Raw genomic sequence first — 56,397 nt, forward strand, 5'->3', positions numbered from 1 at the left:
GCCCCGGAACCAGCGGATCGGCGACGCCCCGGATCGGGGAAAGCCCCGGCAGCAATGACCAGGCGATCACCACCACGACGCCCCCTGTTCGGGAAGGCAAGGCGGGCGCCGCGCATCCTGTCTGCGCCGGCAGGCTTGACAGGCGGGGGCCGGATACGGTGACATCGGCGCTCATGACGATGAGTCGACCGGCACCGGCATGACTGCCCGCAGGCTTCCTGCCGACCCGCGACCATCCTCGGCCGGCCCGATCCGGGCCTGCGGCCGGAACCCGACGAAAAGGGAGGGGATGATGAAGATCGTGACCAGCCTGAGCTTTCAAGGCCAGTGCCGCGAGGCGTTCGAATTCTACGCCGAGGTGCTGGGCGGCAAGATCACCGCCGCCATGCCCTATGGCGATGCGCCGCCCGGCATGCCGATCACCGACGAGAAATACAAGACCTGGCTGATGCATTGCTGGCTCGAGGTCGGCGACCAGGCGTTGATGGGCGCCGATATGGACGTGGCCTGGGCACCCAATGTCGACAAGCCGAAGAACGGCTTCGACGTCACCCTGCATACCGAGGATGCCGAGCAGGGCCGGCGCTGGTTCGAACGGCTGGCCGAAGGCGGCAAGCCGGTCATGCCCTTCAGCGAGACCTTCTGGTCGCCCGGCTTCGGCTCGCTGGTGGACAGGTTCGGGGTGCCCTGGATGATCAACACCATCCCCGCCGCCGGCTGGCAGCCCGCGCAGGGCTAGGGCGCCGATTGCCGGGCGGGTGGTTTCAGGCCATCGCCCGCAGCGCCTGTTCGGCGATCACCCGGTCCGGCACGATGATCAGCTTGCCGATGAAATCGCGGCCGCGCTCGACGAACAGGCGTTCGGCCTCGCGCAGGCGGGACAGCGGCATGATCCCGGCCAGCACCGGCCTCAGCCGGTCGTCGCGGATCCAGCCGATCAGTTGCCGGGCCTCGACGCGGGTGCCGTGCGAGACGCCGAAGATCTGCACCTGGTTCAGATAGATCAGCGTCCAGGGCAGGGCGGTCACATTGCCGGCGCTGGCGCCGGCGATGGACAGGCGGGGCAGGGTGCTGCGGCCGCGCATGTCGCGGCACATGGCCTGGATCAGCGGCACGGTCATCCCGCCGCCGACCAGATCCATCACCGCGTCGATGCGGGCGCCGCCGGTCGCGCGCTCGATGGCTTGCGGCCAGTCGGCGACGCCGCCGCGGTCGATCACCGTCTCGGCGCCGAGCGCGCGCAGCGCCTCGGCCTTGCCGGCGCTGGCGATGGCATGGGGAACCGCGCCGATCACCCGGCAGAGCTGCAAAAGCGCGGTGCCGACCCCGCCCGAGGCGCCGGTGACCAGCACATGCTCGCCCGCCTTTACCCCGGCCGCGGTCAGCATCCGGTAACCCGTCTGCCAGGAACACATGCCCAGCGTCGCCAGCTCGGCATCGCTCAGCGCCGGGTTGGCGATGGCGTGGAACTGGTCGGCGGGAAAGCAGCCATATTCCGCGAAGCCGCCATCGGCGCCATGGCCGAAATAATCGGGCGCCAGGTTCAGGTCGTCGCGGGCGTCGGGATAGATGTTGAAATCCAGCAGCCCCCGTTCGCCGATGCGCTGCGGCGCGACGCCCGCGCCCACCGCGACGACATGGCCGACCACGTCCGCACCCTGGATGCGCGGAAAGGCCAGCGTGTTCCCGGCCATGGCGAAAGAAGTGACGGCGCCGTCATCGGCGGTGGAGTAAAGCCCCTCGCGCACCTTGCGGTCGGTGTTGTTCTTGGCGCAGGCGGTGATGCGCACCAGCACCTCGCCCGGGCCGGGGCGGGGCACCGGCCAGTCCCGGCGCCATTCCAGCCGCTCGGGACCGCCATGGCCGGTCAGGACCATGGCGCACATGGTTTCGGGAACCGCCGCCACGGGTCAGCCCAGGGTTTCGCGCAGCGCGTCGGCGGTGGCGTCGACGATCGCGTCGGCCTCGGCCTCGGTCAGGCAGAGCGGCGGGGCCAGGCCGATGATGTCGCCTTGCGGCATGGCCCGCGCGATCACGCCGCGCTTGAGCATGGCCGCGACCGCCTTGCCGCCGATGCCCTCGGCCGCATCGAAGAAGCCGCGGCTGTCGCGGTCGCGCACCAGCTCGACGGCGCAGAGCATGCCCTCGCCGCGGATCTCGCCCACGTTCGGATGATCGCCCAGGGCGGCGCGCATGCGGTCGTTCAGATAGCGGCCGACCCGGCCGGCATTCTCGACCAGCCCCAGCTTGTCGATCAGTTGCAGATTGGCGATGCCCGCCGCCGCGCCGATGGGATGGGCGGAATAGGTCCAGCCATGGCCCAGCACGCCATATTCGTCGCTGCCCTGCATCAGCACGTCCCAGACCTTCTGCCCGACGATGCTGCCCGACAAGGGCGCATAGGCCGAGGTCAGGCCCTTGGCGATGGTGATGATGTCCGGGGTCATGCCGTAATGGTCCGAGCCGAACATCGACCCCAGCCGGCCGAAGCCCGTCACCACCTCATCCGCGATCAGCAGGATGTCGTGACGCGCCAGCACCTTCTGGATGGCGTCCCAGTAGCCTTTCGGCGGTGGCACGATGCCGCCGGTGCCCAGCACCGGCTCGCCGATGAAGGCAGCGATGGTGTCGGCGCCCTCGGCCGTGATCAGCCTTTCCAGCTCCTCGGCGCAATGGGCGCTGAACTGTTCCTCGGACATGCCGGCGTCCTGGCGGCGATAGTAATAGGGCGCCTCGGTATGGATCACCTGCGCCAGCGGCAGGTCGAATTTCTTGTGGAAAAGCTCCAGCCCGGTCAGCGAGCCGGTCATCAGCCCCGAGCCGTGATAGCCCCGCCACCTCGAAATGACCTTCTTTTTCTGCGGCAAGCCACGGATATTGTTGTAATACCAGACCAGCTTGATGTTCGTCTCATTGGCATCCGAACCGCCGAGGCCGAAATAGACCCGCGCCATATGCCCGGGCGCCCGGTCCATGACCATCTTGGCCAGCGTGATCGAGGCTTCCGAGCCATGGCCGGCATAGGCATGGTAATAGGCCAGTTCGCGCGCCTGTTTGGCGATGGCCTCGGCGATCTCGGGCCGGCCATAGCCCACGTTCACGCAATAAAGCCCGGCGAAGCCGTCCAGCAGCCGGTTGCCGTCGCGGTCGGTGATGTAGACGCCTTCCGCGCCCGAGACGATGCGCTGCGCACCTTCGCCACGCGCGAACTGGCCCAGATTGGTCGAGGGGTGGAACAGGCTTTCGCGGTCCCATTTGGACAGCTGGTCATTGGTCAGCATCATGCTCTCCTTGTCTCTGCCCAGTCGCGGCAGACGTATTTGATTTCGGTGAAGGCCTCGAGCCCGTGGCGGCTGCCCTCGCGGCCAAGGCCCGATTGCTTCATGCCGCCGAAGGGGATCGGCGCGCCGGTGACCTTGGTGCGGTTCACCGCGACCATGCCGAATTCCAGGGCGCGGGACAGGCGATAGATGCGGCGCGGGTCGCGGCTGTGGACATAGGCGACAAGGCCGTATTCGGTGGCATTGGCGATGTGCACCGCCGCGTCCTCGGTGTCGAAGGCGGCGATGGCGGCGACGGGGCCGAAGGTCTCCTCGCGGAAGATCAGCGCCTCGGCGGGCACGTCGGCCAGCACGGTCGGGCGATAGAACAGCGGCCCCTGCGGGTCGCGGTCGCCGCCGGTCAAAAGGCGCGCGCCCCTGGCCAGCGCGTCGGCCACATGCTCCTCTTGCTTCTGGACCGCGCCTTCGTTCATCAGCGGGCCCAGGTCGCGATCCTCGATGCCCGGCCCCAGCGTCAGCGCGGCGGCGGCGGCGGTGAAGCGGCGGCAGAATTCGTTATAGACCGGCTGCTCGATCAGGAAACGGTTGGCGCCCAGGCAATCCTGGCCCGAGGTGGCGAACTTGGCCTTGATCGCCTCGTCCACCGCCAGATCGAGATCGCAATCGGCGAAGACGATGAAGGGCGCGTGCCCGCCCAGTTCCAGCACCAGCCGCTTTACCGTATCGGCGCTTTGGCGATAGAGCAGCTTGCCGACCCGGGTCGAGCCGGTGAAGGAAAGCGCCCGCACGCGCGGGTCGGCGCACCATTCGCCGACGATCTCGGGCGCTTCGCCGGTCACCACGTTGAAGACGCCGGCAGGGAACCCCGCCCGATCCGCCAGTTCCGCCAGCGCGGTGGCGGAAAGCGGCGTCTCGGCCGAGGGATGCACGACCACGGTGCAGCCCGCCGCCAGCGCCGCCGCCGCCTTGCGGGTGATCATGGCGCAGGGAAAATTCCAGGGCGTGACCAGCGCCGCAACGCCCAGCGGCTCGCGCCACAGCTCCATTTCGGCGGTGGACAGGTGCGAGGTCACACTTTCGATATTCGGGCGCTTGGCTTCCTCGGCATAGAATTCGACGAAGCTGGCGGCATAGTCGATCTCGCCGCGGGCTTCCGACAGCGGCTTGCCCTGTTCGGCGGTCATGATCCGCGCCAGATCCTCGCGCGATTCCACGATCAGCCGGTGCCAGCGCATCAGCACCGCGGCGCGTTCCTGCGGCAGCAGCGCCGACCAGCCGGCAAAGGCCGCCTGCGCCGCATCCACCGCCGCGCGGGCCTGCGCGGCGTCCAGCCGCGCCACCTGCGCCACGGGCTCGCCGGTCGCGGGGTCGGTGACGGGAAAGCGCGGCCCGCCCAGCCAGGCGCCGTTCACGAAGGCATCCTCGCGCATCAGGGTCTTGTCGGTAATCATGGCTGAACCTCCACGCCGATGACGGCGACGCAATCGCCGGGTTTCACGATGCCGGGGAAATGCCGCGCCATCATCAGGCCGCCGCGGCGGGCATGGACCGCGACCGGGGCCAGGCCGGTGCGGGTCACCGGGAAGATGCGGGCGACGGGCTGGCCCTGTTCGACCGCATCGCCCAGATCGGCCAGGAACTCGATCAGCCCGCCATCCTCGGCAAAGGTGAAGCAATCCGCGTCGGGCATGTCGAGCCAGCGCGTCGGCTGCGCCGCCACCTCGCCCCGCAGCACCCCGGCCGCGACCAGCAGGTTGCGCAGGCCCCGCTTGGCGATCCCCGCGGTGCGGGCGCTGGCGGTGCCGCCGCCGCCCAGTTCGGTGGTGACGAAGGTCTTGCCCATTTCCTCGGCCGCGGTGTCATACATGCCGACCGCGTCGATCTCGAGCATCCTGACCGACCAGGGCGCCCCGAAGGCGCGCACAAGATCGAAGGCCGCCGCCTCCTGCCGCTTGTCGGGCAGGATATGGGCGGCGCAATAGGGCAGGAAATCCAGGGTCTTGCCGCCGGAATGGAAATCCAGCACCACATCCGCCATCGGCAGCAGCACGCGCTGGAAATAATCCGCGAGTTTCTGCGTCACCGTGCCGTCGGGCCGGCCCGGAAAGCTGCGGTTCAGGTTGCCCCTGTCGATGGGCGAGGTGCGGGTGCCGGCGGCGAAGGCCGGATAGTTCATCGCCGGCACGATGATCAGCCGGCCGGTCACCTCTTCGGCCCGCACCGTTGCGGCCAGGTCGAAAAGCGCGATCGGCCCTTCATATTCGTCGCCGTGGTTGGCGCCGGTCAGCAGCGCCGTCGGACCCTCGCCGTGGTTGACCACGGTGATCGGGGTCATGACCGAGCCCCAGGCCGCATCGTCGCGCGAATGCGGCAGGCGCAGGAAGCCGTGGCTCACCCCCGGCGCCGCGAAATCCACTGTCGCCGCGATGGGCGAGGGCGCAAGCTGCATCTGCAACATGGCGCTAATCCTTCACGAACAGCTGACGCGGGACATTGGCAAGGCATTCCACGCCGGTCTCGGTGATCAGGATCGACTCGGTGATCTCCAGCCCCATGTCCTCCAGCCAGAGGCCGGTCATGAAATGGAAGGTCATGCCGGGCTGCAGCACGGTGCGGTCGCCGGGGCGCAGCGACATGGTGCGCTCGCCCCAATCCGGCGGGTAGCTGACGCCGATGCCGTAGCCGGTGCGGTTGTCCTTGACGATGCCGTATTTGGCCAGCACCTCGAAGAAGCCCTTGGCGATGTCCTCGCAGGTATTGCCGGGCTTCGCGGCGGCAAGCCCGGCCTCCATCCCCTCCAGCGTCGCCTTTTCCGCATCCAGGAAAGCCTGCGTCGGCTGGCCCAGGAACACCGTGCGCGACAGCGGCACGTGATAGCGGTGATAGCAGCCGGCGATCTCGAAGAAGGTGCCTTCGCCCGATTTCATCGGCTTGTCGTCCCAGGTCAGGTGCGGGGCCGAGGCATCGCGGCCCGAGGGCAGCAGCGGCACGATGGCCGGATAGTCGCCGCCGATGCCGTCCACGCCGCGGGTGCCGGCGTCATAGATTTCGGCCACCAGGTCGCATTTGCGCATCCCGACCTGCACCTTGTCGAGAATGCGGGCGTGCATCGCCTCGACGATGCGGGCGGCGTTGCGCATATAGGCGATCTCCTGCGGCGATTTCACCGCGCGCTGCCAGTTCACCAGCGCCGTGCAATCGCTGAAGCGCGCATCCGGCAGGTTCCGCGTCAGGCTGGCGAAGGCGGCGGCGGTGAACCAGTAATTGTCCATCTCGACGCCGATGCGCTTCGCGCCCCAGCCCTTGTCCTTCAGGATGCCCGACAGGTAATCCATCGGATGCATCTCGGGGTTCTGCACGTAATGGTCCGGATAGCCGACGATGTTTTCGGGGCGCAGATAGGCGGTCAGCCTGGCGCCGTTCGCGTCCTGTCCGCGGCCGAACCAGAGCGGCTCGCCCTCGGGCGGCACCACCACGCATTGATGCACATAGAAGGACCAGCCGTCATAGCCGGTCAGCCAGTTCATGTTGGACGGGTCGGTGACGATCAGCAGATCGACGCCCTTCTGTTCCATCGCCCGGCGGGTCTTGACGAGGCGCTCGGCATATTCCTCGCGGGTGAATTTCAATGCGACATCTGTCATGGCGGTTTCTCTTACAGGGTGAAGGAGCGGCCGGCCCCGGCCTGGCCCGCGCGGGCCAGTGCCAGGGTGGCGATGGCGGTGTCCTGGATGCCGGTGCCGGTCAGGTCGGCCAGGGTGATCTGTTCGGAATCGGTGCGGCCGGGGCGCTGCCCGGCAAGGATCTGGCCAAGCTCGGGGAAATCCCGCGCGACCAGCGGGGAATGGCGCAGCTCGCCCAGTTCGCGGGTCTGCGACAGGCGGTCGGCGACGTAATGGGCGCGCGCGATCAGCTCCGGCGCGATCTCGTTCTTGTGCTGGGCATCCGAGCCCATGGCGGTGACATGGGTGCCGGGGGCGATGTCGGCGGCGGTCAGGATGGGCCGTTCGGAAGGCGTGGTGGTGACCACCAGATCGGCCGCCCGCGTGGCGCCGGCCACGGTGCCGGCGGCGATCACCGGGATGCGCAGGGCGGCGGTCATCTCGGCCGCGAAAGCCTGCGCCTTGGCCGGATCGCGGGCCCAGACCCGCGCCCCGGTCAGCGGCCGCACCAGCGCCAGCGCCTGCAGCTGCATCCGCGCCTGCATCCCGGCGCCCAGGATCGCCGCCGTGGTCGCATCCGGCCGGGCCAGCGCATCGGCGGCCACTGCGCCTGCGGCGGCGGTGCGCACATCGGTCAGGTAGCCGTTGTCCAGCAGCAGCGCCTCGACCAGCCCGGTCGTCGCGGACAGCACCACCATCATGCCGTTGGTCGAGGGCAGGCCAAGCGCCGGGTTGCCGAAGAAGCCGGGCGAGATCTTGATGGCGAAATGCGAAAGCCCCGGGACATAGGCGGTCTTCACATCGACCTCGCCCCGGTGCTCGGGGATGTCCAGGCGCAGGATCGGCGGCATGGCCACGGGTTTCGTCGCCAGCGCCACGAAACCCTCGCGGATGCAGGCCACGGCCTGGGCGTCCAGCGGCACCAGGGCGCGCAATTCGGTCTCGGTCAGGATGGTCACGGGCGGTCTCATGCGGCCTCCGCCATGATGCGGCTGTGCAGCGCGGGGTCGATATTCGCGCCGGAAAGAATGCAGACGGTCGGGCCCCGCGGGACGAACCTGCCGGCCAGCAGCGCGGCGCTGCCGACGCTGGCCGCGCCCTCGACGACATGGCCGGCGCGGCCGAGATGGCGGATGCCGGCGGCGATCTCGGCCTCGGTCAGCAGGATCACATCGTCCAGCAGGTCGCGGCACAGGGCGAAGGTCACGCGGTTCTGCAAGCCGATGCCGCCGCCGAGGCTGTCGGCCAGGCTGGGGCTTTCGGTGACCGCCACCGGATGGCCGGCGGCCAGGCTCGCGGCCATGGCGGCGCCGTTTTCCATGGTCAGGCCGATGACGCGGGTTGCCGGCGACAGCGCCTTGATCGCCACCGCGACCCCGGCGGCAAGGCCGCCGCCAGAAAGCGGCACCAGCACCGCCTCGGGCGTGCCGATTTCCAGGCCGATGGTGCCCTGGCCCGTCACCACCGCCTCATGGTCGAAGGGCGGGATCTCGGTCATGCCCTCCTGCGCCACGGCGCGGGCGACCTCGGCCATGGCCTCGTCCTGGCTGGCGCCGGTGATGCGGACCTGGGCGGCAAGGTCGCGGATCGCCTGCACCTTGTTCTCGGGCACCAGCCGCGACAGGCAGACGGTGGCGGGCACGCCCAGCGCCCGGGCGGCATGGGCCAGCGCCCGGCCGTGATTGCCGGTCGAGGCGGTGACGACGCCGCGCGCCAGCGCCTCGGGCGGCAGCGACAGGATGGCATTGGTCGCGCCGCGCAGCTTGAAGGCGCCGGTGATCTGGCGGTGTTCGCATTTCAGCCAGATGGGCTGGCCCAGCCGCGCCGACAGCACCTCGTCGCGCAGCAGCGGCGTTTCCGCCACATGGCCGCGGATGCGCCGGGCGGCGGCGCGGATATCGTTCAGGGTCACGCTCATGCCAGCCCCATCAACTGGCCGGGCGCCACCGGCCCGGTCACGCCGCAGGCCCGCGCCGCCGCCCAGAGCGTGGCGGAATTGGCCGAGACCACCGGCACGCCCACCGCATCCTCGATCCGGTCGATAATCGCGCAGGCGCGCAGGGCGGTGCAGGCGACGAACAGCGCCTGGCTGCCCGATGCCAGCGCGGTGCGCGCGGCCTCGACGATGCTGGCGTGCGACAGCCGCGCCATCTCGCGGTCGTCGGTCAGGTTCAGGCAGGAGACGCCTTGCAGCGCGAAGCCGCCGGTTTCGAAACAATCCGCCATCGGTTGCGTCGTGCGCGGCGTATAGGGGGTCAAGAGGGTGATCCGATCCGCCCCCAGCGCCCTGAGCGCCGCGAAACCGGCCGAGATCGGCGTGATCGGCTGCGCCGAAGCCTTGCCCAGCCGGATCGCGTCCCGCACCGCCCGGTCGCCGATCACCACCGAGGCCGAGGTGCAGCTATAGACCACCGCGTCCAGTTCCTCCTCGGGCAGGATCAGCGCCGCCGCCGCCGTCACGTCGCGGGCCATGGCGGCCAGCGTCTCGGGCGTCACCGGGTTGGCGAAGGGGATGCGGGTCGCATAGACGCCGACGCCATGCGCCGGCAGGGCGGCGAAATCGACCTCGGTCGTGTGATCGGTGGCCAGCGTCACCAGGCCGACGCGGCGCGGCAGCGGCCGGTCGTCCAGAGCAAGGGGAACGGACAGGACAGTCACCGCGAAATCCTCCCATAACGGCGTTCCAGCCAGCGCAGCGCCACCACCGAGATCAGGCTGACGACCAGGAACATCACCCCGACCAGCGTCATCGGCTCGACATAGCGATAAGAGCTGTTGGCCACCGACTTGGCCTGGTTCATCAGTTCCAGCACGGTGATCGCGGACAGCAGCGGCGTTTCCTTGAACATGGCCAGCAGATAGTTCGCCATGGCCGGGATCATCGGCGGCACCGCCTGCGGCAGCACCACATGCAGCCAGGTCTGGCGCGTGGTCAGGTTGGTGGCCTTCGCAGCCTCCCATTGCCCGCGCGGCACCGCCTCGATGCCGCCGCGATAGACCTCGGCGGCATAGGTGGCGTAATGCAGCCCCATGCCGATCACGCCTGCGGTCAGCGCCGGCAGGCGCAGCCCCAGATCGGGCAGCACGTAGAAGATGAAATACAGCTGCACCAGCAGCGGCGTGCCGCGGATGAACTCGACCACGAAGCCGGTGCCGCGCGCCACCAGCCGGTTCGGCGAGCGGCGCAGGATGGCGAAGACCAGCCCCAGCACTGCCGCGACGATGGCGCCAAGCGCGGTGGCGACCAGGGTGATGCGAAAGCCGGCCAGCAGGGTCGGCATGATCGACCAGGCGAAATTCCAATCCCATTCCATCTCAGCGCACCCCGTCCAGGCCGCGCGTCACCCGCCGCTCCAGCCGGCGCATGCCGAAGGAAACCGCCGAGGACATGGCGAAATACAGCAGCAGGATGGTGACGAAGGGCATCAGCGTGCTGCCGGTCTGCGAACGCACCACCTGCGCCTGGAAGGTCATGTCCGACAGCGAGATCAGCGACACGACCGAGGTGGCCTTCAAAAGCTCGATGGCATTGTTGCAGAAGGTGGGCAGCATCAGCGGCAGGGCCTGCGGCAGGATGACATGGCGCATGCGCTGGAAGCGGGTCAGGTTGACGGCGACGCAAGCCTCAAGCTGGTCGCGCGGCACGGCCAGGATGGCGCCGCGCACCACCTCGGCCCCATAGGCGCCGACATTCAGCCCCAGCGCCATCACCCCGGCCTGCATCGGCGTCAGCTCCGCCCCGGTCATCGGCAGCACGAAATAGATCCAGAACAGCTGCACGAAGATCGAGGTGCCACGGAAGAACTCGATATAGGCGGTCGCCAGCCAGCGCACCGGGGCGCGGCGCGAGATGCGGCCCAGCCCGGCGATGAAGGCCACCACCAGCGCCAGGGCCGAGCCCATCAGGGTCAGCTTGACGGTGACCCATGCCCCCTGAAGGATGAGTGTCAGATATCCTGCCCAGTCGCCCATGCGCCGAAGCCTGCCTCTTTCGCTGATGGAAGGGCGGGGCCGGGCCCCGCCCGGGTGGTCACTGCGCGGCGCAGAGCTTGTCGCGCGTGGTGGACATCGCCGCGGCGGCCGAGAAACCATAGGGCTCGACGATCTTGGCGAATTCGCCGGATTCCTTCAGCTTGGCCAGTTCCACGTCGAAGGCGTCGCGCAGGGCGGTGTCGTTCTTGTTGAAGGCGGCGCCGTCGCAATAGACCGGGGCGCCCTCGACCGGGGCGAAGACCTCCAGATTGGCGTCGCCCGACTTCGCCAGCAGGTCGTTCAGCGACAGCACCGGCAGCGAATAGGCGTCGATGCGGCCGTCCTGCACCATCTTCAGCCCGGATTGCGGGTCGGGCACCACGATCAGCCGGTCGCGCGGCACGCCGGCATCCAGCGCCAGCTTTTCCTCGGTGCCGCCGCCGGGCGCGCCCAGCTTGGCCGCGGCGTCATTCGCGATGTCGGAATAGGATTTGAAGCCCTTGGGATTGCCCTTGGGCACCAGAAGCGCCTCGGCATCGCACAGGATCGGTTCGGAATAGGCGACGGCGTTGCAGCGTTCGGGCTTCATGAACAGGCCGGCGGTGATCGCATCGACGCGGCCGGCCTGCAGGCTGGGGATCATCGCGCCATATTCGGCGATCGAGGCCTCCAGATCCTTGATCCCCAGCTTCTCGAACACCGCGCGCGCCACGTCCGGCGCCGCGCCCGAGACCTTGCCGTCCGAGGCGACGGCGGTATAGGGCGGCTCGTTGCCGATGGCGATGCGGACATAGCCCTGTTCCTTCAGGTCGTCGAGCTTGTCGGCCAGGGCGGGCAGCGGCGCGGCCAGCAGCGCCGCGACAATCAGGCATTTCTTCATCATTCTCTCCTGTCGGGTTGGCATCACACGCGCTGTCCGGCGGCGATGATCTTGCGCAGGAAGGACTTCGTGCGGTCCTCTTGCGGCGCGGTGAAGATCTGGGCGGGCGGGCCCTGCTCGACGATGCGGCCCTTGTCGAAGAACAGCACGCGATCGGCGAAATCATGGGCGAAGCCCATCTCATGCGTGACCAGCAGCATGGTCATGTCGGTTTCGGCGGCCAGGCGCTTCATCACCTCCAGCACCTCCTCGACCAGTTCCGGGTCCAGCGCCGAGGTCACCTCGTCGAACAGCATGATCTGCGGCTGCAGCGCCAGCGCGCGGGCGATGGCGACGCGCTGCTTCTGGCCGCCGGACAACTGGCTGGGCATGTAATCGGCCTTGTCGGCCAGTCCCACCATGTCCAAAAGCCCGCGCGCCCGCTTCTCGGCCACGGCCCGGGTCTCGCCCTTGGTCAGCATCGGCGCGAGCGTGATGTTCTGCAAGACCGACTTGTGCGGGAACAGGTTGAAGTGCTGGAACACCATGCCGATATGGCGGCGCATCTTGTGCAGATGCGCCTCGTCCGCCGCCACCTCGGCGTCGTGTCTTTGCATGTGGTAAAGCGGCTCGCCGCAAACCTCGATGCGCCCGCCCGAGATGCCCTCCAGCGTCATCAGGATGCGCAGGATGGTGGTCTTGCCCGAGCCCGAGGGACCGATCAGCGCCAGCTTCTCGCCCTTCATCACGTCGAAGTTCAGCCCGTCGATGACGGTCAGCGTCCCGAAGGATTTGCGCAGGTCCTGGATGCGGATGATCGGCTGGTCCAAAGGCGTCCCCCTTGCTGATGGGTGAACTTTTGCAGCCCGAATAAATCAGGTCAATATTAAAATAATATCATGACAATTTTTGCTTTGTCCTGCCCGTCAGATCAGCGGCAGCAGCGGTTCCGCCGTGCTGCCCAGGGTCTCGGCCACCAGGGTCAGGCCGCGGCGCAATTCGTCGGCGCTGGTCGAGCCGAGCGCGATTCGCACCGCGTCGCGCCGGCTGCGCTCGCTCAGCCGGAAGGCGCGACCCGAGGCGATGGCGACGCCGCGCTGCCGGGCCTGGGCGACGAATTCCTCCTCGTCGCGGCCGGGCGGCAGCTCCAGCCAGATATGCAGGCTTTGCGGATGGGCGCGGAAGGGCGTGGCGCCCAAGACCTCGCGCGCGATGCGGTGGCGGCCGGCCAGGGCCTCGCGCTGCCAGCCGATCAGCCGGTCGACGGTGCCGTCGGTGATCCAATGGCTCAGCAGCTCGACCATGACCGGGGTGGCCATCCAGTTGGTGACCAGGTGCCGGTTGGCGGTGGCCGGGGCGATGCGCGGCGGCGAGAGCAGCCAGGCCACCCGCAGCCCCGGCAGCGTGGTCTTGGTGAAGCCATGGATATGCAGCACCCGCTCGGGCGCCAGCACCGCCATGGGCGGCGGGCGGTCCGGGATCATCGCGTTCAGCATGTCGTTTTCGATGATCAGCAGGTCGTGGCGGCGGGCGACGGCGGCCAGCTCGGCCCGGCGCTCGGTGCCGGTCATGATCGCCATGGGATTGATCGCCGCCGGCTGCATGTAGAGCGCGCACAGGCTGCCCTTGCGGGCCAGATGGTCCAGCGCCTCGGGGATGATGCCGTCCTCGTCGATCGGCAGGCCCTCCAGGTGCAGGCCCAGGTATTTGCACAGCGGCATCAGCAGGTGATGGGTCAGCGCGGCGGCGGCCAGGGTGCCGCCCGCCGGCACCGCGCTCATCACCGCGGTGGTGATGGCGGATGTGGCGCCGTCGGTGATGGTGATGTTGTCGGGCGCCGCCTCGATGCCCTTGCGGCGCAGCCAGTCGGCCGCGACCTGCCGGTGCTGCGGCAGCACCGAGTTCGGCCGGAAGGACAGCGCCGCCGGGGCGGTCAGGTTCTCGGCCACCCAATGCAGTCCTTCGCGGAAGGTCTCGACATGCATCCGCTCGGTGACGGGCTTCAGGATCGACAGATCCACCAGCTCGCCCAGCCGTTCGGCCAGATAGGGCGGCGTGTTCTCGGCCCCCGGCGGCAGCACGAAGGAGCCGCGCCCGATCTCTCCGACCACCAGGCCGCGGCGGATCAGCTCCTCGTAGGCGCGCGAGACGGTCTGCACCGACAGCCCCAGATCGTCGGCCAGCCGGCGTTGCGGCGGCAGCCGGGTGCCGGCGGGAAGCTGGCCCTCGCGGATCGCCCGGGCATATTGCTCGGCAAGCGAGAGATAGGCTGGCCGGTGCAGGGTGCCGGGATCGGGGGACCAGATTGTCATGAAATTAACTTAGGACAATTATGGCGGATGGCAAGAATGTTTTGGTTTGCGGCGATAGGTTATCGCCGGGCCGCCGCATGGCCGCCGTTCAGCCGGCGCAGCGACAGCTCCAGCCGCGCCTCGGCGGTGCGGATCTCGTGGCTGGCCTGGCGCAGATAGCGGATATGTTCGCCGGCCGCGCGCCGGGCAGCTTCCGCATCGCGATCGAGAACGGCTTTGGCGATGGCGCGGTGCTGCTGGCGCAGCAGCTCGCGGATGGCCGGCACCGCGAACAGCCGGCTGCGGTTCTGCATCACGTCCGACCGCAGCACACCCGCCAGCGCCTGCATGATCTGCAAGAGCGTCAGGTTGTGACTGGCCTCGTAGATCAGCAGGTGCAGCTCGGCATCCGCCTCGGCCTCCTCGCCGGGATCGGCCTGGGCATGGGCGCGGTCCATGCGCCCGAGGCAGTCGCGGATGCGCGCCAGCTCGACCTCGGTGGCGCGCTCTGCCGCCAGCCCCGCGGCCGCGCTTTCGACGATGCCGCGAAATTCCAGGTAGTCGTCCGCCGCCTCGGCATGGCGGGCCAGCATGGCCAGCAACGGGTCGGTGATCGCCGCCCGGCCCAGGGGTGCCACGCGGCTGCCGCGCCCGCCGGCGCCCGTCAGCAGCCCGCGCTCTTCCAGGATCTTCAGCCCGTCGCGCAGCGTCGAGCGCGACACGTTCAGCCGTTCGGCCAGCTCGCGCTCGGGCAGAAGCCGCTCCTCGGGGCGCAGCGAGCCTTCCAGGATCAGTGCCTCGATATGCTGGGCCACCGCCTCGGCGGCGCGTTCGGATTTGACGGAAGCCTGGGTCATGGGCGCTCATGCGGTTGTCGGACTGGCGGCCATGTAAGCATAGGGCACGGTTCCGGTCCAGAAAAATACCGATTGACGATCACGGTTTGAAAATTATACCAAAAAGACAGTATTGCCGACCGCGGGAGGAGAGCTTGTCCGGTATCGCCATGCCCCAGCCCGATGCGGGTATCCTGGCGCGCGCGCCGCAGATCGTCGCGGCCCTGCGCGCGGTGCTGCCTCAGGATGCCGTGATCTGGGATCCCGAGGAGACGCGCGCCTATGAATGCGACGCGCTGACCGCCTATCGCTGCCCGCCGCTGGCGGTGGTGCTGCCGCGCACGACCGCAGAAGTTGCCGCCGCCATGCGGGTCTGTCACGAAATGCGGGTGCCGGTGGTGCCGCGCGGCGCGGGAACCTCGCTGGCCGGGGGCGCGCTGCCCACGGCGGATTCGGTCATCATCGCCACCCTGCGCCTGCGCGAGGTGCTGGAGATCGACACCGCGAACCGCTTCATCCGGGTGCAGACCGGCGTGACCAACCTGTCGGTCAGCGCCGAGCTGGAGCCGCACGGCTTCTTCTATGCGCCCGACCCGTCCTCGCAGCTGGCCTGCACCATCGCCGGCAATATCGCGATGAACTCGGGCGGGGCGCATTGCCTGAAATACGGCGTCACCACCAACAACCTGATGGGCGCCACCGTGGTCCTGCCCACCGGCGAGGTGGTCGAACTGGGCGGGACCGAGATGGGGCCGATGGGCCTCGATCTGATGGGCCTGCTTTGCGGCTCGGAAGGCCAGCTCGGCATCGTGACCGAGGCGACCCTGCGCATCCTGCCGCGGCCCGAGGGGGCGCGGCCGGTGCTGATCGGCTTCGACGGCGCCGAGGTGGCGGGGGAATGCGTGGCGCGGATCATCCGCTCGGGCGTGCTGCCGGTCGCCATCGAATACATGGACGATGTCTGCCTGCGCGCGGTCGAGACCTTCGCCCAGGCCGGCTATCCCGATTGTGCCGCGGTGCTGATCGTCGAGGTCGAGGGCTCGCCGGCCGAGATCGACCACCAGATCGCCCGCATCCGCGAGATCGCCGATGCGCTGAACCCGGTCGAGTTCCGCGAAAGCCGCAACGAGGGCGAGGCGATGGCGATCTGGAAGGGCCGCAAATCGGCCTTTGGCGCCATGGGCCGGCTGGGCGACTATATCTGCCTGGACGGCACGGTGCCGGTGGGGCAACTGCCCTATACGCTGAAGATGATCGGGGAACTGTCGCGCCGGCACGGGCTGGAGGTGGCGAATGTCTTTCATGCCGGCGACGGCAACATGCATCCGCTGATCCTGTTCAACGCCAACAAGCCCGGCGATCTGGAGCGCGCCGAGGCTTTCGGCAACGACATCCTGCGGCTTTGCGTCGATGTCGGCGGCTGCCTGACCGGCGAGCATGGCGTGGGCATCGAAAAGCGCGACCTGATGGGCAAGCAATATGACGACCCCGACCTGGCGATCCAGATGGCGGTCAAGGACGTTTTCGACCCGCGCTGGCTGCTGAATCCGGCCAAGGTGTTTCCGCTGGACGCGAGCCGGCCCTGGCGCGAGGAGGCAGCCGCCCGATGATCCCCGACACCCCCAGCCGCGCGGGCCTCAGCCCCGCCGGCGAGGCCGAGCTTGCCGTCCTGATCGCCGAGCGGTTCGCCGCCTGCCAGCCCCTGCGCATCGCCGGCGGCGGCACGCGGGTCGAGACCGGCTCTGTGCCGGGCGACATCCTGTCGACCGCCGCGATCTCGGGCGTCGTGACCTATGAGCCGGGCGAGATGACGCTGATCGCCCGCGCCGGCACGCCCTTGGACGAGATCCAGGCCATGCTGGCCGCCGAGGGGCAGGCGCTGGCCTTCGAGCCCGCCGACATGCGCGGCGTGCTGGGCCGCGATGGCACGCCGACCATCGGCGGCGCGGTCGCGGCCAATGCCAGCGGTCCGCGCCGGTTGCTGGCCGGGGCCTGCCGCGACCATCTGCTGGGCGTGCGCTTCGTCGACGGGCAGGGCAGGGTGTTGAAGAATGGCGGAAGGGTGATGAAGAACGTCACCGGCCTCGACCTCGGCAAGCTGCTTTGCGGCGCGCATGGCACGCTGGGCGTGCTGACCGAGGTGGCGCTGAAGACCCTGCCGCATCTGCCCGACCGCTGCACGCTGGGCTTTCACGGCGTCACGGTCGAGGAAGCGGTGGCGATCTTCTCGGCCGCGCTGGCGACGCCGTTCGAGGTGTCGGGCGCCGCCTTCCGTGACGGCTCGGCCTGGCTGCGCGTCGAGGGGCTTGGGCCGCAGATGGATTATCGCCGCGACCGGCTGCTGGCGCTGCTGACGCCGCGCAAGGCCGAACTGCTGGATGCCGAGGCCACCGTGGCCCTGTGGCACGACCTGCGCGACCTGGCGCATTTCGCCGGCTTCGACGCGCCGCTTTGGCGGGTGCTGGTCAAGCCCGGCGAGGCACCGGCCACGGCGCGGGCGCTGCAGGCGCTTGGCGGCGCGGTCTCGCTTGACTGGGGCGGCGGGCTGGTCTGGTATTGCGGGCCGGGGACGGCGCAGGCCGTACGGCGGGTGGCGCCCCATGCCACGCTGGTGCGGCGCGGCGGGCTTGACGGCCCGACCTTTCCGCCCGAGGCCGCGGCGGTCGCCCGGCTTTCGGCCGGGTTGCGCCACAGGTTCGACCCCGCCGGCATCCTCAATCCCGGCCTGATGGATCAGTGACATGCAGACCAATTTCACCCCCCGGCAACTGGCCGATCCCGGCACCGCCCGGGCCAACGAGATCCTGCGCTCTTGCGTCCATTGCGGATTCTGCACCGCGACCTGTCCGACCTACAAGGTGCTGGGCGACGAGCTGGACAGCCCGCGCGGCCGCATCTACCTGATCAAGGACATGCTGGAGAACGGCAAGATCCCCGACGCCAAGACCGTCGGCCATATCGACCGTTGCCTCGGCTGCCTGTCCTGCATGACCACCTGTCCCTCGGGCGTGCATTACATGCATCTGGTGGACCACGCCCGCGACTATATCGAAAAGACCTATCGCCGCCCCCCGGCCGAGCGGGCGCTGCGCTGGCTTCTGGCGCGGATCCTGCCCTATCCCGGCCGCTTCCGGCTGGCGCTGCGCGGCGCGAAGCTGGCGCGGCCCTTCCGCCGGCTGCTGCCGGATGCGCGGCTGCGGGCGATGCTGGACATGGCGCCGCGCGACATCCCGCCGCCCAGCCTGAACGACCGCCCGCAGGTCTTTGCCGCCGAGGCGCCGCGCCGCAAGCGGGTGGCGCTGCTGATCGGCTGCGCGCAAAGGGCGCTGAACACCGACATCAACGACGCGACCATCCGCCTGTTGCGCCGGCACGGCTGCGAGGTGGTGATCCCGCGCGGCTTGGGCTGCTGCGGCGCGCTGACCCATCACATGGGCAAGACCGGCGAAAGCCATGCCATGGCCGCCGCCAATATCCGCGCGCTGATGGCCGAGATGGCGGGCGAGGGGCTGGACGCCGTGGTCATCAACACCTCGGGCTGCGGCACCACGGTCAAGGATTACGGCCATATGTTCGCGGATGACCCGCTGGCCGGGGATGCCGCGCGGGTGGCGGGCCTGGCGCAGGACATAACGGAGATCATGGCCGATCTGGGTCTGCGCGAGCCCGGCCATGCCGAGCCGCTGCGCGTCGGCTATCACGCCGCCTGCTCGCTGCAGCATGGCCAGCAGATCCGTGCGGCGCCCAAGGAACTGCTGGCCGCCGCCGGCTTTACCGTGCTGGAACCCAGGGACGCGCATATCTGCTGCGGCTCGGCCGGAACTTACAACCTGATGCAGCCGGCGATCTCGGCCGAGCTGAAGCGTCGCAAGGTCGAGACGCTGGAGGCCCTGACCCCGCAGGTCATCAGCGCCGGCAATATCGGCTGCATGATGCAGATCGGCTCGGGGACCGGGGTGCCGGTGGTCCATACCGCCGAGCTGCTCGACTGGGCGACCGGCGGGCCGAAGCCGGCGGCCCTGACCCGCGGCGCCTGAACGGCTTCGCGAGAAAAGATCGCGGAGTCCCGTCGCAAACCTGCGCCCTGGCTCGTCATGGTTCTGCAAGACGCCCGACGGAGAAACGGAGCATGACCCCACGGCTCGACTATTTCAAAGCCGCCCCGAGGCGCGTTCGGCCGGCACCCCGGCCGTCGATGCGCGCCGCGGGGCGATTGCGATGCCCTTGCCGCGCGGTTCAGCGCCGTGGAACGTGTCGAGCTGACGCTGGTCGTCAACGCCGGGAACCGCTTCGCGGTCGGTTTCCGATGCGGTTCTGGACCGACGGGAGGAGGAGCTGGCGCAGGTTCCGCACGTCCCGGCCATGCTGCGCGCAGTCGAGGCGCTGACGCATCTGGATTTCTCCGGTGCCGCGGCGCAAGCACGCGGTCCTGAAGCCTAGCGCCAGAACCGCTTGGCATCGGCGAAGGCGTCATGCGCTTCGGCGGCGGCCTCGATCAGCGCCCGCTTGTCGGCATCGCCGGCCAGCGCGGTCGCGGCCGGGTCGTCCTGCAGGCCAAGCCGGGCGATCACCTCGGGCGCGGTCACCAGGTCGTTCAGCGCCCCCATCCGGTCCTGCAGCGCTTCGAGCGTGTCGAGAAACCGCGCCGCCCTTCGCTTGCGGCGCTTCTCGGCGAACAGCGGCGCGAAGAATTCGGCGGCGTAGCGCAGCTTCTTGGCGTCCTTGCGGACCTCGTGCCGGGCCTCGTCCGGCAGTTCGGCCAGATCGGCGCCGCCTTTCCTGACCTTGCGGCGCAGGCGGTCCAGGGCCGCGGCGGCGAATTCCCGCGTCGCCATGTCGCGGCTTTCGCTGGCCGAGGGCTGGGCTTGCCAGGGACCGATGGCCAGATATTCCGCCAGGTCGATCATCAGCAGCCGGGCCCGGCGCGAGGCCAGCGCCGCCCGGGCCCGGGCATAGGCCGCCTCGCGCGCCGGCTCGATCCTTGCCAGCAAGGCGTCGGTCTCGCAGCGCGCGCGCAGCACGTCCAGGTCGCGCGCCTGACCCAGCATGGCGGCCAGCCAGCGGCTTTCCTCGGCCAGCCGGCCGGCGGTCCCGTCCTGAAGCACGGGCCGGAAGATCGACAGCGCCGAGCGCAGCCGGCGCAGCGCCACGCGGGCCTGATGCACCGCTTCGGGGTTGGCGCGGTCGATCAGCGGCTCGTTCAGCCGGAACTGGCGCAGGCAGGCGGCGGCGATCTGGCGGAAGCTGTCTCCGGCGGTCATGTCCCGGGTCAGGACCACCGGGGCCGCCCGATGCATGCGCTGCAGCGGTCCGCGCAGCAGGAAGCCGCACCCGGCCTCGTCCAGCAGGCCAAGTCGCAGCGGCGCGATGCCGTCAAGCTGCCGCGCCAGCGAGAACAGCGCCGCCGCCGGGCCGTCCAGCAGATCCAGGCCAAGGCTGCACAGGGTGGCGCGGCGGCCGTCGGCCGTCATCTCGCCCTGGTCCAGCGCCAGCCGGATACTGGCGCCGTCCCGGGCCAGGGTCCAGAGCCGGCGCCGGGTGCTGAGCGCAAAGATGGGGGCCAGGTCCTGTGCGCGGGTGCCAAGCAGCGCCGGGACCGGCATGGAATCGTCCAGCACCGGCTGGTCGCCCGCGATGTCGCGGCGCCATTCCGGCAGCACGAAAAGCCCCGGCGGCGCGCCGGGCGCCTCGAGGATCTGCAGCCGGTCGCCGGCCTGTTCGCGGATGCACAGGGTGAAGCCGGCCGCGGCCAGGTCGCCGCCGGCTGTATCGAAATAGGTGGTGCGGACCGGGATCGGCTGCGGTGCGCCCGACAGCAGCTCGGACCCGGCCAGGGCCGCCGCCGCATCCGGGGCAAGGTCCAGCCGCAGCGCATCCGCCGCGACCGGGCCTCTGGGGGTGAAAGGATCGCTTGCCCGGGACGGCCCGGGGACCGCTGGCTTTCCGTTCTGGTCGTCTTCTGTCCTGTCGCTCATGGTCGGTCGCTTCATTATCTCCCGATGCCTATGCGGGGATTCGATGAAGATAATATGTCGTCCGCTTGACGGGCTGCGTTAAATCCGCGCAGGTCCAGGGAGGCGATCGGCCATTCGGGGGCATCCTCTGCTGATGCCAGACCCGCTGGCTCGGCAAGACCAGCAGCGCGCCGATATCCCGCGCCGAAGTCCGGACGCGGCAGGAAGGCCGGCGCCGGTTTCCCGGCATCGACCACCAGATCGGCGGCCAGCGCCGGTCCTGCACCGGAACCCGCGCCATGGCGCGGGGGCGCGGCATCATCTCCATCATCGTCGGCCCGGCCTGCGGCACGGGCCGGCGCTTTGGGGGCGGCGCGGCGGGGCACGCAACTGCCGTGCGGGTATAGGCCGCGGACACAGCGCCGGCTTGTCGGTGAGCATCACGCAGGCAATGCCCGATGCCGTCTGGCGACATGCAGGAGGGGATTTCCCGGTTCGGCATCGCGTCGGTCCTGATGCGGTCGGGCGGAACAGATCACTCTGCCGGGGCGCCGCCGGCTTCGGGGGCGGGTGTCGTGGTATCGGGGGCGGTGGCGGGGGCAGTCTCGGTTCCGGTGGCCGGAGCCGGGGCAGGGGCGGGCACCTCGTCGACCGGGCCCGGCACCTCGCCGGGGATCTCGGGGTTGCTGGTTTCGTCGTCGAACCACCACAGAAAGCCCAGGATGGCGATCAGCACCGCCACGATGATGCCGATGATCGGCACCAGATGGTGGCGCGTCTGCTTGTCGATATTGGTGCGGGGTGCGGACATGGCAAACCTCCTATTCCGTCTGACGGCCCTCGGCTGCGGCAGGAACGCAACCCGCCGGGCAGCCGGGTTGTTCCCGGCATCGCCCCGCATTCCCGGCCTGAAGCCGCTCGGCCGGCGCCACCGCCCGCGACGATGGCGCCGAGGCGCGGGCGATCCCGCGCCAGCATCGGCGGCCCGCTATTCGATGACCGCGCAGGCCAGCCGGTCGCCAGCGTCGCCGCTGGGCTGGCTCTGGTGATCGTCGGGGCCGGCATGGATCATCAGCGCCCGGCCCTTGATGGCATTGTCGCCTGCGGCCAGCGTGACCAGCGGGTTGAAGACCTGGGCGCGCGCCGTGCCTTCGGCATCGACCCAGAGGTTGGGCATGTCGCCGGCATGGGGCCCACCCTCGGACAACACGCCATGCGGCCCCGCGGAAGGATTGAAATGCCCGCCGGCTGAATCGTGGCCGGTGCTGTGATCGCAGCTGCCGGTCTCGTGGATGTGGAACGCCACCCAGCTGCTGGGCGGCAGACCGGTCACCTCGGCCTCGATCAACACGCCGTTCGGGGTGGCGACAAGCGTCGCCTGCCCGGCCTCCTTGCCCTTGGCATCGACGAAACCGGCCGTCGCATCCTGCGCTTGGGCCGAGATCGGCAGCAGGGCAAGGCCGAGGGCCAGGAAATATCTGTGCATCGCTTTTCCTCCAGTCCAGGCATGTCGGGAAGGGCAACCCGCGCCCCGGGACTTTGTTCCCGGCCAGGCGCTCACAGGTCGCGGCGGAACTCGGCGATCAGCCACATCATCACCGCGCGGAAGGCTTCCTCGCGGCTGGCCCCGGCGGCAAGCGCGGTGGCAAAGATGGTCCGCTGCTGCTCGGCCGCGTTGCCGCGCAGGATCATGTCGCGCAGGCCGGCCACGGCGGGCTGGCAGTCCAGCGCATCGGCATCCTCGGCGATCGCCGCCAGCCAATCCTCGGCGATCTCGTCGAAGGGGATGATGCGGCGGGTGCCGAAGTCGATCAGCCCCTCGGTCAGGCCATAGCGGGTGGCCCGCCAACGGTTCTCGCCCAGCAGGAAATTGTCATATTGCCGCCAGCGCAGGTTCTTGCGCGACAATCGCCACAGCATCCGCAGCGTGGCCTGCACCAGCGCCACCAGGGTGATGGTGTCGTCCAGCCGGGGGCAGGCGTCGCAGATCCGCGTCTCCAGCGTCGGGAACCGCGCCGAGGGCCGCAGATCCCACCAGATCTTGCTGCCGTCCTCGATGATGCCGGCGCCGGTCAGCGCCGCGACCGAACGCTCGAACTCGTCCCAGCTGCCCATGCGCGGCGGCAGGCCGGTGCGCGGATAGCCGGCAAAGACCGTGGTGCGATACGAGGCGAGCAGCGTGTCCTCGCCCAGCCAGAACGGGCTCGAGGCCGAAAGCGCCAGCAGATGCGGCAGGAACCAGGACAGCTGGTTCATCAGGTCGATGCGCAGCGCCTGGTCGGGGATGCCGACATGGACATGCATGCCGCAGATCAGCATGCGCCGCGACACGCCGCCCATTTCCTGCGAGATCTGCCGGTAGCGGTCCTTGTCGGTGCGGCCCTGCATGCGCCAGTCCGCGACCGGATGGCAGGCGACCGAGATCGGTGCCAGGCCGAATTCGGCGGCGTGGCGGGCGATGCTGTCGCGCAGCCGTGCCAGATGCGCCCGCGCCTCGGTCACGTCGGCGGCGATGGGGGTGCCGATCTCGATCTGGCAGCGCAGGAATTCCGGGCCGACCTGGTCGGCCAGCTCGGCCTTGCAGGCCTGCATCAGCGCCTCGGGCGCTTCGTGCAGATCGCCGCTTTTGGCGTCGACCAGCAGATATTCCTCTTCGATGCCCAGGGTGAACGGGATCTCCTCTGCCATGGCCGGCCCTTTCCTGTCAGAACGCTGTCCGGCCGAACCCGGAAGGGCTGCGCGATGTTCCCGGAGTTTCAGGGCAGGCCGGCGCCCCGCCGCCGGGCGCGGCGAAGGCCCCGGCTCCGGCGGCGGCCGTTCACGCGATCTGGAAGCCGTGGCGCAGCGGGTCGTCGTCATCGACCAGGATGGTGTTGTGGCCGGTGATCCGCGCCCAGCCGCCGATGCTGGGCAGGATGCCGGCATGGGGGCCAACCGTCACCGCCTGCTCGGCCCGGCCCTCGAAGACGGTGCCGATCAGGCTCTTGTTGCGGAAGCTTTCGCCCACCGCCAGCCGGCCCTTGCCGTGAAGCTGCGCCATGCGCGCCGAGGTGCCGGTGCCGCCGGGCGAGCGGTCGATGGCCTTGTCGCCATAGAACACCGCATCGCGCCCATCGCAATCCGGCCCGTCCGGCCCGTCGCACCAGATGGCGTGATGGACGCCGCGGATACGCGCGTCCTCGGGGTGGACGACCTTGTCGCCGATCTCGGCCAGCGCCTCGCGCAGGGCGCGGCTGTGGGTCACGATCTCGGATGCGGTCATGCCGGTCAGGCCGGGCCAGTTTTCCTGCGGCTCGATCACCGCGTAGAAGTTTCCGCCATAGGCGATGTCCACCAGCAGCGGGCCGAGGCCGGGGACGTCGACCCGGACGTCGGCGCTGTGCAGGAAGCTCGGCACGTTGAACAGCCGCACCGAGGCGACGCGCCCTCCCTCCATCGTGTAGTCCACGTCGACGCGGCCGGCCGGGGTCTCGATGGCCAGCCGGCCGGGGGTCTTCGGCGTGACCAGCCCTTCCTCGATGGCGACGGTGGCCAGGCCGATGGTGCCGGCGCCGCACATCGGCAGGCAGCCCGACACCTCGATGAACAGCGCCGCGAGGTCGCAATTCTCGCGGAAGGCAGGATAGAGGATGGCGCCCGACATGATGTCATGGCCGCGCGGCTCGAACATCAGCGCGGTGCGCACCCAGTCGTGGTCGCGCAGGAACAGGTCGCGGCGCTCAAAGATCGGCAGATGCGGCAGCAGCGGCGCGCCACCGGCCACGACCCGGACCGGGTTGCCGCAGGTATGCGCGTCGATGCAGAAGAAGCGATGGCGCATCGGTCAGCCCGCCTTCCGCCGGCGGTCGAGCGCGCCGCGCGACAGGCGGTCGAGCAGCAGCGCCACGGCGACGATGGCAAGGCCGGCGCGCAGGCCGAGGCCCATCTCCATCCGCGTCAGGCCGCGCGTCACCTCGGCGCCAAGACCGCCGGCGCCGACCAGGCCCGCCAGCACCACCATGGCCAGCGACAGCAGGATGCACTGGTTCAGCCCGACCAGCAGCGTGGGCTTCGCGGCCGGGAACTCGATCTTCCACAGGATGGTGCGGGGCTTTGCGCCGATGGCCTGGCCCAGCTCCTTCAGGTCCGCGGGCACGCCGCGGAAGGCCAGCGTGGTCAGGCGCAGCATCGGCGGGATGCCATAGACGATGGTGGCGATGATCGCCGGGACGCGGCCCAGGCTGAAGATCATCACCGCCGGGATCAGGTAGACCCAGGGCGGCACGGTCTGCATCACGTCGAGGATCGGGCGCAGCGCCGCCTCGACCCGCGGCCGCCGGGCGGCAAGGATGCCCAGCGGGAAGGCGATGGCGACCGCGATCAGCACCGCGACCAGCACCAGCGCGATGGTCTGCATCGAGGCCTGCCACAGCCCCATCAGCCAGCAGAAGCCCAGGCAGCAGCCGGCCAGGATCGCCACCCGCAGCCCGGCCGCGAAGAAGGCCAGTGCCACCACCAGGGCGATCAGCCCGGCGGGCGGCAGGGTCAGGAAGGCGGCCTCGAGGGCGCCCAGCACCGCCTCGATCAGCTGCGTGACCAGGGCGAAGAACGGGTGGAAATTGGCGTTCAGCCAATCGACGACGGGGGCTAGGACGGCTCCGGGATTGAAGGTCATTTCACCCTCGCTGCGGCTTGCGTCACGCGGTCCAGCACCATGGTCAGCACGACGATGGCGATCGAGGCGTTGATCGAGGTGGCGATGTCCAGCGTGCGGATGGCGCCGTAGATGGTCTCGCCCAGGCCCCCCGAGCCGACGATGCCCGCGATCACCACCATGCCGAAGGCCATCATCAGGCTTTGGTTGATGCCGGCCATGATCGAGGGCACGGCAAAGGGCAGGCGGATCTTCCAGAACATCTGCATGGGCGTCACGCCGGTGGCGTGGCCCAGCTCGATGAACTCGTTGGGCGTCTGGCGAATGCCGAGCGCGGTCAGACGGATCGCCGGCGGCATGGCAACGATCACCGTGGCGACCAGCGCCGTGGCGGGGCCGTAGCCCAGCAGCGCGATGGCCGGCAGCAGGTAGATATAGGGCGGCATGGTCTGGATCAGGTCCAGCACCGGGGTCAGCGCCCGGTCGAGGCGCGGCATCAGCCCGGCCAGCACCCCGAGCGGCAGGCTGATCGCCAGGGCGATGACGGTGGCGGCGATGACCAGCGCCAGCGTGCTCATGGTTTCCGGCCAGAGCGCCATGGCGGCGCAGGCGACCAGCGCGACGGCGGTGGCGATGCCGGCGCCAAGGCCCAGCATCCGCCAGGCCAGCAGTCCGGCCAGCGCGGCGATGACGTGGAAGGGCGGCAGCATCAGAAGCCAGAGCACCCCGTCATAGAGCCCTTCCAGCAGCAGCCGGAAGAAGTCGAAGACGAAGGCCGCGTGGTCTGAAAGCCAGAACAGCGCGTTGTCGACGGCCGTGTCGAAGGCGGTCACGAAGTTTTCCATGGCCATCCCTCAGGCTGCGCGGGCGTCGGGCTCGCCGCGCACGCCTTGCAGCAGGTTGCGGATGGTGACGATGCCGACCGGCCGGCCGCCGTCCTCGACGACGATGGCATCGCTGCCGGTCTCGGTGATCAGGCCGATCAGCGTGTCGATATCGGCCTCGGGCGAGCAGCGCGGCAGGCTGTCGGCGGCGCCCGGCCATTGCTTGGGCGGGATCATCACCGAATGCGCCTTGACCAGATGCAGCCGCGAGATGCCGGCGACGAAATCGGCGACATATTGGTCGGCGGGGTTCATCACGATCTCCTCGGCGGTGCCGGTCTGGATGATGACGCCGTCCTTCATGATGGCGATGCGGTCGCCGATGCGGATCGCCTCGTCGAGGTCGTGGGTGATGAAGACGGCGGACTTGCCCAGATCCTTGGTCAATTGCCGGAACTCGTCCTGCAATTGCCGGCGGATCAGCGGGTCGAGCGCCGAGAACGGCTCGTCCATCAGGATGATTTCCGGGTCCGAGGTCAGGGCGCGGGCCAGACCGACGCGCTGCTGCATGCCGCCCGACAGTTCCGAGGGATAGCGCGCCTTCCAGTCCGAGAGCCCAACCTTGGCCAGCGCGGCCTCGGCGGCGCGGTTGCGCTCGTCGCGCGACACGCCCTGCACCTCAAGGCCGAAGGCGGCATTCTCCAGCACCGTGCGCTGCGGCAGCAGCGCCACCGACTGGAACACCATGCCGATGTGGCGGGCGCGGGTCTCGCGCAGGGTGGCGGCGTCCATGGTCGAGATGTCGCGGCCCTTGACCACGACCTTGCCCAGGCTCGGCTCGATCAGCCGGTTCAGCAGCCGGATCAAGGTCGACTTGCCCGAACCCGACAGGCCCATGATGCAGAAGATCTCGCCGCGGCGCACCTGCAGCGTGGCATCCGAGACGCCGACCACGCAATTGTAGTACTGCAGGATGTCCTTCTTGGTCAGGCCGCGTTCGGTGATCGCGCGGATCGCCTCGGCATTGCGGTCGCCGAAGACCTTCCAGACCGACTGGCAATCGATCAGAACGTCGCTGGTGTCTGCTTGCATCATTTCCATTTCCCTGTCGCGCCTTTGCTCGTGCCATTGCCGGGCGGCCCGCGATCGGGCCGCCCGTGCCGGAGGCATCAGTAGGACTTGATGTTTTCCCAGCGCCCGATCAGGTCGGCATGGGCCTCGATCCAGTCCGCGATGGCCTGGTCCATGCTCTTGCCCTCGTTCACCGCCGCGTTGATCGCGGTGATGTCGGCAAGCGGCACGTAGACGCTGGCGATGGCCTCGCGCGCTTCGGGGTTTTCTTCCGAAAAGCCCTTCTGGCCGATCCAGTAATAGCCCTGCGGCGGGGCAAAGACGCCCTTGGGATCGGCCAGGAACTTGGTGTCGAACTTCTGCACCATCCAGGACGGCTCCCAGATCGTCACCGCGATCCATTCCTGCCGGTCGGTCGCCGATTTCAGGGCGGCAGTCATGGCGGCGGAGCTGCCCTCGACCAGCTGGAGGTTCAGCCCATAGGCGGATACCGCATCGCTGGCCTCGCGCATGAGGCCCGATCCCGGCTCGATGCCGACGATCTTGCCGCCGAACTTGTCGGCATTCTCGTTCAGTTGCTCGATCGATTCCACGGGCACATATTTCGGCACCGCGATGCCCTGATAAAGCCCGTGCGAGACCGGCGAGATCTTCTCCAGCCGGTTCTTGTTGCGCTGCCAGTAATCCTGGGCGACGTAATCGATCTGCGAGGCGATGATCTGCACGTCGCCCTTGGCCAGCGCCGCATAGGCGATGCCCCATTCCGAGAACTCGGTCAGCTCGACGGTGAAGCCCTTGTCCTCCAGCACCTTCTTGGTGATGCCCGTGATCGGGGTCAGGTCTTCCCAGGACAGGGTGCCCATCTTGATCACCTTGTCCTGCGCCAGCACCGGCGAGGCGAGCCCCAGCGCCACGGCGCCGGCAAGGATGGCTTTGAACAGTTTGCGCATTCAGATTCCTCCGCTGATTGGTCTTCCTGGGTGGTCCGGGCCATGGACATCACCCGGCCTTCGCCGCGGCACGCGCCACGGCGGGATCGTTCCGGCGCAGCCCGGCAGGGGCCGCGTTATTCCAGAGGGTTACGGATTGGTCGTCTCAGGATTCCCCCTATCCTGAATGCCGCAATTTATCCCTTGGCGCCGGATTCCGGGCAAACGAGAATTTGCTTCGGTTGGGCATTAGAAAATCTACGGCGCGCGGCCGCAGGGATCAGCCTGCCTGTTCCCGCAATGCCGCCAGCACATGCTCGACAAACGCCGCCACGCCGGGGCGCTTGAGCGATTTCTGCTTGCAGTTCAGGAAGTTGCCTCGTCCGGCGGTGATCGGTGCCGGATGGGCGAAGGCCAGCCGGCCCTGGCCGATCAGGGCCTGCACCATGTGGTGCCAGCCCAGCATCACCCCCTCGCCGCGCAAGGCGGCGTTCATCAGCAGGCTGACCTTGTTGGTGGACAGCGTCGAGGGCGCCTTGTTCCATTCGGCGCCCTGGGCGCGAAACCATTCCGCCCAGCCCAGCGGCTGCCAGCCGATGGCATCCGCGCTCCAATGCCGGTCGTGCAGGTGCAGCAGGTTGACGCGGTTCAGGGCATCGGCCTCGTCGAAGGGGCCGTGCTCGGCCAGGAAGGCCGGGGTGCAGACCGGCTGGGCGATCTCCTGGAACAGGAAATGCAGCTCCTCGCCGACCTCGCAGCGCTCGTTGCCGCAGAGGAACGAGATGTCCACCTCGGAATAGTTGCGCAGGGTGTCGTCGGCATCCGAGGCCAGCACCACGAAGCCGATCTCGGGATGCTGGGCGCGGAAGCTGTCCATCAGCGGCTGCAGCCAGAACAGCGCCATGGCGTCGGTGGCCGAGACGGTCACGGTCTGCGGCCCCTCGTCGCCGGTCAGCACCGACACCGCGGCGCTGATGGTGTCAAGCCCGGCGGTGACGGCCGAATGCAGGCTTGCGCCTTCGGCCGTCAGTTCCAGCGCATTGTGCTTGCGCACGAACAGCGCGGTGTCCAGCGCGCGTTCCAGCAGGCGGATCTGCTGGCTGACCGCGCCCTGGGTCACGTTCAGTTCCTTCGCCGCCAGGGTGAAGCTGAGATGCTTCGCCGCCACCTCGAATGTCGCGAACGAACCGAGCGAGGGCAGGTAGCGGCGCTTGATCGGCGGCATGGCGGTGACGTTCCCTGTTGATCGGGACATCATTCTAACCGGGACTGCCACTCTTTCCAGCGCATATAGGCATTGGCGCCGATGGTGTCGAAGGGATGCGGCGGCAGGCGGCCCGGCTCGGCCTCGGCGGTGAAGAACTCGGTGATCATGCTCGACCGCCCGCACAGCATCTCGGCCGCGCCGATGCCGGTCAGGGTGCTGCGGGTGGTGCCCAGGCCGTTGTCCACGCAGGCGGCGAACAGCCCGGGTTCCAGTTCGCGCATGACCGAGACGCCGTTTTTCGACAGGCACAGGTGCCCCGACCAGCAATATGCGAAGCGCAGTCCCTTCAGCATCGGGAAACGCGCGTCGAATTTCTGCCGCATGTGGTCCACCAGGCGGGCCAGGTCGGCGGCGCTGGTCTGCATGTCCGGCCGGTAATAGCCGCCCTGGCGGATGACGATGCGGTTGCCGCCCTGCGCCGGGCCGATCCGGCGCACCGTGGTGCCCATCGGGTCCGAGGGCGTGGCGCCCCAGCATTCCTGGCCGCCAAGCGTGCGGATCGCCTCGGGCGACAGTTCCTCGGTCATGCAGGCGTTCAGCATGATGTGCATCAGCCGGCCGCGCTTGAAGCCGAAGCTTTCCAGATGGCCGTTATTGGCCATGATGACCCGCTGCGCCAGAAGCGCGCCCTGCGCCGTCGCCAGCCGCCAGCCCTGCGGCGCGGTCTCGATGGTCAGCACCGGCGAGTTCTCATAGATGCGCACGCCGCCGCGCTCCAGCCCGGCGGCCAGGCCCTGCACATAGCCGGCCGGCTGGATCATCGCCGTGCCGGGGGTATAGAGCCCGCCCCGGTAATAGCCGGTGCCGGTGATCTCGTGCATGGCCCGGGCGTCCAGCAGCTCATGCGCTTCGCCCAGGTCGTGCAGATGCCTGGCATAGCTTTCGTTCGCGGCCAGCCCGGCCTCCGAGGCGGCGGCGTTGATCTTGCCCGAGCGCTGGAACCAGCCTTCGGGGATGCCGTATTCCGCCACCGCCTGCGCCGCGAAGTCGATGGCATGGCGGTTCAGCCGCGTCAGCTGCCGGTCGTGGCTGTCGCCCGAGCCGGCATAGTCCGACGAGGTCAGCTCATGCGGCAGGTCGATCATGAAGCCGGAATTGCGCCCGGTGCCGCCTTCGGAAATCCGCGCGGCATCCAGGATCGCCACATCCAGGCCCGGGTCGATCTGGTGCAGGCGCCGGGCGGCCGAGAGCCCGGCGAAGCCGCCGCCGACGATGGCGACGTCGCAGCCCGTGCTGCCGTCCAGCCGCGCGCGGGGCGCGACCGGCGGCAGGATGACGCTCCACCCGGCCGGGCCGTTGAAGACCGGGGTGCGGACGGCCTGATGCCGGCCCATGTCAGTCGAGGCCCGCTGCGGCGTTGTCGGTCAGGTCCAGCCAGATGGTTTTCAGCTGGGTATATTGGTCATGGGCGTGGATCGAGTTGTCGCGGCCGCCGAAGCCCGACTGCTTGTAGCCGCCGAACGGGGTGGTCACGTCGCCCTCGCCGAAGCTGTTCACCGTCACCGTGCCGGCCCGCAAGGCCCGCGCGCCGCGCAGCGCCCGCTTGCCGTTGGCCGAGAAGATCGAGGCGGCCAGCCCGTATTCGGTATCGTTGGCCACCGCGATCGCTTCCTCGAAGCTGTCCACCGCGATCACGGTCAGGATCGGGCCGAAAATTTCTTCCACCGCCAGCCGGGAATCGCGGCCGGTCTCGACGATGGTCGGTTCGATGAAGCCTTCCGAAACCACCTTGCCGCCCATCAGCACCATCTCGGACCGCGCAGCCTCAAGATAGCTGCTGACCTTCTGGAAATGCGATTGCGAGATCAGCGCGCCGACGCGGATGCTTGGGTCCAGCGGATCGCCGACCTGCCACCCGGCCGCCTCGGCCCGGACCTTCTCCAGCAGCCGGTCCTTGATGCCGCGCTGCACGATCAGGCGCGAGCCGGCCGAGCAGTTCTGGCCCATGTTCCAGAAGGCGCCATTCACGACATGCGCCGCCACCGCGTCGAGATCCTCGGCATCGTCCAGCACGATGCAGGGATTCTTGCCGCCCAGCTCCAGCACCACCTCCTTGAGGTTGCTGTCGGCGGAATAGGTCAGGAAGCGCCGCCCGGTCGCGGTCGAGCCGGTGAAGCTGACCATGTCCACGTCCGTGTGCCGGCCCAGCGGCTCTCCTACCTGCGAACCCGAGCCGGTGACGATGTTCAGCACCCCGGCCGGCAGCCCGGCCTTGGCCGCCAGTTCCGCCACCCGCAACGTGGTCAGCGTCGTTTCGCCCGCCGGCTTCAGCACCACCGAGCAACCGGCGGCCAGCGCCGGGCCGATCTTCCAGGCCAGCATCAAAAGCGGGAAGTTCCAGGGCAGCACCAGCCCCACGACCCCCACCGGCTCGCGCACCACCATGGCGATGTGGTTGTCCGAGGCCGGCGAGACCTGGTCGTAGATCTTGTCGATCAGCTCCGCATGCCATTTGATGACATGGATCGTCTCGGGCACGTCCACGGTTTCGCAATCGAAGATGGTCTTGCCGGCGTCGAGGCTTTCCAGCACCGCCAGTTCGCGGGCGTGTTCCTGCATCAGCGCGGCGAGGCGCAACAGGGTTTCCTTGCGCTCGCCCGGATGCAGCTTCGACCAGCGCCCGTCCTCGAAGGCGGCGCGGGCGGCGGTCACGGCCAGGTCCACGTCCTCGGGGCCGCAGGCGGCGATCTCGGCCAGCGGCTCGCCCGTGGCCGGGTTGGTGGTGGTGAAGGTCTTGCCCGAAAGCGCGGGACGGAATCCCCCGTCGATGAAGGCCAGCGTCGGGAAGGTCAGGCCGGCGGCGATGGCCTTGTAATCTTCGGTAGTCAGCAGATCGGTCATCTTACTTCCCCTCGACAATGGCCTGGACGGCGGTTTTCAGCGTGGCGATGACGGCTTCCAGTTCGGCCTTTTCGTCGGCGTTCAGCCCCTGCAGCGGCGGGCGCATCGGGCCGGCGCGCAAGCCGGTGGTCTCGACCCCGTGCTTGACGCATTGGATGAACTTGCCGCCCTGTTCCAGCACCGCCATCAGCGGCATCATCGCCGCCATGATCGCGCGCCCCTTGGCGAAATCGCCGCGCACGGCGCAGGCTTCGTAAAGCGCGACATGCTCCTCGGGCAGGAAGTTCGAGCCGGCGCAGATCCAGCTGCGCGCCCCCCAGGCGAAAAATTCCAACGCCTGGTCGTCCATGCCGCAGCTCATCTGGATCTGCGGATAGTCGCAGGCCAGCGTGTGGATGCGGTTCACGTCGCCCGAGCTTTCCTTGATGCCGATGACGTTCCTGGACTGGCTGACGATGTCGAGGAATTCGCGCCCCATGCTGACGCCCATGCGGCCGGGATAATTGTAAAGGATGACCGGCAGATCGGCGGCGCGGTCGATCTCCAGCGCGTTGGCGGCGTTCTCGGCCTCGGTCGGGACGGAATAGGGCGGGGTGCCCAGCAGGATCGCATCGGCGCCCATTTCGCGGGCGCCTTCGGCCAGCGCGAGGGAATCGGGGGTGCGCATGGCGCCGGTGCCGACGATGACCGGCAGCCGGCCATCGGCGCGCTCGGTGATGAAGCGGGCCAGTTCCAGCCGCTCCTCGACGGTCTCGGCATAGTTCTCGCCGGTGGAACCGCCCGAGATCAACCCGTGCACGCCGCCGGCGACCAGCCGCTCGACCAGATCGGCCAGAGCGTCATGGTCGATCGCGCCATCGGCGTGAAACGGCGTGATCACCGGGGTGTAAATGCCTTCCAGAACCATGCGGGGTGTCATGTCGCGGCCTCCATTCCTCTGCAACCGCCCCGGGCGGGGCGTATCCCTGCCATGAGGTAAGTCCACAGGCCGGCAGCCCGCAAAGGAGAATGTTCAGGGATTGGGCATTAGAAAAACTAGGGTCTCGCCGGTCCCGACGGGGGCGGCGGGTTGACAGCCTCGTCCTCGAATTATAAACGAACGGTCGTGCTGAAATTATCTGGGCCGCCATGGGACGCAAGCGCTCGATCGACCGGGACGAACTGATGCAGGCCATCGAGCGGGTGGCCCGCCGTTCGGGCATTGCCGGGCTGAGCATCGACGCCGTCGCCAAGGAGGCGGGGATCAGCAAGTCCAGCGTGGTCTATGACTGCGACAGCAAGGCCGGGCTGCTGGCGGCCTTCATCCGCCACAAGATGGCCCAGCATTGCGGTCGTTTGCCCGACATCCAGGCCCGGCATAAGGGCAAGCCCAATGCCCGGCTGCGCGAGATGATCGACGAATACCGCCGCGTTCCGACCGAGGAAGAACTGGCCATGGCGCTGCTGATCAGCGCCAGCATGGGCGAACATGCCGAATGCCGCGAGATCATGAGCGAGAAGCTGGCCGGCGATGCCGAGATGGTCGCGGCCCAGGCGGGCAACCGGCAGCGGATGCTGATGACGCTGCTGACCCTGCATGGCATGGCCTTCCTTGAATATTTCGGCTTTTACCGTTTCGACCAAGAAACCCGCAATGAGATCCTTGATGAATTGATGGCGGTCGCGGAAAGCGATCCCGGCGTGCCCGGAGACTGACCTCCACCCATCCAGACTCCCAGGAAAGACCGATCCATGACGATGAAATTTTCTCCCGGCGTTGCCGCCGGGCTTGTGTTTTGCTGCCTGATGGCAGCTTCTCCGTTGGCGGCGCAGCAGCTTCCGCCGCCGCAGGTCAGCGTGCAGGAACTCACCCCCGAGGCGCTGCCGGTCATCAACGAACTGCCCGGCCGGGTGGCCGCGACCCGCATCGCCGAGGTGCGGCCACGGGTCGGCGGCATCGTCATCGAGCGCGTCTTCGAGCAGGGCGGCAAGGTCGAGACCGGCGACGTGCTGTATCGCATCGACCCCGCGCCCTATGACGTGCGCGTCGCCAGCGCCAAGGCGACGCTGGCGCGCGCCCAGGCCACGGCGCTGAACGCCGCCGACCAGGAAAAGCGCGCCCGGGCCCTGCGCGAGCGCAAGGTGACGGCGGGCGCCGATCTGGACAATGCCACCACGGCGCTGGCCCAGGCCGAGGCGGACGTGGCCATCGCCCGCGCCGCCCTGCAGGAGGCCGAGCTGAACCGCGGCTATACCGTGGTCACCGCCCCGATTTCGGGCGTGGTCGGCCGGGCGCTGGTGACCGAAGGGGCGCTGGTCAACGCGCAGACCGACGTCATGGCGACGATCCAGCAGCTCGATCCGGTCTACGTGGACTTCACCCAATCCTCGTCCGAGCTGTTCGCGCTGCGCCGGGCGCTGGCGGCGGGGCAGCTGGCGATGATGTCGGCCGACGAGGCCGAGGTGCGGCTGGTCTTCGACGACGGCAGCGGTTACGCCCATCCCGGCAAGCTGCTGTTCTCGGAAGCCAGCGTGGACAGTTCCACCGGGCAGATCACCCTGCGGGCCGAATTTCCCAATCCCGAGGGCGAGTTGCTGCCCGGCCTTTATGTCCGGGTGCGGATCGAGCAGGCGATGCGGGACAATGCGCTGACCATTCCGCAGATGGCGGTGCAGCGCGACCAGTCCGGCCAGGCCTATGTCTATGTGCTGAAGGACAAGGACACGGTCGAGCGGCGCGACGTCACCCTGGGCCAGACCAGCGACAACCGCTGGCTGGTCGAGGCAGGGCTGAAGCCCGGCGAGCGGGTGGTCGTCGCCGGGGCGCAGAAACTCTATCCCGACGCCAAGGTGAAGCCGCAGCCGGTCGTGGCCGCAAGGCCGGTGCCCGCCGGGGCCGCCGCCGCGGCCGAGACGCCCGAGGCCGCGCTGCCCGCCAGCGACGTCAAGGCCGGGGAATAAGGCAGCATGGCACAGTTCTTCATTCGCCGGCCGGTGCTGGCATGGGTCATCTCGATCTTCATCGTCATCGCCGGGCTGCTGGCGCTGCCGAACATCCCGGTGGCGCAATACCCGCAGGTGGCCTGGCCGCAGATCACCATCTCGACCTCCTACACCGGCGCCGCGCCGGGCGAGATCAACCAGGCCGTCGCCCAGCCCATCGAGGATGAGCTGAACGGCGTCGAGGGGTTGGCCTATTACGAATCCGTCTCGGATTCCTCGGGGGCCATGCAGATCACCGCGACCTTCGAGCCCGGCACCGACGTGGCCCGCGCCCAGGTGGACGTGCAGAACGCGGTGTCGCGGGTCGAGCCGCTGCTGCCGCAAAGCGTGGTCGACCAGGGGGTGCTGATCGAGGAGGCCGGCTCGGGCTTCCTGATGATGGTGGCGCTGACCTCGGAAGACGGGTCGATGGACGACATCGCGCTGGGCGATTACATCAACCGCAACGTCGCCGGCGAGCTGCGGCGGATCGAGGGCGTCGGCCGGGCGCAGGTCTTCGCGCCCGAACGCGCGCTGCGCATCTGGGTCGATCCGGCCAAGATGACCGGCCTGAACCTTTCCTCGGCCGAGATCGTCGCCGCGGTGCGGGCGCAGAACGCCCAGGTCGCGGCCGGCAAGGTCGGGGCCGATCCCAACCCCATCGGCCAGCAGCTGACCGCGACCGTGCTGATCAAGGGCCAGCTTGCCGATCCCGAGGAATTCGGCCGGATCGTGCTGCGCGCCAATCCCGACGGCTCGGCCGTGCTGCTGCGCGACGTCGCCCGCATCGAGGTCGGGGCCGAGACCTACAGCTTCGCCTCGCGGCTGGATGGCAAGCCCGCGGCGGCGCTGGGGATCCAGCTTTCCAGCACCGGCAACGCGCTGAACACCTCGGAAGCGGTGCATCAGAAGATGGAGGAGCTGTCGCGCTTCTTCCCGCGGGGCGTGGCCTACACCATCCCCTATGACACCACCCCCTTCGTCGAGGCCTCGATCGAAAAGGTGCTGCACACGCTGGTCGAGGCGGTGGCCCTGGTCTTCGTGGTGATGTTCCTGTTCCTGCAGAACTTCCGCTACACGATCATCCCGACCATCGTGGTGGCCATCGCGCTGATGGGGACGGTGGCGGTCATGCTGGCGGCCGGCTTCTCGATCAACGTGCTGACCATGTTCGCCATGGTGCTGGCCATCGGCATCCTGGTCGACGACGCCATCGTGGTGATCGAGAACGTCGAGCGCATCATGGCGACCGAGGGCCTGCCCCCGCGCGAGGCGACGCAGAAGGCCATGGGCCAGATCTCGGGCGCCATTGTCGGCATCACCCTGGTCCTGGCGGCGGTTTTCGTGCCGATGGCCTTTTTCCCCGGCTCGTCGGGGATCATCTATCGGCAGTTCGCGCTGACCATGGTGGTGTCGATCCTGTTCTCGGCCTTCCTCGCGCTGACGCTGACCCCGGCGCTTTGCGCCACCTTCCTGAAGCCGATCAGCGGCCATCACGAAAAGAAGGGCTTCTTCGGCTGGTTCAACCGCAACTTCGACCGGCTGACCGGGCGCTACGCGGGCGCGGTGGGGCTGGTGACGCGCCGGCGGCTGGTGATGATGGTGTTCTATGTCGGGCTGGTGGTCGCCACCGGCATGGGCTTCCTGCGCCTGCCGACCAGCTTCCTGCCCAACGAGGATCAGGGGTTCGTCATCAGCGACGTGCAGACCCCGGCCACCGCCAGCTCGAACCGCACCGACGAGGTGTTGGCCGAGGCCACGCAGATGTACCGGGACATGGAGGCGGTCGAGAACGTCGTTTCGATCCGCGGCTTCAGCTTCTCGGGGCAGGGGCCGAATGCCGGGCTGATCTTCACCACCTTCAAGGACTGGGCCGAGCGCGAGCAATCGGCGCAGGACATCGCCGATGCCGCGAACATGCAGCTGTTCGGCTATCGGGACGCGCAGGCCTTCGCGCTGTCGCCGCCGCCGATCCCCGGCTTCGGCACAACCGGCGGCTTCAGCTTCCGCCTGCAGGATCGCGGCGGGCAGGGCCAGGAGGCGTTGCTGGCCGCCGCCCAGCAGATCATGGCGCAGGCGCAGGAGGGCGGCGTCGTCACCGGGTTGCGCATCGAGGGGCTGCCCTCAGCCGCGCAGGTCTTCGTGACCATCGACCGCGAAAAGGCCAATGCCTTCGGCGTGACCTTCGCCGACATCTCGGCCACCATCTCGCAATATCTCGGCTCGGCCTATATCAACGACTTCCCGAATGCCGGGAAGATGCAGCGCGTGGTCATGCAGGCCGAGGACGACAGTCGCATGCAGGCCGAGGACGTCCTGAAGCTGACGGTGCGCAACAGCAATGGCGGCATGGTGCCGTTTTCCTCCTTCGCCAGCGTCAGCTGGGAACAGGGGCCGTCGCAGGTCGTGGGCTATAACGGCTATCCCGCGGTCCGCATCGCCGGTTCGGCCGCACCGGGCCATAGTTCCGGCGCCGCCATGGCCGAGATGGCGCGGCTGGCGGCCGAGCTGCCGCAGGGCTTCGGCTATGAATGGACCGGGCAATCGCTCGAGGAGATCCAGGCCGGCAGCCAGGCGACGCTGCTGTACGCGATGAGCATCCTGTTCGTCTTCCTGCTGCTGTCGGGGCTTTACGAAAGCTGGTCGATTCCCCTGTCGGTGATGCTGGTGGTGCCGCTGGGCGTGCTGGGCTGCGTGATCGCGGTCATGCTGCGCGACATGCCCAACGACATCTATTTCAAGGTCGGCCTGATCGCGATCATCGGACTTTCGGCCAAGAACGCCATCCTGATCGTCGAATTCGCCAAAGACCTGCGCGAACAGGGGCAAAGTCTGATCGAGGCGGCGGTGACGGCGGCAAGGCTGCGCTTCCGGCCGATCCTGATGACCTCGCTGGCCTTCACCTTGGGCGTGCTGCCGCTGGCCATCGCCACCGGGCCCTCGGCCGCCAGCCAGAATGCCATCGGCACCGGCGTCATCGGCGGCATGATCGCGGCCACGGTGCTGGCGATCTTCTTCGTGCCGGTGTTCTTCGTCTTCGTTCTGGGCCTGTTCAGCCGGTTGGGCGGCAAGGCGCGGACCGGGGCCGATCCGGCCCGGGCGGATGCGGCGGGCTAGGCTCCGGCCGCGCCGCCGGCACGGGTGGGCCTGGTCCGCCCGTGCCTTTCCATCCTTTTTCGCGGCCCCTTTGGCGGACCGCTGCAAGCAGAGAGTTTTCGGATGACGCAGATCCTGTCCCTTTCCCGCCGCGGCCTGTTGGGCGGGCTGGCCTCGAGCCTGGCGCTGGCCGCCTGCAGCCAGGTCGGTTACGCCCCGCCCCGGGCCGAGCTCGCCTCGGCCTTCGCCGGCAATTCGCCCGCCCGCCGCGCCGGCGCCAACGCCTGGTGGGCGGCCTTCCGCGACAAGCAGCTGGACGCGCTGGTCGCCGCCGGGCTGAAGCGCAATCTCGACGTGCTGACCGCGGTCGCGACCATCCGCGAGGCGCAGGCCAATGCCCGGCTGGTGGGCGCGAACGACCTGCCGCAGGTCGATGCCTCGGGCGCGGCCGGCCGCAGCCGCAACGAGACCGGCGCCGTCGGCGAAACCAGCTCGGCGACGCTGGGGGTGTCCTGGCTCATCGACCTGTTCGGCCAGAACCGCGCCGCGCGCGAGGGGGCCTCGGCCAGGCTCGACGCCGCCTATCTGTCGGCCGAGGTCTCGCGCCTGACGGTGGCCAGCGCCATCGCCCAGGCCTATGTCGATGCGCGCTATTACCAAGAGGCGCTGGCCCTGACCCGGCAGAGCCTGGACAGCCGCAAGCGCTCGCTGTCGATGACCCGCACCCAGGACGAATTCGGCAGCGCCACCCGGCTGGAAGTGCTGCAGGCCGAGCAGCTGGTGACCCAGGCCGAGGCCGCGCTGCCGGGGCTCGAGGTCGGCTTTGACCGCTCGGTGAACCGGCTTGCCACCCTGACCGCCGGGCGCAGCGCCGATATCGCCGCGCGGTTGCGCAAGGGCGGCGGCCAGCCGCGGGCGCGCTACCGCGCCAGCGTCGGCGTTCCGGCCGACGTGATCCGCGTGCGTCCCGACGTCCGCGTGGCCGAGCGCAACCTGGCCGCTGCCGTCGCCGGCGTGGGCGAGGCGCAGGCGGCCTTCTATCCCAAGCTGACGCTGTCGGGCTCGATCACGCCCGCGAACATCAGCGGCGGCAGTTCCAAGACCTGGAGCTTCGGCCCGCAGATCTCGCTGCCGCTGTTCTCGGGCGGCGCCAACCAGGCGAACCTGTCGGCGGCGCAGGCGCGGGCCGAGCAGGCGCGGCTGGCCTGGCAGGCCTCGGTGCTGAACGGTGTCGAGGAGGTCGAGAACGCGCTGGCCGGTTACAACCGCGACGCTCGCGCCGTCTCGGCGCAGTCGCGGCTGGTCGAGAATGCCCGCGAGACGGTGCACCTGACCCGCAGCTCTTACGATCTGGGCGAGTCGGATTTCTTCCCGGTGCTGGACGCCGAGCGCAGCCTGCTTTCGGCCCGGCAGGAACTGGCTGCGGCGCTGCGCGATCAGGCAGTGAACTTCATCAAGCTGAGCGCGGCGGCGGCCGGCGGGGTGGGCGTGCCGGCGTCGTGAAGGCGCCAATCAGCGCAGGGCCAAGATGTCCTGCGCCATTATGATCCTGGGCTGGCGTGGAATCATCCGGCTCTTGCGCCGCTCGAAAGCGTCGCAAAAAGCCATCGGATCATCGAACTCGAACTCGGCCAGTTGTTCCAGCGGATATTGCCACCATTTCGTGTCCAAAAGTCGCTGGATCACTGCCTTGGGGAAGCGGTATTTGATGATCTTGGCGGGCATTCCTGCGACGATGGCATATGGTGGCACGTTCTTGGTAACGACTGCATTTGCCGCGAGGATCGATCCGGTTCCGATGGTCAGACCGCCCGCCAGCAAGACATCGCCCCCAATCCATACATCATGATGAATGCGAGTCGGTTTGGGCGTGCCGTCATAAGATTTGGAAAACGCCTCCGAGCTCGCCCCAAGTTCCCGCGCGGCTTCGCGGTAGAACGGTCCATAACTGACGGGATGCGTGGAAACGCGCGAGTATGGATGGTTATTACCCATCATTCTTACGCCGGTTGCAATCGAGCAGAACGCTGCGGATGTAAATCGGTGTGCAGGCGAATGGGCATAGCTCATATATCCCAGAGACCCGATCACCATGACATTGCCATTCTTGACGAAATGACGGGTCCAGTGTGACACTCGCAGATTGTCGTGAAAAACGATCCGTTCGATCTTTTCGAGATTGCCTTCGGTTTCCTGGGATTTCGGCAGAATCCTGCTTTGGGACAGAAAATCGAAAATTCTGTGGTTCATCTTCAAATTATGCAACATCGTGTGCGAGCACCGGCAATGAAAATACTGGATTCGAGCCGAGCCGATTTCCCAGCCCGGCCTGTCTCGTCAAAGCGGATCGACCGTGAAGGCCGGCATCCTGTCGCCGGTATCCAGCGTCGCCAGGCAGCGCCGGCCGCAATCCAGCGCCTCGCGGATGGTCACGTCCATGTCGAGATAGCGATAGGTGCCCAGCCGACCCACGAAGGTCACGTTCGACTCGGCCTCGGCCAGCGCGACGTAATCGGCCAGCATCGCCTTTTCCGCCACCAGCCGGATCGGGTAATAGGGAATGTCCTCGGACCCGCATTCGCGCGAGAATTCGCGATAGAGCACCGAGCCGTCATGGTTTTCCCACGGCGCGAAATGCTTGTGCTCGGTGATCCGGGTATAGGGCACGCCCACGTCGCCGTAATTCATCACCGCGCAGCCCTGGTAATCGCCCTGGTAATCGAAACGCTCGAAATCCAGGGTGCGATAGCCAAGGCGGCCCAGTTCGTAACCGAACCAGCCGTCGATCGGGCCGGAATAGAAGACATGATCGTAATCGGCGGCCTCGTCGCGGCCGACCGTCGTATTCAGCTTCACGCTGATGCCGGGATGGTCCAGAATCCGCTCGACCATTGCGGTATAGCCGTTTTCCGGCATGCCCTGGAACTTGTGGAAGAAGTAATTGTCGTCATAATTGAAGCGCACCGGCAGGCGCTTGAGGATCGAGGCCGGCAGTTCTGTCGGCGAGCAGCCCCATTGCTTCAGCGTATAGCCCTTGAAGAAGGCCTCGTAGAGTTCGGGGCCGACGAAGCGCAACGCCTGCTCCTCGAAGGTCTGCGGGTCGGTGATCGAGGTGTCGGCCTTGCCTTCAAGAAAGGCGCGCGCCTCGTCGGGACGCAGGGTCTGGCCGAAGAACTGGTTGATCGTGTGCAGGTTCACCGGCAGCGAATAGACCGCGCCCTGCGAGGTGGTCTTGACCCGGTTCTTGTAGGGCAGGAAGGTCTCGAAGCGGTTGACGTAATCCCAGACCTCGGCATCGTCGGTGTGGAAGATATGCGGCCCGTAGACATGGACCATGACGCCGGTCGCCTCGTCGCGGGTCGTGTGGCAGTTGCCGGCGACATGGGGGCGGGCATCGGCCACGGTGACGCGATGGCCGGCTTCGGCCAACATGCGGCCGATCACCGCGCCGGACAGGCCTGCACCGACCATGAGGTAATGTTTCGTCATCAAATTCTCCGGGGCAGTGTGATTTTCAAGGCGCGGGTTATTGCGCCGCCATCGGGGCAGAGCCCGGGGCCGGCTCGGGCGCGATTTCCAGCCGTCTGGTCCAGAAGTCCGTGCTGGCAAGCTCGGCATAACCCTTGCGCCATTCGGCCTTGAGCCGGGGATAGTCGCGCATCAGCCGGATGCCGTTCCTGAGCATTCGCCAGCCCTGGCGCAACGCCGCGCGCTTGGAATGGCGCACGGTGAAGCTTTGCTTGCCGTCGGCGCTGACATAGGTGATCTCGGCGGCGCCCCAGGTTTCGCGGATTCGGCCGCGCTGGCCGGATTGCAGCACCAGCCGGTTGCCGTAGAGCCGGAAGAACGGCAGCAGATGGCCGTTCAGGGTGAATTTCATCAGCAGCCGCGGCAGCCATCTGTGTGGGTTGAGGCGGATGTGCTGTTGCGGCAGCGGGCCGGTCAGCGGTTTCCAGGCCTCGTCCTTGCGGAAGGCGGCGATGGCGGCGCGGCGCTCGGCCATGTCGGCATTCTCGGCAAAGAAGGCGGGGCCGCGCATCACGTCCTCGACCGCCAGGTTCAGCGCCGAGAGCGATTCGTAATGGCACTGGAACAGGCTGCGCATGAAGAACCAGCCCGGCATCGTCAGGGTCTTGAACAGGCCGATATCCATCTGCGGCAGCGCGAGGTGATGGATGATGTGGCTGCGCATGTCGAGATAAAGCGTCTGCGCCGATTCCTTGTCCGAGAAATCCGCGTCCTGGAAGCAGATCACCCCCGGCAGCGTCACGATGTCGAAATCGTTGGCGATCGAGAAGCTGATGTCGTCGCCGCGCACGAAAAACGGGAAGGGACGGTATCTGGTCTCGGCGATCGGAAAGGCGAAATACCACCAGCCGCCATAGAAATTATGCGGCTTGTCCCTGGTCGATTGCATTTCCATCTGCGCGACCTGGTCGAAATTGCGCAGGTCGACGCCCAGCCATTGCGGCTGGCAATGCCGGTTGAAGACCGCGCCATTCTCCCACAGCGCCCAGCGGTGGTTGGCCATGGTCATGCCGCCGGCCACCGCGGTCTTCGGATCGGTGGCATAGGCGAGGAAGGTCCAGGTCCGCTCGACCGCGCCCATATGCACCGAGGCGTCGTCATCCATGAACAGGCAATGCGAGGCGCCGCGCGCCTCGGCCTCCAGCAGCCCGCGGGCGAAGCCGCCCGAGCCGCCCAGGTTCTCATTGCCGATCAGCGTGACCTGTTTCGAGGGCTGGATCGCGGCGCTGCGGCCGTTATCCACCACGATCAGGTGCAGATGCGGCGCCAGCGGGGTCTCGGCCATGAAGGTCTCGAACCGCGCGGCGCTGGCCTCGACCGCGGCCTCGCGCTTGAAGGTGGTGATCGACAGCGCCAGCTGCGGCAGGCGGCGCGGCGCCTGTCGGGTTTCCCAGGCGGCGGCGGTCAGCTTGCCCTCGCCAAGCGCGCGCAGGGTGAAATAGACCAGCCCCACCGGCTCGGCCTCGAGCAGCGGCGTCAGGTCCAGCCGGAAAGGCTCGCCGGCCTGCAGCTCGATGAGCTCGTTGACCGGCCGTTCCCAGGACCGCTGCGGCAGGGTCTGGAACACCACCAGCTCGAAGCGCCCCTCACCCTCGAGCCGCAGTCCCAAATCCTCGAGCGCGCAATGCCGCCGCCATTTGCCGAGGTTGAACAGGTTGGCGGCGGTGTTGAACTCCACGGTGCCGCCGGCCGAAAAGACGATGCTGTGCGCGCTGTCCGAATAGGCCGCCGGCCCGAACAGTCGCAGATAGAGCAGATGCTCGGTCGAGATCCCGCGCTCGGGCCAGAGCAGGGATTGCAGGGTGTGGTTGCGGTTATCTGAAGTGCTGTTTTCCATGGCTGGCCTCAACGCGTTTCGGATTACCGTTTCTGGGGATTGGCGTTACTCGCCAACTTCTGCTTATGGCTGTCGATAATTCCCGACACCAAGGGTCTTACGAAAATATCCATCATCTCCTGGCTGGTAGCGGGCAAGCGCATGTCGGCCAGCGGGGCTTCCGTTTCTGGCAGCGGATCCTCAAAAAGCTTGTCGCGCCCGAAATAGCGGTTTGCGACTGCCTTGTTGCCGGTTTCGAACTCTGCCAGCAGCCGCTCGCGATCCTCGCGGGACAGCAACAGGCTGTTGATTTCACTGTCGCGGGGGCGTGTGCGCCGGTCGATCTCATACAATATGGATTCGAGCTCGGCCCGATAGGGTTCGGGGCTTTGATCAAGCGGTAGCTGCCGCATGAATTCCGACATGGCAGGCGAAAAGCTGGGATTGACTTGGCCCGGGTTTTCGAAATCGCTGATATCGATCAGATCCATATGGCGGCAGAAGGTGGCGATCGGGCCGTCCTTCATATGGCGCTTTTCATGTACGGTCAAAAGGATGTTTTCCTTGCCGAAAAGCTTTTCCAGGTGCTTGACGTATCTGTTGTAGTTTATCCAGTGAAAATCACTTCTCAGCCGCATGAATTCGGGGAATGTCAAATGGCTGAGATGTTTTTGCCATTGCCATTTTATGTTCTGGAAATACCAGCTTTCCAGCCACAAATCTTGCCGCCGTAGCGAGAAAATCACCTTGACGTCGAAATAATCGCGGAAGGGTACCAGATAGGAAAGATCACGCTGGCAGCAAATATCTTCGTCCGTCAGGATGGCGGAATGAATGGGATGCGCAGATTCTTTGCACTGTCGAATGATCCCTTCCGCCACACCCCTCGCCTTGCGATTTCCGACGGCAAGGGCTCGCATCAGAACCGCCTGTCGAGGCGCGCCATTTACCTGCAGATATCCCAGTTCGGCCAACCGGGCGCAATTGACGAACAAGAACCGTTGTATCGCGGAGGTCGCGGTTCTGTGAGCGCCGATATGCAGATAAAGGGTTCGATTCATTTAGCAGCAGATCCTTGGAGAACTAGTCGCTTGATGGATGGGACCGGCATGGCCTGCTCAACCTGCCACGGCATGGTCAGATTTTCGGGGGCATGGTTGGGCGAAAGAAGCGAGGCGGAGCTGACCTGATGATGACCGATGGAAAGGCCGATATGAAGCGGTTGGGTCACTGGGTTGGATCTCGATCAGCGGTCTTCCGATGCGGGCATGGTCCTGCCGGGCCCCGGCAGGCTGGGCGCGGTCTAGCCCATTCTGATTGCCTGGGAAAGCATGAATGCTTGCCGCGGGCCGGACGGCCAGACTGGACGGCTCGCCCGCATCGGCGGAGTTTTGCCGATGACCCTGCGTCAGCGGGGACAAATCGGCACGGCTCGGAAGTCCGCGGAGCCCCGCAGGCACCCGCATCAAGCCCATGGCAGCGGCTTGCGCTTTGTGGCAATGCGGAATCATGGGGACCGCAGATCCGGGAAACACGACCGTGGTGCAATCATCGCAGGACAGCGAACGCTACATCGCCCGAGGCATCGCCCATATGAAGCTGGCGGCCGCCGTCGAGGCGCCGATCGAGGTCGCCTTCGTGCTGATGCCGCGCTTCACCATGCTGGCCTTCACCTCGGCCATCGAGCCTCTGCGTGTCGCCAACCAGCTGACCGAGAAGCTGCTGTTCAAATGGCACGTCCTGACCGAGACCGGCCAGCCGATCAGCTGCTCGAACGGCGTGCCGGTGGTGCCCGATGCCCCGCTTTCCTCGGCCCCGGCCAGCGATTACGTCCTGGTCTGCGGCGGGGTCGAGCCGGATGCCGGCTGCAGCGCAGAGCTGACCGACTGGCTGCGCAAGCAATGGCGCCACGGCCGCACGGTGGGCGGGCTGTGCACCGGCGCCTATGCGCTGGCCCGCGCCGGCATCCTGAACGGCCGCCGTTTCACCCTGCATTGGGAAAACATCCCCAACTTCACCGAGAAGCACCCCGACCTGGCCCCGGAGCGGCGCATCTTCTGCATCGACGACCGCATCGTCACCTGTGCCGGCGGCGTCGCCTCGACCGAGCTGGCGTTGAAGCTGATCGAGGATTACTACGGCACCGACCTGATGCAGGCGGTGATGGACATGTGCCTGCTCGGCCAGATCCGGCGCGGCGAGGAGGAGCAACTGAGCTCGCTTTCCGTGCGGCTGGGCACCCGCAACGACCACCTGATCCGCGCCGTCGCCTATATCGAGGCGCATGTCGAGGACGAGGTGGACCTGGGCGAATGCGCCGGCTATCTGGGCATCTCGCGCCGGCAGCTCGAGCGGCTGTTCCAACGCTATCTGGACACCACGCCGCTGCAATATCTCAACCGGGTGCGGCTGCAGCACGCGCGCTCGCTGCTGACCGAGACCAATCTCAGCGTGATGGAGGTGGCGGTGGCCTGCGGCTTCGGTTCGTCCTCCTATTTCTCCAAGGTGTTCCGCTCGCATTACGGCATCTCTCCGCACAAGTTCTCGCTGACGCGCAAGCGGGGCTGAGCCTTGGCGCGATTGCGTGTATGCTGCCCCGGGAACGCTGGCGAAGGGGGACGGCATGGGCAAGGACGGAGGCAAAGGCGGCGGCCAGGCGGGACGCATCCGCATCGGCATCGGCGGCTGGACCTATGAGCCCTGGCGCGGCAGCTTCTATCCCGAGGGTCTGCCGCAGCGGCGCGAGCTGGAACATGCCAGCCGCCAGCTCACCTCGATCGAGATCAACGGCACCTATTACGGCAGCCAGAAGCCCGAGAGCTTCCGCAAATGGCATGACGAGACGCCCGAGGATTTCGTCTTTTCGCTGAAGGCGCCGCGCTATGCCACGAACCGCAGGGTGCTGGCGGATGCGGGCGAGACCATCGCGCGCTTCTTCGACAGCGGCGTCCTGCTGCTGGGCGACAAGCTGGGGCCGATCAACTGGCAGTTCATGGCGACGAAGAAATTCGACCCCGAGGATTTCGCCGCCTTCCTGAATCTGCTGCCCGCATCGCTGGACGGCAGGGCGCTGCGCCATGTCGTCGAGGTCCGGCACGAAAGCTTCCGCAGCCCGGACTTCATCGGGCTGATCCGCGGCCATGGCATCGCCGCGGTGGTTTCGGCCGATGGCGATTTCCCGCAGATCGCCGATCCCACCGCGCCCTTCGTCTATGCCCGCATCATGGGCACGCGCGAGGACGAGCCGCTGGGCTATGCGCCGGACAAGCTGGACCTGTGGGCGGAACGGGCGCGGATCTGGGCCGCCGGCGGCCTGCCCGAGGGGCTTGACCATGTCGGCGGCAACGATGCCGGGGCGCCGCGCGACGTGTTCCTTTACGTGATCAGCGGCTGCAAGCAGCGCAATCCACAGGCGGCGATGGCCTTGATGGAAAGGCTGGGGCAGGGCGGCTGACCCCCGGTTGCAGGGCCAGCGATTTCCCGCTGCCGCGGCGCCGTCGAATTGCGCTTCGCCGCATCGCGCCTATATCTCGCTGCAACGCAAAACCGGGAAGGAACATTCGTGGGCGAAGGACGACAACCGGCACAGGCCGGGCCGATCCTGCATTTTCGCGGCATCGAGGGCCAGGCGATCCGGCTTGCGGCCATCGTGATCCGCCGCGACGACACGGCGCCGGGAAGCCTGCGCGCCGCGGGCGCCGAGATCGCGCCGCGGCGCCTGGCCGCCATCGCCGGCATCACCGCCTGGCGCTACGATTTCACCCTGGCCGCCGGCGATCCGGGCTATGAGCTCGAGGGCGAGCACTACGAGGTGGCGACCGAGTTCGACGGCGACCTGCGCATCGCCTTCGTCTCCTGCAATGGCGAGGAGAATGGCGATCTGGACCGCGACGGCGAGGAGCGCAACCTGATGTGGGCCCGGCTGGCCCGCGACCACGCCCGCGCGCCCTTCGCCCTGCTGCTGCAGGGTGGCGATCAGGTCTATGCCGACGAGGCGACGCAGGGCCACCCGCTGAGCCATGACTGGCCCGACAAGGCGTCCGAGGTCGACGATCCCATCGCGCTGGCCGGCCTGGCCGAGCATCTGCGCCACCGCTTCGTAGAGCGTTATCTGCATGTGCTGCAGGCGCGCGGCTATGCCTGGATGGCGGCGCGGGTGCCGGTGCTGTCGGTCTGGGACGATCACGACATCTGCGACGGCTGGGGCTCGCTGCCCGAGAAGCGCAGCCGCTCGGCCGTCGGCCGAACCCTGTTCGCTGTGGCGCGCGAGACCTATCTGCTGTTCCAGCACGGCGCGGTGGAAGGCGACATTCCCGACCTGTTCCTCGACGCCTCGGGGGCCAGCCTCAGCTGGAAGCGCGAATTGCCGGGCCTGACCATCGCCGCGCCGGACCTGCGGTCCGAACGCGACCGCCACCGTATCCTCGGCCCGGCGGGCTGGCGGGCGGTCGAGGCGCTGGCGCCGCGGGGCGCGCAGGTGTTCCTGGTCTCCAGCGTGCCGCTGCTGGGGCCGCGCCTGTCGCTCCTGGAACGGCTGATGATGGCGATCCCGCGCATGCAGCATTACGAGGACGACCTGCGCGACCAATGGCAGAGCCGCGCCCATCGCGAGGAATGGCAGCGCATGCTGCGCGAGGTGCTGAAATGGCGCACCGAGGCGCCTGTCACCGCGCTGTCGGGCGAGATCCATCTGGCCACCCGCGCCGTCATGGGGCCGGATGCGCAGCGTGTGCATCAATTGGTCGCCTCGGGCATCTCGCATCGCGCCCCGCCCAAGGCCTATGCGCGCAGCCTGGGGCTGTTCGCCGGGCTGGGCGAGGCGCCCTTGCCCGGCCATCCGATCCGCATCCACCCGCTGCCCGGCCAGCGCCACCGCTACGTGGCCGAACGGAACTACCTGACCCTTGCCCGCCGCGACGGGCGCTGGCAGGCGGTCTGGCACCTTGAGGACAGCGGCGAAACCCCGGCGTTGGATCTGTCTGACTGACGCCGGCGGGCGGTTGCGCCGCCCGCCAAAGCCCGCTATGTCGGGCGCCCATACCGGTCGCAGCCTACCCGGTCATCAAAACAAGGGTCACATCATGAAGACGACAGTTGTCTGCTCGGGCGGACTCGATTCCGTGTCGCTGGCGCATATGGTCGCGGCGCAGGGCGGGCTTTCGCGCCTGGTCTCCTTCGACTATGGCCAGCGCCACCGCAAGGAGCTGGATTGCGCCGCCGCCGCCGCCCGGCGGCTGGGCGTGCCGCATCACCTCATCGACATGCGCGGCGTGGGGGCGGTGCTGACCGGCTCGGCGCTGACCGGCGGCGCCGAGGTGCCGGACGGGCATTATGCCGAGGAAACCATGCGCATCACCGTGGTTCCGAACCGCAACGCCATCATGCTGACCGTGGCCTTCGGCATGGCGGCGGCGATGGGCGACCGGGCAGTGGCGACCGCCGTGCATGGCGGCGATCATTTCATCTATCCCGATTGCCGCCCCGCCTTCGCCGAGGCCTTCCAGCACATGCAGGACGCGGCGCTGGACGGCTATGCGCAAGTGCGGCTGCTGACCCCCTTCGTGCATCGCACCAAGGCCGATATCGTCACCGAGGGCGCCCGCCACGGCACGCCCTTTGCCGAAACCTGGTCCTGCTACAAGGGCGGTGCCCGCCATTGCGGCCGCTGCGGCACCTGCGTCGAGCGGCGCGAGGCCTTCCACCTGGCCGGCATCCCCGACCCGACCGCCTATGCGGACGCCGATTTCTGGCGGCAGGCCATCGCAGAATGGCGGCAAGCCTGATGTTCCGCATCGCGAAGGAGTTCCATTTCTCGGCCTCGCACCAGCTGGCGCATCTGCCGCCGGATCATCAATGCGCCCGGCTGCACGGGCACAATTACATCGTCGTGGTCGAACTGGCGGCGGCCGAGCTGAATGCCGACGGCTTCGTGCGCGACTATCACGAGCTTGCGCCGCTAAAGCACTATATCGACACGCATTTCGACCATCGCCACCTGAACGACGTTCTGGACGGCCCTTCGACCGCCGAGGCCATGGCGCGGCATTTCCATGACTGGTGCAAGGCGCGCTGGCCCGAGACGGTGGCGGTCCGGGTGTCCGAGACGCCCAAGACCTGGGCCGAGTATCGGCCATGACGCTGCGCATCGCGGAAATCTTCGGCCCGACCATCCAGGGCGAGGGCGCGCTGATCGGCGAGCCCACGGTCTTTGTCCGCGCCGGCGGCTGCGATTATCGCTGCCTCTGGTGCGACAGCCTGCACGCGGTGGAGAGCCGCCACCGCCACGAATGGCGGCCGATGAGCGCCGCGGCGGTCTGGGCCGAGGTCCGGCGCCTGTCCGGCGGCCAGCCGCTGACCGTCTCGCTGTCCGGCGGCAACCCGGCGATCCAGGATTTCGCGCCGCTGATCGCGCTGGGACGCGGGCAGGGCTATCGCTTCGCCTGCGAGACGCAGGGCTCGGTCGCGCAGCCCTGGTTCGAGGATCTGTCCATGCTGGTGCTGTCGCCGAAACCGCCCTCGAGCGGGCAGGTGGTCGACTGGGACGCCTTCGACCGCTGTGTGCAGGCGGGCGAGGGCGCCGGCCAGCGGGTGCTGAAGATCGTGATCTTCGATCAGCGCGACCTGGACTGGGCGCGCGCGGTCGCCGCCCGCCATCCCCAGCTGCCGCTCTACCTGCAACCCGGCAATCCCGAGACCGATCCCGCCCTGCCGGTCGATCCGCAGGCCCTGGCCGACCGGCTGCTGTGGCTGGTCGAGAACACGGTCGGCCGCGGCTGGCTGAAACCCCGCATCCTGCCGCAGCTGCATGTCCTGATCTGGGGCAACCGGCGCGGCGTCTGACATCCCGGAGGGAAGCATGACCGAAACGATCTACAGCGGCCTCAAGCAGCTGGGCGGCGCCACCCTGCTGCCCGAAAGCCCCGACAAGGCCGAGTTGGAGCGGGTGCAGAACCCGCAGGCCGACGTGGCCTATAACGTGCGCTTCACCGCGCCCGAGTTCACCTCGCTCTGCCCGATGACCGGGCAGCCGGATTTCGCGCATCTGGTGATCGACTATGTGCCCGGCGACTGGCTGGTCGAATCGAAATCGCTGAAACTTTATCTTGGAAGTTTCCGGAATCACGGCGCTTTTCACGAGGACTGCACCGTCTCTATCGGCCGGCGGCTGGCCGGGTTCCTTGCGCCGCGCTGGCTGCGCATCGGCGGCTACTGGTATCCGCGCGGCGGCATCCCCATCGACGTGTTCTGGCAGAGCGGCCCGCTGCCCGAGGCGGTCTGGATCCCCGATCAGGGCGTGCCGCCCTATCGCGGCCGCGGCTGAAGCCGGGCCCCCATCTGCAAGAAGCTATCGGTCGGCGCGGCTCCGGGTATCGGGCCGCGCCGATTTCGCTTGACAGCCTCGTCGCGAATATGTGAGCATTTGCCCATCGCATTAGCAAATGCTGATCCGCAGGGGAGGACAATCGAATGAGCATGATGCTGCGCGGCCTGATGGGGGCTTGCGCCATGACGGCGCTGGCGGCGCCCGCCATGGCCGAGACGCTGACCATCGCCACCGTGAACAACGGCGACATGATCCGCATGCAGAAGATGACCAAGCCGTTCACCGACGCGAACCCGGACATCCAGTTGGAATGGGTCACGCTGGAGGAGAACGTGCTGCGCCAGCGCGTCACCACCGACATCGCCACCAAGGGTGGGCAATACGACATCGTGACCGTCGGCAACTACGAGGTGCCGATCTGGGCCAAGCAGGGCTGGCTGACCCCGCTTGAGGACATGGGCGCCGATTACGACGCCGAAGACATCCTGCCGCCGATCCGCGAGGGGCTGTCGCTGGACGGCAAACTTTACGCGGCGCCCTTCTACGGCGAATCCGCGATGATCATGTATCGCACGGACCTGATGGAAAAGGCCGGGCTGGAGATGCCCGAGCGCCCGACCTGGGAATTTGTCTATGACGCGGCGCGCAAGATGACCGACAAGACCAACGAGGTCTATGGCATCTGCCTGCGCGGCAAGGCCGGCTGGGGCGAGAACATGGCCTTCCTGACCTCGATGGGCGCCAGCTACGGCGCGCCCTGGTTCGACATGGAGTGGAAGCCGCAATTCTCGGGCGAGGCCTGGAAGAAGGCGCTGACCGATTACGTCGCCATCATGACCGAGGCCGGCCCGCCCGGCGCCTCGTCGAACGGTTTCAACGAGAACCTGGCGCTGTTCCAGACCGGCAAATGCGGCATGTGGATCGACGCCACCGTGGCCGCCAGCTTCGTGTCGAACCCCAAGGAGTCGACCGTCGCCGACAAGGTCGGCTATGCACTGGCCCCCGAGGGCGAGAAGCCGCAGATGTGGCTCTGGGCCTGGACCCTGGCCGTGCCGTCCTCGACCGACGCGCCGGACGCGGCGAAGAAGTTCGTCGCCTGGGCGACCTCGAAAGCCTATACCGAGCAGGTCGCGGCCGCCGAGGGCTGGGCGAACGTGCCGCCGGGCACCCGCACCTCGCTTTACGAGAACCCGGAATACCAGAAGGCCGCGCCCTTCGCGAAGCCGACGCTGGACAGCATCATGTCGGCCGACCTGAAGAACCCGACCACCGTGGAAGTGCCCTATATCGGCACGCAATGGGTGGGCATCCCCGAGTTCCAGGCGCTCGGCACCGCCGTCGGCCAGCAATTCTCGGCCGCGCTGGCGGGCCAGGCGAGCGTCGACCAGGCGCTGCAGATGGCCCAGCAGATCGCCGAGCGCGAGATGGCCAAGGCCGGCTATCCCAAGTGACCTTGGTCAGCCCGTAACCCCTTCACGATCACGCAAGGGACGGACATGCCGTCCCTTGCTTTCCGAACCGGAATGTTCATCCGTCATTTTCGTCGCTTGCGTGGGGAGGCGCGCCGATGGCTACCCGACATCAGAAAACACTCGCGCGCCTGATGGTCGCGCCCTCGGTCCTGCTGCTGCTGGGCTGGATGATCGTGCCGCTGGCCATGACGCTGTGGTTCAGCTTCCAGAGCTACAACCTGCTCTCGCCCGGCATGGAACAGTTCATCGGCTGGACCAACTACAAGTATTTCCTGTCCGATCCCGCCTTCTGGACGGCGATGCGGAACACGCTGCTGCTGGTCGGGGGCGTGCTGGTCATCACCGTGGGCGGCGGCATCCTGCTGGCCATGCTGCTGGACCAGCCGATGTTCGGCCAGGGCATCGTGCGCATCCTGGTGATCGCGCCCTTCTTCATCATGCCGACCGTCTCGGCGCTGGTGTGGAAGAACATGTTCATGAACCCGGTCAACGGGCTGTTCGCCTGGCTTGCCAAGGCCATGGGCGCGCAGCCCGTCGACTTTCTGGCGCAATATCCGCTGATGTCGGTCATCCTGATCGTCGCCTGGCAATGGCTGCCCTTTGCCACGCTGATCCTGCTGACGGCGCTGCAATCGCTCGACAGCGAGCAGATGGAGGCGGCCGAGATGGACGGCGCCGGCGCCTGGGCCAAGTTCACCCATCTGATCCTGCCGCACCTGTCGCGCGCCATCACCGTGGTCATCCTGATCGAGACCATCTTCCTGCTCTCGGTCTTTGCCGAGATCCTGGTCACCACCAATGGCGGGCCGGGCTATGCCTCGACCAACCTGACCTACCTCGTCTATTCGCAGGCGCTGCTGCAATACGACGTGGGCGGCGCCTCCGCCGGCGGCATCGTCGCCGTCATCCTGGCCAATATCGTTGCGATCTTCCTGATGCGGATGATCGGCAAGACGCTGGAGTGATCCCATGGCCCGCAAAGTCACCGAAACCCGCCGCTGGACCTTCACCATCCTGGCTTGGGGCGTGGCGCTGGCGATCTTCTTCCCGATCCTGTGGACGATCCTGACCAGCTTCAAGTCCGAGGCCGACGCCATTGCCAGCCCGCCGAAATTCCTGTTCTTCGACTGGACGACCGAGAACTATGCCGAGGTGCAGTCGCGCTCGCCCTATTTCCGGCACTTCCTGAACTCGGTCATCATCTCGGTCGGCTCGACGCTGCTCGGGCTGCTGATCGCCATCCCGGCCGCCTGGTCGATGGCGTTCCAGCCGGCCAAGCGGACCAAGGATCTGCTGATGTGGATGCTGTCGACCAAGATGATGCCGGCGGCCGGCGTGCTGATCCCGATGTATCTGCTGTTCCGCAGCTGGGGGCTTCTGGACACCCGCATCGGCATCACGGTCGTGCTGATGCTCATCAACCTGCCGATCATCACCTGGATGCTCTATACCTATTTCCGCGAGATCCCGGGCGAGATCCTGGAAGCCGCGCGGATGGACGGCGCCAGCCTCTCGAAGGAGATCCTTTACGTCCTGACGCCCATGGCGGTGCCCGGCATCGCCTCGACCCTGCTGCTGAATGTGATCCTGGCCTGGAACGAGGCGTTCTGGACGCTGAACCTGACCACCTCGCAGGCGGCGCCGCTGACGACCTTCATCGCCAGCTATTCCAGTCCCGAGGGGCTTTTCTATGCGAAACTTTCGGCGGCGAGCACCATGGCCATCGCCCCGATCCTGATCCTCGGCTGGTTCAGCCAGAAGCAACTCGTGCGCGGCCTGACCTTCGGCGCGGTGAAATGAAAGGGAAGGAATGATGGGTAGCATCACGCTTCAACAGGTCCGCAAGACCTTCGGCGATGTCGAGGTCATTCCGGGCGTCGATCTGCAGATCAACGACGGCGAGTTCGTGGTGTTCGTCGGTCCCTCGGGCTGCGGCAAGTCCACGCTCCTGCGGCTGATCGCCGGGCTCGAGGACGTCACCTCGGGCCGGATCGTCATCGACGGGCAGGACATGACCCAGGCGGCGCCGGCCCGGCGCAAGCTGGCGATGGTGTTCCAGAGCTATGCGCTCTATCCGCATATGTCGGTCAGGAAGAACATCGCCTTTCCGCTGAAGATGGCCGGCATGGCGGCGGACGAGCAGGAGCGGCGCGTCCAGCACGCGGCCGGCATCCTGAACCTGACCGACTATCTCGACCGCCGCCCCGGCCAGCTTTCGGGCGGCCAGCGCCAGCGCGTCGCCATCGGCCGGGCCATCGTGCGCGAGCCCTCGGCCTTCCTGTTCGACGAGCCGCTGTCGAACCTCGACGCGGCGCTGCGGGTGAACATGCGGGTGGAAATCAGCGAGCTGCACAAGAAGCTTGCCACCACCATGGTCTATGTCACCCACGACCAGGTCGAGGCGATGACCATGGCCGACAAGATCGTCGTCTTGCGCGCCGGCCGGGTCGAGCAGGTGGGCAGCCCGCTGGAGCTTTACCGCAAGCCCGCGAACCGCTTCGTGGCGGGCTTCATCGGCAGCCCGAACATGAACTTCATCGAGGGCGAGGCGGCGGAGCGCATGGGCGCCCATGCCATCGGCGTGCGCCCCGAGCATTTCACCATGTCCACCACCGACGGCGCCTTCGCCGGCAGGGTGGGCGTGGCCGAACATCTGGGCTCGGACACCTTCCTGCATATCGACCTGGACGGCGGGCCGCATATCGTCGCGCGGGCGGCGGGCGAGTTCCCGGTCCATCACGGCGACCGCATCTGGCTGACCCCGCAGGACGGCCGGGTCTATCGCTTCGACCGGCAGGGTCTGGCGCTGTGAGGGACAAGATGGACAGGCTTTCCAACCAGACGCTTGCGCAACTGGACCAGCCCGGCCCCGGCTATGACCGCGCCGCCCTGCGCCCCGGCATCCTGCATTTCGGTGTCGGCAATTTCTTCCGCGCGCATCAGGCCGCCTATCTGGACCGGCTGATGAACATGGGGCTGGCGCAGGATTTCGCCATCATTGGCGCCGGCGTCATGCCGGGCGACGTGCGCATGCGCGACACGCTGGCGGCGCAGGACTATCTTTACACGCTGGTCGAGCAATCGGCTGACCGCTCGGACGCCCGCGTTCTGGGGCCGATCGTGGATTACATCGCGCCGGGCGATCACGGGCGGATCATCGCCACGCTGGCCGATCCGGCGATCCGCATCGTGGCGCTGACCATCACCGAGGGCGGCTATTTCATCGACGCCGCCACCGGTCATTTCGACAGGGCGCATCCCGCCATCGCGGCGGATGCGGCCAATCCCGAGGCGCCGCAGACCGTATTCGGCCTGATCGTCGCCGGGCTGAAGGCGCGGCGGGCGGCGGGTCATCCGCCCTTCACCGTGATGTGCTGCGACAACATCCCGCATAACGGCAAGGTCACCTGCGAGGCGGTGGCCGAAACCGCGCGGCTGTCGGACCCGGAACTGGCCGGGTGGATCGCGGCCAATGTCGCCTTCCCGAACGCCATGGTGGACCGCATCACCCCGGCGACCAGCGATCGCGAACGCCGCATGGTGCGCGAGGATTTCGGCATCCCTGACGAGGCTCCGGTCTTTTGCGAGGATTTCATCCAATGGGTGCTCGAGGACAATTTCCCCGCCGGCCGCCCGCCGCTTGAGAAAGCCGGCGTCGAATTCGTCGCCGACGTCACGCCCTGGGAGCTGATGAAGATCCGCATCCTGAACGGCGGCCATGCGGTGATCGCCTATCCGGCCGGCCTTCTCGACATCCATTTCGTGCATGAGGCGATGGCG

The 56,397-nt window shown here is 67.8% G+C and carries 51 protein-coding genes (1 of these 51 only partly in view); 20 read left to right on the forward strand and 31 right to left on the reverse strand.

The genetic code is table 11. From position 1 onward, the window contains the following. The first annotated feature begins 292 nt into the window (after positions 1-292). On the forward strand, positions 293-739 hold the full coding sequence (locus ACFOMP_RS04975; RefSeq protein ID WP_379028290.1) for a VOC family protein: 447 nt from the start codon (positions 293-295) through the stop codon (positions 737-739). Between the two features lie 25 nt (positions 740-764). On the opposite strand, the gene ACFOMP_RS04980 is transcribed toward ACFOMP_RS04975, so the two are convergent. The 14 genes from ACFOMP_RS04980 to ACFOMP_RS05045 all read right to left on the reverse strand — a co-directional run bounded on the left by ACFOMP_RS04980 (position 765) and on the right by ACFOMP_RS05045 (position 14,922). Next, positions 765-1,907 carry a zinc-binding dehydrogenase gene (locus ACFOMP_RS04980; RefSeq protein WP_379028292.1) on the reverse strand — a complete coding sequence of 381 codons (1,143 nt, stop codon included), beginning with the start codon at positions 1,905-1,907 and terminating at the stop codon, positions 765-767. Positions 1,908-1,910: 3 nt separating this feature from the next. Continuing rightward, positions 1,911-3,281, reverse strand: coding sequence for an aspartate aminotransferase family protein (locus ACFOMP_RS04985; RefSeq protein ID WP_379028404.1), 1,371 nt, complete (start codon positions 3,279-3,281; stop codon positions 1,911-1,913). Then, a complete protein-coding gene (locus ACFOMP_RS04990; RefSeq protein ID WP_379028294.1) occupies positions 3,281-4,732 on the reverse strand; it encodes an NAD-dependent succinate-semialdehyde dehydrogenase in 1,452 nt (483 codons plus the stop codon). Before ACFOMP_RS04990 ends, ACFOMP_RS04985 begins: the two co-directional genes overlap by 1 nt. Next, a complete protein-coding gene (doeB, locus tag ACFOMP_RS04995) occupies positions 4,729-5,739 on the reverse strand; it encodes a N(2)-acetyl-L-2,4-diaminobutanoate deacetylase DoeB (RefSeq protein WP_289893988.1) in 1,011 nt (336 codons plus the stop codon). Before doeB ends, ACFOMP_RS04990 begins: the two co-directional genes overlap by 4 nt. Before the next feature lie 4 nt (positions 5,740-5,743). Then, complete coding sequence (gene doeA / locus ACFOMP_RS05000; protein ID WP_379028296.1) at positions 5,744-6,925, reverse strand: ectoine hydrolase DoeA; 1,182 nt, start codon at positions 6,923-6,925, stop codon at positions 5,744-5,746. Between the two features lie 11 nt (positions 6,926-6,936). Next, the gene (locus ACFOMP_RS05005; RefSeq protein ID WP_289893986.1) at positions 6,937-7,914 is read right to left on the reverse strand and encodes a cyclodeaminase; all 978 of its coding nucleotides are present in this window, start codon (positions 7,912-7,914) and stop codon (positions 6,937-6,939) included. After that, positions 7,911-8,861, reverse strand: a complete 951-nt coding sequence (gene eutB / locus ACFOMP_RS05010; RefSeq protein WP_379028298.1) for a hydroxyectoine utilization dehydratase EutB — start codon at positions 8,859-8,861, stop codon at positions 7,911-7,913. Before eutB ends, ACFOMP_RS05005 begins: the two co-directional genes overlap by 4 nt. Next, entirely contained in the window at positions 8,858-9,601 is a 744-nt protein-coding gene (locus tag ACFOMP_RS05015; protein WP_379028300.1) for an aspartate racemase/maleate isomerase family protein, read from the reverse strand. The genes eutB and ACFOMP_RS05015 overlap by 4 nt, the downstream gene beginning before the upstream one ends. After that, the gene (gene ehuD, locus ACFOMP_RS05020; RefSeq protein WP_379028302.1) at positions 9,598-10,257 is read right to left on the reverse strand and encodes an ectoine/hydroxyectoine ABC transporter permease subunit EhuD; all 660 of its coding nucleotides are present in this window, start codon (positions 10,255-10,257) and stop codon (positions 9,598-9,600) included. The genes ACFOMP_RS05015 and ehuD overlap by 4 nt, the downstream gene beginning before the upstream one ends. A 1-nt stretch (position 10,258) precedes the next feature. After that, positions 10,259-10,915, reverse strand: coding sequence for an ectoine/hydroxyectoine ABC transporter permease subunit EhuC (ehuC, locus tag ACFOMP_RS05025; protein ID WP_289893981.1), 657 nt, complete (start codon positions 10,913-10,915; stop codon positions 10,259-10,261). 58 nt (positions 10,916-10,973) lie between these two features. Next, positions 10,974-11,798 carry an ectoine/hydroxyectoine ABC transporter substrate-binding protein EhuB gene (ehuB, locus tag ACFOMP_RS05030; protein WP_379028304.1) on the reverse strand — a complete coding sequence of 275 codons (825 nt, stop codon included), beginning with the start codon at positions 11,796-11,798 and terminating at the stop codon, positions 10,974-10,976. A gap of 20 nt (positions 11,799-11,818) precedes the next feature. Beyond that, complete coding sequence (gene ehuA, locus ACFOMP_RS05035) at positions 11,819-12,604, reverse strand: ectoine/hydroxyectoine ABC transporter ATP-binding protein EhuA (RefSeq protein ID WP_379028306.1); 786 nt, start codon at positions 12,602-12,604, stop codon at positions 11,819-11,821. A gap of 96 nt (positions 12,605-12,700) precedes the next feature. Further along, positions 12,701-14,086 (reverse strand): MocR-like ectoine utilization transcription factor EhuR, encoded by a 1,386-nt coding sequence (gene ehuR, locus ACFOMP_RS05040; RefSeq protein ID WP_379028308.1) that lies wholly within the window; start codon positions 14,084-14,086, stop codon positions 12,701-12,703. A 59-nt stretch (positions 14,087-14,145) separates the two neighbouring features. Further along, on the reverse strand, positions 14,146-14,922 hold the full coding sequence (locus tag ACFOMP_RS05045; RefSeq protein WP_379028310.1) for a FadR/GntR family transcriptional regulator: 777 nt from the start codon (positions 14,920-14,922) through the stop codon (positions 14,146-14,148). Between the two features lie 149 nt (positions 14,923-15,071). Here ACFOMP_RS05045 and ACFOMP_RS05050 point away from each other — a divergent pair, with 149 nt between their 5' ends. From ACFOMP_RS05050 to glcF, 3 genes are read left to right on the forward strand one after another with little or no spacing between them, the layout of a single operon-like run. Beyond that, positions 15,072-16,511, forward strand: a complete 1,440-nt coding sequence (locus ACFOMP_RS05050) for an FAD-linked oxidase C-terminal domain-containing protein (RefSeq protein ID WP_379028406.1) — start codon at positions 15,072-15,074, stop codon at positions 16,509-16,511. Next, a complete protein-coding gene (locus ACFOMP_RS05055) occupies positions 16,508-17,641 on the forward strand; it encodes an FAD-binding protein (RefSeq protein ID WP_379028312.1) in 1,134 nt (377 codons plus the stop codon). Before ACFOMP_RS05050 ends, ACFOMP_RS05055 begins: the two co-directional genes overlap by 4 nt. Position 17,642: 1 nt before the next feature. After that, positions 17,643-18,938, forward strand: a complete 1,296-nt coding sequence (gene glcF / locus ACFOMP_RS05060) for a glycolate oxidase subunit GlcF (RefSeq protein WP_379028314.1) — start codon at positions 17,643-17,645, stop codon at positions 18,936-18,938. A gap of 399 nt (positions 18,939-19,337) precedes the next feature. Here glcF and ACFOMP_RS05065 read toward each other — a convergent pair whose 3' ends face one another. The 13 genes from ACFOMP_RS05065 to ACFOMP_RS05125 form a co-directional block, all read right to left on the reverse strand. Continuing rightward, positions 19,338-20,876: a CYTH and CHAD domain-containing protein gene (locus ACFOMP_RS05065; RefSeq protein ID WP_379028316.1), complete on the reverse strand. Its 1,539-nt coding sequence runs from the start codon at positions 20,874-20,876 to the stop codon at positions 19,338-19,340. Positions 20,877-21,390: 514 nt separating this feature from the next. Next, positions 21,391-21,666, reverse strand: a complete 276-nt coding sequence (locus ACFOMP_RS05070) for a hypothetical protein (protein ID WP_289893973.1) — start codon at positions 21,664-21,666, stop codon at positions 21,391-21,393. 177 nt (positions 21,667-21,843) lie between these two features. Further along, positions 21,844-22,341: a superoxide dismutase family protein gene (locus tag ACFOMP_RS05075; RefSeq protein WP_289893972.1), complete on the reverse strand. Its 498-nt coding sequence runs from the start codon at positions 22,339-22,341 to the stop codon at positions 21,844-21,846. Between the two features lie 71 nt (positions 22,342-22,412). Next, a complete protein-coding gene (locus tag ACFOMP_RS05080) occupies positions 22,413-23,543 on the reverse strand; it encodes a carboxylate-amine ligase (protein WP_379028318.1) in 1,131 nt (376 codons plus the stop codon). Between the two features lie 130 nt (positions 23,544-23,673). Beyond that, positions 23,674-24,675 carry a 4-hydroxyproline epimerase gene (locus ACFOMP_RS05085; RefSeq protein WP_379028320.1) on the reverse strand — a complete coding sequence of 334 codons (1,002 nt, stop codon included), beginning with the start codon at positions 24,673-24,675 and terminating at the stop codon, positions 23,674-23,676. A gap of 3 nt (positions 24,676-24,678) precedes the next feature. Then, positions 24,679-25,509, reverse strand: coding sequence for an ABC transporter permease (locus ACFOMP_RS05090; RefSeq protein ID WP_379028322.1), 831 nt, complete (start codon positions 25,507-25,509; stop codon positions 24,679-24,681). Continuing rightward, positions 25,506-26,333 carry an ABC transporter permease gene (locus ACFOMP_RS05095; RefSeq protein ID WP_379028324.1) on the reverse strand — a complete coding sequence of 276 codons (828 nt, stop codon included), beginning with the start codon at positions 26,331-26,333 and terminating at the stop codon, positions 25,506-25,508. The genes ACFOMP_RS05090 and ACFOMP_RS05095 overlap by 4 nt, the downstream gene beginning before the upstream one ends. 9 nt (positions 26,334-26,342) lie before the next feature. Beyond that, positions 26,343-27,407 carry a quaternary amine ABC transporter ATP-binding protein gene (locus ACFOMP_RS05100; RefSeq protein ID WP_379028326.1) on the reverse strand — a complete coding sequence of 355 codons (1,065 nt, stop codon included), beginning with the start codon at positions 27,405-27,407 and terminating at the stop codon, positions 26,343-26,345. Between the two features lie 74 nt (positions 27,408-27,481). After that, positions 27,482-28,333, reverse strand: coding sequence for a glycine betaine ABC transporter substrate-binding protein (locus ACFOMP_RS05105; RefSeq protein ID WP_019351712.1), 852 nt, complete (start codon positions 28,331-28,333; stop codon positions 27,482-27,484). Positions 28,334-28,592: 259 nt separating this feature from the next. After that, complete coding sequence (locus ACFOMP_RS05110; protein WP_379028328.1) at positions 28,593-29,537, reverse strand: LysR substrate-binding domain-containing protein; 945 nt, start codon at positions 29,535-29,537, stop codon at positions 28,593-28,595. Between the two features lie 29 nt (positions 29,538-29,566). Then, complete coding sequence (locus tag ACFOMP_RS05115) at positions 29,567-30,913, reverse strand: NAD(P)/FAD-dependent oxidoreductase (RefSeq protein ID WP_379028330.1); 1,347 nt, start codon at positions 30,911-30,913, stop codon at positions 29,567-29,569. Position 30,914: 1 nt separating this feature from the next. Then, entirely contained in the window at positions 30,915-32,420 is a 1,506-nt protein-coding gene (locus ACFOMP_RS05120; protein ID WP_379028332.1) for an aldehyde dehydrogenase, read from the reverse strand. 1 nt (position 32,421) lies between these two features. Next, the gene (locus ACFOMP_RS05125) at positions 32,422-33,339 is read right to left on the reverse strand and encodes a dihydrodipicolinate synthase family protein (protein WP_379028334.1); all 918 of its coding nucleotides are present in this window, start codon (positions 33,337-33,339) and stop codon (positions 32,422-32,424) included. 209 nt (positions 33,340-33,548) lie between these two features. On the opposite strand from ACFOMP_RS05125, the gene ACFOMP_RS05130 reads away from it, so the two are divergent. The 4 genes from ACFOMP_RS05130 (at position 33,549) to ACFOMP_RS05145 (ending at position 39,980) form a co-directional block, all read left to right on the forward strand. Next, positions 33,549-34,115 carry a TetR/AcrR family transcriptional regulator gene (locus tag ACFOMP_RS05130; RefSeq protein ID WP_379028336.1) on the forward strand — a complete coding sequence of 189 codons (567 nt, stop codon included), beginning with the start codon at positions 33,549-33,551 and terminating at the stop codon, positions 34,113-34,115. Positions 34,116-34,151: 36 nt separating this feature from the next. Continuing rightward, positions 34,152-35,360 carry an efflux RND transporter periplasmic adaptor subunit gene (locus tag ACFOMP_RS05135; RefSeq protein WP_379028338.1) on the forward strand — a complete coding sequence of 403 codons (1,209 nt, stop codon included), beginning with the start codon at positions 34,152-34,154 and terminating at the stop codon, positions 35,358-35,360. A 6-nt stretch (positions 35,361-35,366) separates the two neighbouring features. After that, positions 35,367-38,498, forward strand: a complete 3,132-nt coding sequence (locus tag ACFOMP_RS05140) for a multidrug efflux RND transporter permease subunit (protein ID WP_379028340.1) — start codon at positions 35,367-35,369, stop codon at positions 38,496-38,498. Between the two features lie 102 nt (positions 38,499-38,600). Continuing rightward, the gene (locus ACFOMP_RS05145; RefSeq protein WP_379028342.1) at positions 38,601-39,980 is read left to right on the forward strand and encodes an efflux transporter outer membrane subunit; all 1,380 of its coding nucleotides are present in this window, start codon (positions 38,601-38,603) and stop codon (positions 39,978-39,980) included. Between the two features lie 9 nt (positions 39,981-39,989). On the opposite strand, the gene ACFOMP_RS05150 is transcribed toward ACFOMP_RS05145, so the two are convergent. From ACFOMP_RS05150 to ACFOMP_RS05165, 4 genes are all read right to left on the reverse strand, one after another. Next, positions 39,990-40,727, reverse strand: a complete 738-nt coding sequence (locus ACFOMP_RS05150) for a CatB-related O-acetyltransferase (RefSeq protein WP_379028344.1) — start codon at positions 40,725-40,727, stop codon at positions 39,990-39,992. A gap of 87 nt (positions 40,728-40,814) precedes the next feature. Beyond that, a complete protein-coding gene (gene glf, locus ACFOMP_RS05155) occupies positions 40,815-41,966 on the reverse strand; it encodes a UDP-galactopyranose mutase (protein ID WP_289893956.1) in 1,152 nt (383 codons plus the stop codon). A gap of 37 nt (positions 41,967-42,003) precedes the next feature. Beyond that, positions 42,004-43,842 carry a glycosyl transferase gene (locus ACFOMP_RS05160; protein ID WP_379028346.1) on the reverse strand — a complete coding sequence of 613 codons (1,839 nt, stop codon included), beginning with the start codon at positions 43,840-43,842 and terminating at the stop codon, positions 42,004-42,006. A gap of 23 nt (positions 43,843-43,865) precedes the next feature. Continuing rightward, a complete protein-coding gene (locus tag ACFOMP_RS05165) occupies positions 43,866-44,882 on the reverse strand; it encodes a hypothetical protein (protein WP_379028348.1) in 1,017 nt (338 codons plus the stop codon). Positions 44,883-45,330: 448 nt separating this feature from the next. Between ACFOMP_RS05165 and ACFOMP_RS05170 the strand changes: the two genes are divergently transcribed. The 12 genes from ACFOMP_RS05170 to ACFOMP_RS05225 form a co-directional block, all read left to right on the forward strand. Further along, on the forward strand, positions 45,331-46,389 hold the full coding sequence (locus tag ACFOMP_RS05170) for a GlxA family transcriptional regulator (RefSeq protein ID WP_289893949.1): 1,059 nt from the start codon (positions 45,331-45,333) through the stop codon (positions 46,387-46,389). A 55-nt stretch (positions 46,390-46,444) separates the two neighbouring features. Next, positions 46,445-47,275 (forward strand): DUF72 domain-containing protein, encoded by an 831-nt coding sequence (locus ACFOMP_RS05175; protein ID WP_379028350.1) that lies wholly within the window; start codon positions 46,445-46,447, stop codon positions 47,273-47,275. A 108-nt stretch (positions 47,276-47,383) separates the two neighbouring features. Beyond that, entirely contained in the window at positions 47,384-48,808 is a 1,425-nt protein-coding gene (locus tag ACFOMP_RS05180; protein WP_379028352.1) for an alkaline phosphatase D family protein, read from the forward strand. Positions 48,809-48,902: 94 nt separating this feature from the next. Beyond that, positions 48,903-49,604 carry a 7-cyano-7-deazaguanine synthase QueC gene (gene queC, locus ACFOMP_RS05185; RefSeq protein WP_379028354.1) on the forward strand — a complete coding sequence of 234 codons (702 nt, stop codon included), beginning with the start codon at positions 48,903-48,905 and terminating at the stop codon, positions 49,602-49,604. Then, the gene (locus ACFOMP_RS05190) at positions 49,604-49,957 is read left to right on the forward strand and encodes a 6-pyruvoyl trahydropterin synthase family protein (protein WP_019353017.1); all 354 of its coding nucleotides are present in this window, start codon (positions 49,604-49,606) and stop codon (positions 49,955-49,957) included. The genes queC and ACFOMP_RS05190 overlap by 1 nt, the downstream gene beginning before the upstream one ends. After that, positions 49,954-50,661, forward strand: a complete 708-nt coding sequence (gene queE / locus ACFOMP_RS05195) for a 7-carboxy-7-deazaguanine synthase QueE (protein ID WP_379028356.1) — start codon at positions 49,954-49,956, stop codon at positions 50,659-50,661. Before ACFOMP_RS05190 ends, queE begins: the two co-directional genes overlap by 4 nt. A 16-nt stretch (positions 50,662-50,677) precedes the next feature. Continuing rightward, positions 50,678-51,142, forward strand: coding sequence for a preQ(1) synthase (gene queF, locus ACFOMP_RS05200; protein ID WP_379028358.1), 465 nt, complete (start codon positions 50,678-50,680; stop codon positions 51,140-51,142). Positions 51,143-51,288: 146 nt separating this feature from the next. Next, complete coding sequence (locus ACFOMP_RS05205; RefSeq protein ID WP_379028360.1) at positions 51,289-52,596, forward strand: ABC transporter substrate-binding protein; 1,308 nt, start codon at positions 51,289-51,291, stop codon at positions 52,594-52,596. Positions 52,597-52,712: 116 nt separating this feature from the next. Continuing rightward, complete coding sequence (locus tag ACFOMP_RS05210; protein ID WP_289893941.1) at positions 52,713-53,582, forward strand: carbohydrate ABC transporter permease; 870 nt, start codon at positions 52,713-52,715, stop codon at positions 53,580-53,582. A 4-nt stretch (positions 53,583-53,586) separates the two neighbouring features. Next, the gene (locus ACFOMP_RS05215; RefSeq protein ID WP_019351648.1) at positions 53,587-54,417 is read left to right on the forward strand and encodes a carbohydrate ABC transporter permease; all 831 of its coding nucleotides are present in this window, start codon (positions 53,587-53,589) and stop codon (positions 54,415-54,417) included. A gap of 13 nt (positions 54,418-54,430) precedes the next feature. Next, entirely contained in the window at positions 54,431-55,429 is a 999-nt protein-coding gene (locus tag ACFOMP_RS05220; protein WP_379028408.1) for an ABC transporter ATP-binding protein, read from the forward strand. A gap of 8 nt (positions 55,430-55,437) precedes the next feature. Beyond that, a protein-coding gene (locus ACFOMP_RS05225) for a mannitol dehydrogenase family protein (RefSeq protein ID WP_379028362.1) crosses the window boundary here: on the forward strand, positions 55,438-56,397 show its 5' portion. 504 nt of this gene lie beyond the right edge of the window; 960 of the gene's 1,464 nt are visible here — the first part of the coding sequence; its start codon is at positions 55,438-55,440; its stop codon lies beyond the right edge, outside the window.

The sequence above is a fragment of the Paracoccus simplex genome, from assembly GCF_042648325.1.
GTDB classification, from domain to species: domain Bacteria; phylum Pseudomonadota; class Alphaproteobacteria; order Rhodobacterales; family Rhodobacteraceae; genus Paracoccus; species Paracoccus simplex.

Bases quoted from the DNA above. Each gene is read 5' to 3' on its own strand.
- ACFOMP_RS05140 (WP_379028340.1), top strand. From the start codon at position 35,367: ATGGCACAGTTCTTCATTCGCCGGCCGGTGCTGGCATGGGTCATCTCG.
- ACFOMP_RS05085 (WP_379028320.1), bottom strand. From the start codon at position 24,675: ATGCGCCATCGCTTCTTCTGCATCGACGCGCATACCTGCGGCAACCCG.
- ehuB (WP_379028304.1), bottom strand. From the start codon at position 11,798: ATGATGAAGAAATGCCTGATTGTCGCGGCGCTGCTGGCCGCGCCGCTG.
- ACFOMP_RS05160 (WP_379028346.1), bottom strand. From the start codon at position 43,842: ATGGAAAACAGCACTTCAGATAACCGCAACCACACCCTGCAATCCCTG.
- ACFOMP_RS05095 (WP_379028324.1), bottom strand. From the start codon at position 26,333: ATGGAAAACTTCGTGACCGCCTTCGACACGGCCGTCGACAACGCGCTG.
- ACFOMP_RS05165 (WP_379028348.1), bottom strand. From the start codon at position 44,882: ATGAATCGAACCCTTTATCTGCATATCGGCGCTCACAGAACCGCGACC.
- ACFOMP_RS05100 (WP_379028326.1), bottom strand. From the start codon at position 27,407: ATGATGCAAGCAGACACCAGCGACGTTCTGATCGATTGCCAGTCGGTC.
- ACFOMP_RS05145 (WP_379028342.1), top strand. From the start codon at position 38,601: ATGACGCAGATCCTGTCCCTTTCCCGCCGCGGCCTGTTGGGCGGGCTG.
- ACFOMP_RS05210 (WP_289893941.1), top strand. From the start codon at position 52,713: ATGGCTACCCGACATCAGAAAACACTCGCGCGCCTGATGGTCGCGCCC.
- glf (WP_289893956.1), bottom strand. From the start codon at position 41,966: ATGACGAAACATTACCTCATGGTCGGTGCAGGCCTGTCCGGCGCGGTG.
- ACFOMP_RS05135 (WP_379028338.1), top strand. From the start codon at position 34,152: ATGACGATGAAATTTTCTCCCGGCGTTGCCGCCGGGCTTGTGTTTTGC.
- ACFOMP_RS05050 (WP_379028406.1), top strand. From the start codon at position 15,072: ATGCCCCAGCCCGATGCGGGTATCCTGGCGCGCGCGCCGCAGATCGTC.
- ACFOMP_RS05220 (WP_379028408.1), top strand. From the start codon at position 54,431: ATGGGTAGCATCACGCTTCAACAGGTCCGCAAGACCTTCGGCGATGTC.
- queE (WP_379028356.1), top strand. From the start codon at position 49,954: ATGACGCTGCGCATCGCGGAAATCTTCGGCCCGACCATCCAGGGCGAG.
- glcF (WP_379028314.1), top strand. From the start codon at position 17,643: ATGCAGACCAATTTCACCCCCCGGCAACTGGCCGATCCCGGCACCGCC.
- ACFOMP_RS05065 (WP_379028316.1), bottom strand. From the start codon at position 20,876: ATGAGCGACAGGACAGAAGACGACCAGAACGGAAAGCCAGCGGTCCCC.
- ACFOMP_RS05115 (WP_379028330.1), bottom strand. From the start codon at position 30,913: ATGGGCCGGCATCAGGCCGTCCGCACCCCGGTCTTCAACGGCCCGGCC.
- queC (WP_379028354.1), top strand. From the start codon at position 48,903: ATGAAGACGACAGTTGTCTGCTCGGGCGGACTCGATTCCGTGTCGCTG.
- ACFOMP_RS05205 (WP_379028360.1), top strand. From the start codon at position 51,289: ATGAGCATGATGCTGCGCGGCCTGATGGGGGCTTGCGCCATGACGGCG.
- doeA (WP_379028296.1), bottom strand. From the start codon at position 6,925: ATGACAGATGTCGCATTGAAATTCACCCGCGAGGAATATGCCGAGCGC.
- ehuD (WP_379028302.1), bottom strand. From the start codon at position 10,257: ATGGAATGGGATTGGAATTTCGCCTGGTCGATCATGCCGACCCTGCTG.
- ACFOMP_RS04985 (WP_379028404.1), bottom strand. From the start codon at position 3,281: ATGCTGACCAATGACCAGCTGTCCAAATGGGACCGCGAAAGCCTGTTC.
- doeB (WP_289893988.1), bottom strand. From the start codon at position 5,739: ATGTTGCAGATGCAGCTTGCGCCCTCGCCCATCGCGGCGACAGTGGAT.
- ACFOMP_RS05190 (WP_019353017.1), top strand. From the start codon at position 49,604: ATGTTCCGCATCGCGAAGGAGTTCCATTTCTCGGCCTCGCACCAGCTG.
- ACFOMP_RS05130 (WP_379028336.1), top strand. From the start codon at position 33,549: ATGGGACGCAAGCGCTCGATCGACCGGGACGAACTGATGCAGGCCATC.
- ACFOMP_RS05150 (WP_379028344.1), bottom strand. From the start codon at position 40,727: ATGAACCACAGAATTTTCGATTTTCTGTCCCAAAGCAGGATTCTGCCG.
- ehuR (WP_379028308.1), bottom strand. From the start codon at position 14,086: ATGACAATCTGGTCCCCCGATCCCGGCACCCTGCACCGGCCAGCCTAT.
- ACFOMP_RS05105 (WP_019351712.1), bottom strand. From the start codon at position 28,333: ATGCGCAAACTGTTCAAAGCCATCCTTGCCGGCGCCGTGGCGCTGGGG.
- eutB (WP_379028298.1), bottom strand. From the start codon at position 8,861: ATGAGCGTGACCCTGAACGATATCCGCGCCGCCGCCCGGCGCATCCGC.
- ACFOMP_RS05055 (WP_379028312.1), top strand. From the start codon at position 16,508: ATGATCCCCGACACCCCCAGCCGCGCGGGCCTCAGCCCCGCCGGCGAG.
- ACFOMP_RS05110 (WP_379028328.1), bottom strand. From the start codon at position 29,537: ATGCCGCCGATCAAGCGCCGCTACCTGCCCTCGCTCGGTTCGTTCGCG.
- queF (WP_379028358.1), top strand. From the start codon at position 50,678: ATGACCGAAACGATCTACAGCGGCCTCAAGCAGCTGGGCGGCGCCACC.
- ACFOMP_RS05215 (WP_019351648.1), top strand. From the start codon at position 53,587: ATGGCCCGCAAAGTCACCGAAACCCGCCGCTGGACCTTCACCATCCTG.
- ehuC (WP_289893981.1), bottom strand. From the start codon at position 10,915: ATGGGCGACTGGGCAGGATATCTGACACTCATCCTTCAGGGGGCATGG.
- ACFOMP_RS05170 (WP_289893949.1), top strand. From the start codon at position 45,331: ATGGGGACCGCAGATCCGGGAAACACGACCGTGGTGCAATCATCGCAG.
- ACFOMP_RS05080 (WP_379028318.1), bottom strand. From the start codon at position 23,543: ATGGCAGAGGAGATCCCGTTCACCCTGGGCATCGAAGAGGAATATCTG.
- ACFOMP_RS05070 (WP_289893973.1), bottom strand. From the start codon at position 21,666: ATGTCCGCACCCCGCACCAATATCGACAAGCAGACGCGCCACCATCTG.
- ACFOMP_RS05120 (WP_379028332.1), bottom strand. From the start codon at position 32,420: ATGACCGATCTGCTGACTACCGAAGATTACAAGGCCATCGCCGCCGGC.
- ACFOMP_RS05075 (WP_289893972.1), bottom strand. From the start codon at position 22,341: ATGCACAGATATTTCCTGGCCCTCGGCCTTGCCCTGCTGCCGATCTCG.
- ACFOMP_RS04990 (WP_379028294.1), bottom strand. From the start codon at position 4,732: ATGATTACCGACAAGACCCTGATGCGCGAGGATGCCTTCGTGAACGGC.
- ACFOMP_RS05090 (WP_379028322.1), bottom strand. From the start codon at position 25,509: ATGACCTTCAATCCCGGAGCCGTCCTAGCCCCCGTCGTCGATTGGCTG.
- ACFOMP_RS05005 (WP_289893986.1), bottom strand. From the start codon at position 7,914: ATGAGACCGCCCGTGACCATCCTGACCGAGACCGAATTGCGCGCCCTG.
- ACFOMP_RS05045 (WP_379028310.1), bottom strand. From the start codon at position 14,922: ATGACCCAGGCTTCCGTCAAATCCGAACGCGCCGCCGAGGCGGTGGCC.
- ACFOMP_RS05125 (WP_379028334.1), bottom strand. From the start codon at position 33,339: ATGACACCCCGCATGGTTCTGGAAGGCATTTACACCCCGGTGATCACG.
- ACFOMP_RS04975 (WP_379028290.1), top strand. From the start codon at position 293: ATGAAGATCGTGACCAGCCTGAGCTTTCAAGGCCAGTGCCGCGAGGCG.
- ACFOMP_RS05175 (WP_379028350.1), top strand. From the start codon at position 46,445: ATGGGCAAGGACGGAGGCAAAGGCGGCGGCCAGGCGGGACGCATCCGC.